Source organism: Virgibacillus oceani, assembly GCF_041521345.1.
Taxonomy (GTDB): Bacteria; Bacillota; Bacilli; order Bacillales; family Amphibacillaceae; genus Virgibacillus_N; species Virgibacillus_N oceani_A.
Genome location: NZ_JBGOHB010000030.1, coordinates 1 through 57,671, shown reverse-complemented (window position 1 = coordinate 57,671; position 57,671 = coordinate 1). Strand labels below are relative to the sequence as shown.

The 57,671-nt window shown below is 40.6% G+C and carries 53 protein-coding genes, 4 pseudogenes and 1 riboswitch (1 of these 58 running past the window's edge); of the genes and pseudogenes, 30 read left to right on the top strand and 27 right to left on the bottom strand.

What is annotated here, in order from left to right:
• On the bottom strand, nt 1–1,015 hold the start of the coding sequence (locus ACDX78_RS18545; RefSeq protein WP_486029675.1) for an ATP-binding cassette domain-containing protein. 1,244 nt of this gene lie to the left of the window's left edge; only the first 1,015 of its 2,259 coding nucleotides appear in the window; its start codon is at nt 1,013–1,015; its stop codon lies beyond the left edge, outside the window.
• A gap of 330 nt (nt 1,016–1,345) precedes the next feature.
• Here ACDX78_RS18545 and ACDX78_RS18540 point away from each other — a divergent pair, with 330 nt between their 5' ends.
• On the top strand, nt 1,346–1,984 hold the full coding sequence (locus ACDX78_RS18540; protein ID WP_486029674.1) for a recombinase family protein: 639 nt from the start codon (nt 1,346–1,348) through the stop codon (nt 1,982–1,984).
• A gap of 209 nt (nt 1,985–2,193) precedes the next feature.
• On the opposite strand, the gene ACDX78_RS18535 is transcribed toward ACDX78_RS18540, so the two are convergent.
• The 4 genes from ACDX78_RS18535 to ACDX78_RS18520 all read right to left on the bottom strand — a co-directional run bounded on the left by ACDX78_RS18535 (nt 2,194) and on the right by ACDX78_RS18520 (nt 6,677).
• On the bottom strand, nt 2,194–2,463 hold the full coding sequence (locus ACDX78_RS18535) for a hypothetical protein (RefSeq protein ID WP_486029672.1): 270 nt from the start codon (nt 2,461–2,463) through the stop codon (nt 2,194–2,196).
• A 64-nt stretch (nt 2,464–2,527) separates the two neighbouring features.
• On the bottom strand, nt 2,528–2,707 hold the full coding sequence (locus tag ACDX78_RS18530; protein WP_486029671.1) for a hypothetical protein: 180 nt from the start codon (nt 2,705–2,707) through the stop codon (nt 2,528–2,530).
• Between the two features lie 750 nt (nt 2,708–3,457).
• On the bottom strand, nt 3,458–4,480 hold the full coding sequence (locus ACDX78_RS18525; RefSeq protein ID WP_486029669.1) for a TAXI family TRAP transporter solute-binding subunit: 1,023 nt from the start codon (nt 4,478–4,480) through the stop codon (nt 3,458–3,460).
• Between the two features lie 538 nt (nt 4,481–5,018).
• A complete protein-coding gene (locus tag ACDX78_RS18520) occupies nt 5,019–6,677 on the bottom strand; it encodes a glutathione ABC transporter substrate-binding protein (RefSeq protein WP_486029667.1) in 1,659 nt (552 codons plus the stop codon).
• 432 nt (nt 6,678–7,109) lie between these two features.
• On the opposite strand from ACDX78_RS18520, the gene nikC reads away from it, so the two are divergent.
• From nikC to ACDX78_RS18475, 9 genes and pseudogenes are all read left to right on the top strand, one after another.
• Complete coding sequence (gene nikC, locus ACDX78_RS18515; RefSeq protein ID WP_486029665.1) at nt 7,110–8,012, top strand: nickel transporter permease; 903 nt, start codon at nt 7,110–7,112, stop codon at nt 8,010–8,012.
• Nucleotides 8,013–8,029: 17 nt separating this feature from the next.
• Entirely contained in the window at nt 8,030–8,986 is a 957-nt protein-coding gene (locus ACDX78_RS18510) for an ABC transporter permease (protein ID WP_486029663.1), read from the top strand.
• Between the two features lie 162 nt (nt 8,987–9,148).
• On the top strand, nt 9,149–10,192 hold the full coding sequence (locus tag ACDX78_RS18505) for an ABC transporter ATP-binding protein (RefSeq protein WP_486029661.1): 1,044 nt from the start codon (nt 9,149–9,151) through the stop codon (nt 10,190–10,192).
• The gene (locus tag ACDX78_RS18500; RefSeq protein ID WP_486029659.1) at nt 10,164–11,174 is read left to right on the top strand and encodes an ABC transporter ATP-binding protein; all 1,011 of its coding nucleotides are present in this window, start codon (nt 10,164–10,166) and stop codon (nt 11,172–11,174) included. The genes ACDX78_RS18505 and ACDX78_RS18500 overlap by 29 nt, the downstream gene beginning before the upstream one ends.
• Before the next feature lie 137 nt (nt 11,175–11,311).
• Nucleotides 11,312–11,446 (top strand): annotated as a pseudogene (locus ACDX78_RS18495) (hypothetical protein); the annotation flags it as partial.
• Nucleotides 11,447–11,639: 193 nt separating this feature from the next.
• Entirely contained in the window at nt 11,640–11,837 is a 198-nt protein-coding gene (gene tnpA, locus ACDX78_RS18490; protein ID WP_486029679.1) for an IS200/IS605 family transposase, read from the top strand.
• A gap of 534 nt (nt 11,838–12,371) precedes the next feature.
• A riboswitch (SAM riboswitch) is annotated at nt 12,372–12,472 on the top strand.
• Between the two features lie 155 nt (nt 12,473–12,627).
• Nucleotides 12,628–13,677, top strand: coding sequence for a homocysteine S-methyltransferase family protein (locus ACDX78_RS18485; RefSeq protein ID WP_486029657.1), 1,050 nt, complete (start codon nt 12,628–12,630; stop codon nt 13,675–13,677).
• A gap of 368 nt (nt 13,678–14,045) precedes the next feature.
• A complete protein-coding gene (locus ACDX78_RS18480) occupies nt 14,046–15,149 on the top strand; it encodes a methionine biosynthesis PLP-dependent protein (protein WP_486029655.1) in 1,104 nt (367 codons plus the stop codon).
• A gap of 175 nt (nt 15,150–15,324) precedes the next feature.
• Nucleotides 15,325–15,657 (top strand): annotated as a pseudogene (locus ACDX78_RS18475) (dicarboxylate/amino acid:cation symporter); the annotation flags it as partial.
• Nucleotides 15,658–15,722: 65 nt separating this feature from the next.
• On the opposite strand, the pseudogene ACDX78_RS18470 reads toward ACDX78_RS18475, so the two are convergent.
• Nucleotides 15,723–16,478 (bottom strand): annotated as a pseudogene (locus tag ACDX78_RS18470) (AAA family ATPase).
• Between the two features lie 373 nt (nt 16,479–16,851).
• On the opposite strand from ACDX78_RS18470, the gene ACDX78_RS18465 reads away from it, so the two are divergent.
• Nucleotides 16,852–17,643, top strand: a complete 792-nt coding sequence (locus ACDX78_RS18465; protein WP_486029653.1) for a serine hydrolase — start codon at nt 16,852–16,854, stop codon at nt 17,641–17,643.
• A 148-nt stretch (nt 17,644–17,791) separates the two neighbouring features.
• On the opposite strand, the gene ACDX78_RS18460 is transcribed toward ACDX78_RS18465, so the two are convergent.
• The 5 genes from ACDX78_RS18460 to ACDX78_RS18440 form a co-directional block, all read right to left on the bottom strand.
• The gene (locus ACDX78_RS18460) at nt 17,792–18,100 is read right to left on the bottom strand and encodes a hypothetical protein (RefSeq protein ID WP_486029651.1); all 309 of its coding nucleotides are present in this window, start codon (nt 18,098–18,100) and stop codon (nt 17,792–17,794) included.
• 239 nt (nt 18,101–18,339) lie between these two features.
• On the bottom strand, nt 18,340–21,507 hold the full coding sequence (locus ACDX78_RS18455; protein ID WP_486029649.1) for a DEAD/DEAH box helicase: 3,168 nt from the start codon (nt 21,505–21,507) through the stop codon (nt 18,340–18,342).
• Nucleotides 21,508–21,600: 93 nt separating this feature from the next.
• Nucleotides 21,601–22,797, bottom strand: coding sequence for an MFS transporter (locus ACDX78_RS18450; RefSeq protein WP_486029647.1), 1,197 nt, complete (start codon nt 22,795–22,797; stop codon nt 21,601–21,603).
• Nucleotides 22,798–22,962: 165 nt separating this feature from the next.
• Nucleotides 22,963–23,601 carry a superoxide dismutase family protein gene (locus ACDX78_RS18445; protein WP_486029645.1) on the bottom strand — a complete coding sequence of 213 codons (639 nt, stop codon included), beginning with the start codon at nt 23,599–23,601 and terminating at the stop codon, nt 22,963–22,965.
• A gap of 254 nt (nt 23,602–23,855) precedes the next feature.
• Nucleotides 23,856–24,371: a DoxX family protein gene (locus ACDX78_RS18440; protein ID WP_486029643.1), complete on the bottom strand. Its 516-nt coding sequence runs from the start codon at nt 24,369–24,371 to the stop codon at nt 23,856–23,858.
• Nucleotides 24,372–24,756: 385 nt separating this feature from the next.
• Here ACDX78_RS18440 and ACDX78_RS18435 point away from each other — a divergent pair, with 385 nt between their 5' ends.
• The 8 genes from ACDX78_RS18435 (at nt 24,757) to ACDX78_RS18400 (ending at nt 31,955) form a co-directional block, all read left to right on the top strand.
• The gene (locus tag ACDX78_RS18435) at nt 24,757–25,485 is read left to right on the top strand and encodes a hypothetical protein (RefSeq protein ID WP_486029641.1); all 729 of its coding nucleotides are present in this window, start codon (nt 24,757–24,759) and stop codon (nt 25,483–25,485) included.
• A gap of 21 nt (nt 25,486–25,506) precedes the next feature.
• Nucleotides 25,507–25,902 carry a GntR family transcriptional regulator gene (locus ACDX78_RS18430; RefSeq protein WP_486029639.1) on the top strand — a complete coding sequence of 132 codons (396 nt, stop codon included), beginning with the start codon at nt 25,507–25,509 and terminating at the stop codon, nt 25,900–25,902.
• 1 nt (nt 25,903) lies between these two features.
• Entirely contained in the window at nt 25,904–26,752 is an 849-nt protein-coding gene (locus tag ACDX78_RS18425) for an ATP-binding cassette domain-containing protein (protein WP_486029637.1), read from the top strand.
• A gap of 131 nt (nt 26,753–26,883) precedes the next feature.
• Nucleotides 26,884–27,633, top strand: a complete 750-nt coding sequence (locus ACDX78_RS18420) for a MerR family transcriptional regulator (protein WP_486029635.1) — start codon at nt 26,884–26,886, stop codon at nt 27,631–27,633.
• Nucleotides 27,634–27,750: 117 nt separating this feature from the next.
• Complete coding sequence (locus tag ACDX78_RS18415) at nt 27,751–28,683, top strand: ABC transporter ATP-binding protein (RefSeq protein ID WP_486029634.1); 933 nt, start codon at nt 27,751–27,753, stop codon at nt 28,681–28,683.
• Nucleotides 28,676–29,929 carry an ABC transporter permease gene (locus ACDX78_RS18410; RefSeq protein ID WP_486029632.1) on the top strand — a complete coding sequence of 418 codons (1,254 nt, stop codon included), beginning with the start codon at nt 28,676–28,678 and terminating at the stop codon, nt 29,927–29,929. Before ACDX78_RS18415 ends, ACDX78_RS18410 begins: the two co-directional genes overlap by 8 nt.
• A 147-nt stretch (nt 29,930–30,076) precedes the next feature.
• Nucleotides 30,077–31,000, top strand: coding sequence for an ABC transporter ATP-binding protein (locus tag ACDX78_RS18405; RefSeq protein WP_486029631.1), 924 nt, complete (start codon nt 30,077–30,079; stop codon nt 30,998–31,000).
• The gene (locus ACDX78_RS18400) at nt 30,993–31,955 is read left to right on the top strand and encodes an ABC transporter permease (protein ID WP_486029630.1); all 963 of its coding nucleotides are present in this window, start codon (nt 30,993–30,995) and stop codon (nt 31,953–31,955) included. Before ACDX78_RS18405 ends, ACDX78_RS18400 begins: the two co-directional genes overlap by 8 nt.
• A gap of 501 nt (nt 31,956–32,456) precedes the next feature.
• On the opposite strand, the gene ACDX78_RS18395 is transcribed toward ACDX78_RS18400, so the two are convergent.
• The 3 genes from ACDX78_RS18395 to ACDX78_RS18385 all read right to left on the bottom strand — a co-directional run bounded on the left by ACDX78_RS18395 (nt 32,457) and on the right by ACDX78_RS18385 (nt 33,233).
• Nucleotides 32,457–32,780 (bottom strand): hypothetical protein, encoded by a 324-nt coding sequence (locus ACDX78_RS18395; protein ID WP_486029628.1) that lies wholly within the window; start codon nt 32,778–32,780, stop codon nt 32,457–32,459.
• An 86-nt stretch (nt 32,781–32,866) separates the two neighbouring features.
• The gene (locus ACDX78_RS18390; RefSeq protein WP_486029627.1) at nt 32,867–33,013 is read right to left on the bottom strand and encodes a hypothetical protein; all 147 of its coding nucleotides are present in this window, start codon (nt 33,011–33,013) and stop codon (nt 32,867–32,869) included.
• A complete protein-coding gene (locus ACDX78_RS18385) occupies nt 33,000–33,233 on the bottom strand; it encodes a hypothetical protein (RefSeq protein WP_486029626.1) in 234 nt (77 codons plus the stop codon). Before ACDX78_RS18385 ends, ACDX78_RS18390 begins: the two co-directional genes overlap by 14 nt.
• A gap of 299 nt (nt 33,234–33,532) precedes the next feature.
• Here ACDX78_RS18385 and ACDX78_RS18380 point away from each other — a divergent pair, with 299 nt between their 5' ends.
• The gene (locus ACDX78_RS18380) at nt 33,533–34,090 is read left to right on the top strand and encodes a group-specific protein (protein ID WP_486029625.1); all 558 of its coding nucleotides are present in this window, start codon (nt 33,533–33,535) and stop codon (nt 34,088–34,090) included.
• 135 nt (nt 34,091–34,225) lie between these two features.
• Nucleotides 34,226–34,765, top strand: coding sequence for a flavodoxin family protein (locus tag ACDX78_RS18375; protein WP_486029624.1), 540 nt, complete (start codon nt 34,226–34,228; stop codon nt 34,763–34,765).
• A gap of 40 nt (nt 34,766–34,805) precedes the next feature.
• Here ACDX78_RS18375 and ACDX78_RS18370 read toward each other — a convergent pair whose 3' ends face one another.
• Complete coding sequence (locus ACDX78_RS18370) at nt 34,806–34,976, bottom strand: hypothetical protein (protein WP_486029623.1); 171 nt, start codon at nt 34,974–34,976, stop codon at nt 34,806–34,808.
• 199 nt (nt 34,977–35,175) lie between these two features.
• Nucleotides 35,176–35,523: a hypothetical protein gene (locus tag ACDX78_RS18365; protein WP_486029621.1), complete on the bottom strand. Its 348-nt coding sequence runs from the start codon at nt 35,521–35,523 to the stop codon at nt 35,176–35,178.
• Nucleotides 35,524–35,695: 172 nt separating this feature from the next.
• Here ACDX78_RS18365 and ACDX78_RS18360 point away from each other — a divergent pair, with 172 nt between their 5' ends.
• Nucleotides 35,696–36,826, top strand: a complete 1,131-nt coding sequence (locus ACDX78_RS18360; protein WP_486029620.1) for an N-acetylmuramoyl-L-alanine amidase family protein — start codon at nt 35,696–35,698, stop codon at nt 36,824–36,826.
• Nucleotides 36,827–36,949: 123 nt separating this feature from the next.
• Here ACDX78_RS18360 and ACDX78_RS18355 read toward each other — a convergent pair whose 3' ends face one another.
• The 4 genes from ACDX78_RS18355 to gltC form a co-directional block, all read right to left on the bottom strand.
• Complete coding sequence (locus ACDX78_RS18355) at nt 36,950–37,405, bottom strand: hypothetical protein (RefSeq protein ID WP_486029619.1); 456 nt, start codon at nt 37,403–37,405, stop codon at nt 36,950–36,952.
• Nucleotides 37,406–37,490: 85 nt separating this feature from the next.
• Entirely contained in the window at nt 37,491–38,012 is a 522-nt protein-coding gene (locus tag ACDX78_RS18350; RefSeq protein ID WP_486029618.1) for a GNAT family N-acetyltransferase, read from the bottom strand.
• Nucleotides 38,009–39,052, bottom strand: coding sequence for a MerR family transcriptional regulator (locus tag ACDX78_RS18345; RefSeq protein WP_486029617.1), 1,044 nt, complete (start codon nt 39,050–39,052; stop codon nt 38,009–38,011). The genes ACDX78_RS18350 and ACDX78_RS18345 overlap by 4 nt, the downstream gene beginning before the upstream one ends.
• A gap of 160 nt (nt 39,053–39,212) precedes the next feature.
• Nucleotides 39,213–40,118, bottom strand: coding sequence for a glutamate biosynthesis transcriptional regulator GltC (gene gltC / locus ACDX78_RS18340; protein ID WP_486029616.1), 906 nt, complete (start codon nt 40,116–40,118; stop codon nt 39,213–39,215).
• A 324-nt stretch (nt 40,119–40,442) separates the two neighbouring features.
• Here gltC and gdhA point away from each other — a divergent pair, with 324 nt between their 5' ends.
• The 3 genes from gdhA to ACDX78_RS18325 all read left to right on the top strand — a co-directional run bounded on the left by gdhA (nt 40,443) and on the right by ACDX78_RS18325 (nt 43,732).
• Nucleotides 40,443–41,828, top strand: coding sequence for an NADP-specific glutamate dehydrogenase (gene gdhA / locus ACDX78_RS18335; RefSeq protein WP_486029615.1), 1,386 nt, complete (start codon nt 40,443–40,445; stop codon nt 41,826–41,828).
• Nucleotides 41,829–42,012: 184 nt separating this feature from the next.
• Nucleotides 42,013–43,149 (top strand): DUF3137 domain-containing protein, encoded by a 1,137-nt coding sequence (locus ACDX78_RS18330; RefSeq protein ID WP_486029614.1) that lies wholly within the window; start codon nt 42,013–42,015, stop codon nt 43,147–43,149.
• Nucleotides 43,150–43,171: 22 nt separating this feature from the next.
• Nucleotides 43,172–43,732: a LemA family protein gene (locus ACDX78_RS18325; RefSeq protein WP_486029613.1), complete on the top strand. Its 561-nt coding sequence runs from the start codon at nt 43,172–43,174 to the stop codon at nt 43,730–43,732.
• A gap of 22 nt (nt 43,733–43,754) precedes the next feature.
• On the opposite strand, the gene ACDX78_RS18320 is transcribed toward ACDX78_RS18325, so the two are convergent.
• The 3 genes from ACDX78_RS18320 to ACDX78_RS18310 form a co-directional block, all read right to left on the bottom strand.
• Nucleotides 43,755–44,375 (bottom strand): DUF421 domain-containing protein, encoded by a 621-nt coding sequence (locus ACDX78_RS18320; RefSeq protein WP_486029612.1) that lies wholly within the window; start codon nt 44,373–44,375, stop codon nt 43,755–43,757.
• Nucleotides 44,376–44,504: 129 nt separating this feature from the next.
• Nucleotides 44,505–45,221: a hypothetical protein gene (locus tag ACDX78_RS18315; RefSeq protein WP_486029611.1), complete on the bottom strand. Its 717-nt coding sequence runs from the start codon at nt 45,219–45,221 to the stop codon at nt 44,505–44,507.
• Nucleotides 45,193–45,735, bottom strand: a complete 543-nt coding sequence (locus tag ACDX78_RS18310; protein ID WP_486029610.1) for an RNA polymerase sigma factor — start codon at nt 45,733–45,735, stop codon at nt 45,193–45,195. The genes ACDX78_RS18315 and ACDX78_RS18310 overlap by 29 nt, the downstream gene beginning before the upstream one ends.
• A 221-nt stretch (nt 45,736–45,956) precedes the next feature.
• Here ACDX78_RS18310 and ACDX78_RS18305 point away from each other — a divergent pair, with 221 nt between their 5' ends.
• Nucleotides 45,957–48,308: an FdhF/YdeP family oxidoreductase gene (locus ACDX78_RS18305; protein WP_486029609.1), complete on the top strand. Its 2,352-nt coding sequence runs from the start codon at nt 45,957–45,959 to the stop codon at nt 48,306–48,308.
• An 88-nt stretch (nt 48,309–48,396) separates the two neighbouring features.
• A pseudogene (gene fdhD, locus ACDX78_RS18300) lies at nt 48,397–49,067 on the top strand (formate dehydrogenase accessory sulfurtransferase FdhD); the annotation flags it as partial.
• A 547-nt stretch (nt 49,068–49,614) separates the two neighbouring features.
• Here fdhD and ACDX78_RS18295 read toward each other — a convergent pair.
• Together ACDX78_RS18295 and ACDX78_RS18290 are read right to left on the bottom strand one after the other, a co-directional pair.
• Entirely contained in the window at nt 49,615–51,177 is a 1,563-nt protein-coding gene (locus ACDX78_RS18295) for a Na+/H+ antiporter NhaC family protein (protein WP_486029608.1), read from the bottom strand.
• Nucleotides 51,178–51,351: 174 nt separating this feature from the next.
• On the bottom strand, nt 51,352–53,397 hold the full coding sequence (locus ACDX78_RS18290) for a catalase (RefSeq protein ID WP_486029678.1): 2,046 nt from the start codon (nt 53,395–53,397) through the stop codon (nt 51,352–51,354).
• 383 nt (nt 53,398–53,780) lie between these two features.
• Between ACDX78_RS18290 and ACDX78_RS18285 the strand changes: the two genes are divergently transcribed.
• From ACDX78_RS18285 to ACDX78_RS18275, 3 genes are all read left to right on the top strand, one after another.
• The gene (locus tag ACDX78_RS18285) at nt 53,781–54,095 is read left to right on the top strand and encodes a hypothetical protein (protein WP_486029607.1); all 315 of its coding nucleotides are present in this window, start codon (nt 53,781–53,783) and stop codon (nt 54,093–54,095) included.
• Between the two features lie 66 nt (nt 54,096–54,161).
• Nucleotides 54,162–54,317 (top strand): hypothetical protein, encoded by a 156-nt coding sequence (locus ACDX78_RS18280; protein ID WP_486029606.1) that lies wholly within the window; start codon nt 54,162–54,164, stop codon nt 54,315–54,317.
• A 9-nt stretch (nt 54,318–54,326) separates the two neighbouring features.
• Nucleotides 54,327–54,749 carry a GGDEF domain-containing protein gene (locus ACDX78_RS18275; RefSeq protein WP_486029605.1) on the top strand — a complete coding sequence of 141 codons (423 nt, stop codon included), beginning with the start codon at nt 54,327–54,329 and terminating at the stop codon, nt 54,747–54,749.
• A gap of 115 nt (nt 54,750–54,864) precedes the next feature.
• Here ACDX78_RS18275 and ACDX78_RS18270 read toward each other — a convergent pair whose 3' ends face one another.
• Complete coding sequence (locus ACDX78_RS18270; RefSeq protein ID WP_486029604.1) at nt 54,865–55,365, bottom strand: GNAT family N-acetyltransferase; 501 nt, start codon at nt 55,363–55,365, stop codon at nt 54,865–54,867.
• 350 nt (nt 55,366–55,715) lie between these two features.
• Nucleotides 55,716–57,308 carry an esterase/lipase family protein gene (locus ACDX78_RS18265; protein WP_486029603.1) on the bottom strand — a complete coding sequence of 531 codons (1,593 nt, stop codon included), beginning with the start codon at nt 57,306–57,308 and terminating at the stop codon, nt 55,716–55,718.
• Nucleotides 57,309–57,671 lie beyond the last annotated feature (363 nt).

The following is a 57,671-nucleotide window of genomic DNA, read 5'->3' as shown; positions in this document are numbered from 1 at the left end:
AGAGCGTTGACGTTTCTCTGTTTAATGTTAAATAATCCAGACCCATATCCATCATTTGCGAAATTCTTCCGAGCATCCCATCTAAAATTGGTTTTGTTACTGAATTCATTAAGGGCTTTAAAAAAAGAAATAAATCACCTAATTCCATCGCAGAAAGATCTGCAATATTATAGGATTTTATTTTGCAACTTAATGTTTTCGGATTTAATCTTGTCCCATCACAAGCGGAACAGGAACCCGAAATACTGAAATTATCAACGTGATTTCGTGTTTTTTTGGAATGCTGACTTAGATCCCTTTGTAAATAAAGTCTGTTGAATTTGACAACAACACCTTCATAGTCTGAATTGATATCTCCGGCGCTCGAGGGTAACTTAATTTTAATGTTTTTCCCGTACAGCAATTGGTTCCTTTCTTGTTTCGTGTAGTTTTCCAATTTCTTATCGTTATCAAAAAGACCGGATAAAACATATGATTTCCAATAAAAGCTATTGACTGCGAATAGAGGGAATTGTATCGCCCCCTCATTTAGCGACTTTGATTTATCAAACATTTTATCTATGTTAGGTTTGATTTGTTTCCCTAAACCCTCACATTTAGGGCACATTCCCTGTGGATCATTAAAGGAAAATACATGGGAATAACCTACGAAAGGCTCTCCGACCCTGGAAAACAGAAGTCTCAACATAGAGTAAACATCAGTAATCGTTCCAAGCGTTGAGCGAGCATTCCCTCCTAATCGTTTTTGGTCAATAACCATAGCCGGTGAAAGATTTTCAATTGAATCAGCATCCGGTTGGCTATACTTAGGTAACCGATTTTGTATGAAGGTCGTAAACGTTTGATTCAGTTGACGTTGAGCTTCTTTACTGATTGTGTCGAACACAATAGATGATTTGCCAAACCCAGAAACCCCGGTAAATACAGTAATTTTTTTCTTTGGGATATTGAGCGACACATTTTTTAGGTTGTTTTCTTTCAAACCAGTAAGTTTAATATATTGATTTTCATCCATGATCAATCACCCTGTATATATAATGACATTACTTCAATTCCATTATAAGCAATTACCCTGTCAACTGTATGTCAGGGTAAGAAAAATATATAAAATCTTTTCAACAGTTCTAAGTCATCTTGCCGACAACTTTATTTTAAAGTCTGGATACTCCCTGGTTCTGGAAGTTTATAAAGGTATACCTTTAAGGATGGAGAAAGCACAATTATAAAACCGTGATAGATCAAGTTTGTAAACGTGGTTAATAAAATTTATAAACGTTTGTCTACTTTATTTACCTTGTACAAACAAAAGTTTTATAATTTAGTAGTAAAAAAGGGGGAAATGAAAATGGCAGCCACTTATGGATACATACGGGTAAGTTCCAAAGATCAGAATGAACAGCGTCAGTTACACAAAATGATGGAGAAGGGCGTAGAGGCACGCCGCATTTTTGTTGATCGAGCAAGCCGAAAAAAATTTGAACGCCCACAATACCAAATACTGCGTAAGATTCTCAGTGAAGGAGACATTGTTTATTTAGATGCCCTTGATCGCATGGAGCGTAACTACGATGAGGTCATTACTGAATGGAAGTACATAACAAGAGAATTAAAAGCGGACATCGTCGTACTTGAGAACGAAACCTTATTTGACAGTCGCAAGTTCCGTGAAATGGGCGATATGGGACGTTTAATGGAAGACCAATTTTTATCTTTGCTTTCGTATGTTGCGGATCATGAACGGAAAAAAATTCGCCAGCGACAAGCGGAAGGTATCGAGGTAGCAAAATCTCAAGGGAGACATTTGGGGCGTCCTCAAATCAATCTTTCCATCCTGAGTAAAAAACAGCGTCAAATAATAGAAGAAAATCATTCAAAGTGGAGAAACGGTGACATAACAGGAGTCATTTTTATGGAGATGTTAGAACTCAAGAAAAATACGTTTTATAAAACCATGAAGGAATATGAAGGAGTAAAAATTATGTAGCTTACCAAAATGTTTTTCCTCCGAGGACATGATTGTAATAATGACGTCAGGGGGAAATGGCGGCTAAATCGATGGATGCTACCTTTACCCTTAATAATGAAATCGGCACTTGTGGATGCAGTTTGACAAACATTGATATTATCAAAACTGTCATTCCCTAAGTCGAGACATCTAAAAGTAGTTGGTCCGTCATTTTTTTGGCATATTTTTTAATTATTACGATTTTGGGGTAATGCCTTGAAATGTGTCCTGCCATCACGAAGTTCTACATTCACCCCAAACCCTTCTTTACCCAAATAGGCAAAGATAGTGGAATTGCCATCAAACTTTTTATACGTCCTTGATACGCCATCTTTTTTGGTGTTAGAATTATCAAAAGGAGATACATCCACATCTAATGGCGTGCATTGTACATTATTTTTCAGCGTGATGGGCATCAATAAATGAGAACTAGGCAATAAGTTCAGCAGATTCGTCAAGTAATATCGAGCCCCATGGGTTAGATGTTGTATCTGGGTTTATGGGTGATATTTAGATTTCCTATTACGGAACCAGGGTGATAATATAGTATGCTGCCGCTGGTGATCCCATCCCTATAATAATGAACGCAATCATCGAAAAGAATAGTGTCAGCAATAATTGCGTTTCAGCATTCATCGCAATCGTACTAGCTATATTCACCAAGGTGTTTCTTAACTTTAAATCTAAGCCTGTTCTGGTCACACCCCCTACAATGAACCGGCACAGTGTAGCCGTGCTACATCAAGTGCTGTCCTGGCACCGGAAGTAAGTGCAACGATAAATTTGCTAGGTGTAATTCTTGTATCTTTTCGGAACATGCTGATAAGTTCGTGATTCCTATTCCATAAAGTGCTGTTCTTTCAATTCTAAACCCTTCGAACAATAGCCAGACGATGGCCAAAATCGTCGACAGCAATAAATGGATTTCTTCAATACTTCCAACCGGTTTGTCATCTGATCCTTTGGAAGACCGACCAGACCTGTCCGTTTAACTGATCACCCCTATAACTCTAAAATATAAAAAAGCGCAAAGCACAAATATATTCATATCGTTTTGTACCTTGAGCGTAGCGAATAGAATGGTTATAAAAATGACAAGTAACAGCAACACTGCCATAAGAAGGATAATGATTAAAAGTTTTAATTTTATTGTGCGTAGCACCATGTTTGGTTTAACCCACCAAAAATCTGATACGCTTGGTAAAGCCTATCATAATATATACTATTTGGAACCTTCAGGTAATTGTAAGTATTAAATTCACATATTCAGTTGAAATGTTTCACCTTTTCTTTTTGCAAAAATGTTTTTACATAAATAAATAGTATTAAGTATGTAATATCCTTGGCACGTTGTAATTGAATGACAGATCACTCAAACAAATGATCCGGCAGCCCTCTCCCGATTACAGGATCAACTGCCGGCCATTTTCATCCATACTGCATGTAAACTTTTTAGTTCACGCCTTGATCTTCAAAGTAACTTTCCGCTCCAGGGTGAAGGTCAATTCCAACACCGTCAAGGGCAGAATCCAATGTGATATCTGAAGCTCTGTCATGCGCCATTGATTCCGCATTTTCATAAATAGCCTGTGTAATATCATAAACAACATCATCAGACAAATTATCTGCTACAGCTATCATGGCAAGTACTGCAACTGTTGTTACTTCCTCTTCAAGTCCATAAGTTCCTGCTTCAATGGTGTTTTCAGCATAGAAAGGATACGCTTCAACTAACTCTTCGATCTTATCCTGCTCTACAGGTAGAACTTTTACACCGACTGTTGCTGTTAGTTCTTCAACAGCACCTGTTGGTGTCCCCCCAGTAATGATAGCCGCATCAATATTTCCATCCTGAATCCCGCCAGTGGACTCACCGAAGTCGAGGTTTTGCGCGTCAATATCATCCATTGTCAGCCCATGTATTTCAAGGATCTGTTCGGCATTAAAAAATGTACCAGAACCTGGTGCTCCAACAGAAACGGTTCTGCCTTCCAAGTCTTCGATGGACTCAATGTCAGAGTCTTCCGTAGTAACAATTTGAACGGTTTCCGGATATAACGATCCGATTGCCAATACATTATCTACCGGTTCACCTTCAAACCCAGCTATACCTTCCACAGCCTGAGCCATCGTATCTGTTTGAACCATTGCCAGTTCTGCTTCACCTTGCTGCAGGTCAACTATGTTATCTGCTGATGCGTTTGAGGAAAGCGCGTCAGTTGAAATTCCTGTAGCATCAGAGATGTTCGATGCCATTTCTCCGCCAAGTGGGTAATATGTGCCACTTGTTCCACCAGTTAACAGACTTAGAAATTCAGGTGTATCTCCTTCAGCAGCTTCCCCATCGTCAGTTTCGGTACCTCCGTCATCCGTGTCAGTACCACCATCATCTGCGTCATCCCCGCCACCACATGCTGCTAAGAATAGTGCAAGCACTAATAACATGGCGAGTAGTACTAAATTCTTCTTTTTCATACTAAAATCCCCCTTTTGTATCTTTAGTAATAACATTTTACCTTCAACTTCAATAGATTGTCAATTAAATACATGAAACGCTTACATTTATAAAACTATCAATCTAAATAATCAAACAGCGAGACGGATCCTTATTTATATAATTATTGAAAATGTTGATTAACGAAACAGAAGAACCGTCCCTTGGTTTCACGCATAGATCCTGTATGGATGATAACACACCTCCAACATTTAAAACAGACGTCACCAGCTCGTCGTCATTTCCGCCTAATGAACAGGGTCTACCTTAATATGGAGCCGAAAAATGATGTCATAGCAGCCTCCTCATTTTCTGCCTGTTAAATTAGCTTGGCGATTTTTACCGGTGGAAGATATCAAACAGTAGAATCCACTATCGTTATAAATTATTACTCAAGGGAGCATTTCATTCCTATTATTTTGGTGTTTATTCGATTTGTGGGGAAAGTGACATAAAAAGGCTCTTCATGTATTTCATTAAAAAACAGCCCTCCCTATAGAGGAAGGACTGTTTTATACTTTACTCTTCGATATATACGTCTTTTAGCATGAGGATTTGGGTTGGCAGTACTTCCAATCCTTGTACTTCATCACGCACGCTAAACACATACTCTTGATGATGCAGATAAAGCATTGGAGCCAGTTCAGTTAACCTCTCCTGGGCAGCTGTATAGATCTCCTGACGTGCTTCCGTGTCACCTTCACGACGACCTTCATCAAGCAGTTCATCCAGCTCATCATCACTGATGAATGAACGGTTTCCTGGTTCACCTATATTATTGGAGTGGAACAGTGCATATAGTGCATAGTCCGCATCCCCTGTAACTGTAGACCAGCCAAGCACAAACATATCATGCTCCCCGTTTGCCGTCTGTTCCAGGTAAGCACCCCACTCAAGCACTTCTACTTCCACATCAATACCGATTTCCCCAAGCTGTGCCTGAACGTTTGTCGCTGCGTCAATTCGCTCACGGCTGTCATTTGTCCAGATGGTAGTGGAAAAGCCATCTTCATATCCCGCTTCTGCAAGCAGGTTTTGCGCTTCTTCCAGATCAAACTCCAATCCAGATACACTGTCATCATATCCAAATACATCAGGCGGAATTGGACCTATAGCCGGAATACCAATACCGTCATAAATTCCATCAATTATCTGGCTTTTGTCAATCGCCATATTGATTGCCTGACGTACCAAAGGATCATCAAATGGTTCCTTTTCCATGTTAAACCCGATATAGGAAAGACTTACACTTGGCTGTTGAAGCACACTAACGTCTTCCGTACCCTCAATTTGCGGAATATCAGAAGGACTTAACGGGTATGCCATATGGGAGTCCCCTGTTGTTACTTCAGCCACACGGGTTAAGTCTTCACCAACAACTTTGAATGTTACAGAGTCAAGCAGTGCATTGTCGTCCCAGTAGTCTTCATTTCTTACAAGGCGGACAAATTCACCAGGCTGCCACTCATCAAATTCAAAATAACCGGTTCCAACAGGATTTTCGTTAATGACACTTCCCGGTTCTTCTCCATTTTCCATTGCTTCATAATCAGCTTCAATTTGTTCCAAAGCTACCATACCGCCACCACTGTGCGCAAGGTGTGCCGGGAGTGGAGCAAATGGATACTCGGTATGAAAGCGTACAGTATAATCATCCACTACTTCCACTTCTGTTACCATTTCATATAGAAAAGCACGTTGTGAAGCTACATCCGGATCAAGCACACGATCAATGTTTGCTTTTACAACCTCTGCATTAAAATCAGAACCGTCATGGAATGTTACGTCTTCACGAAGTGTGAATTCCCACACATCATCTTCAACCTGTTCCCAGCTCTCTGCAAGGCTTGGCTGAACTTCCATATCTGCATCCTGTATCGTTAACCTCTCAAAAACATTCTCCTGCACGTCACTAGATGGTACATCGTTTGAACCGGCCGGATCAAAAGCTACCATATCGGCAGATTTTGCAATCACAAGGTCGCCGCCCTGTCCATCGCCATCTTCAGTTGCATCGTCACCTGCATCGTCTGCAGCGTCATCATCTGTTGCTTCTTCGCCAGTATCTGCGTCATCTGTGCCGCCATCATCATCAGGCTCACTTGCGCATGCAGCGAGAAACACACTAAGCAGTAATGCAAACGCCAGTAAAAGGATTGCCTTTTTCGACATTCTCATTAATTGTTACCCCCATTTTATGTAGTTTAGATTATCCTGATAAAAGATCAGAACTTAAAATTAAATATACCCTATTTTTTTCAAAAAAACAAGTATATATTTTAAATTTTAGTATTGCCAGAAAAATCATTATTTCTATAACATATGCATCTATTTTTCTTTTATTTTTCTTTTTTCGTATTCTTTTCTTTTTTCCGCAGACAGGACTTTTTTCACCTGTAAAAGTGTTATTTAAAACATACCAATAAATGGCTATAAACTAATGCTTTCAATGGTTATTTCAGCCTATTTTCCTCTTTATAATATGATTTATGTCATACCAGCTTGTAAAAATTTCTATATTGTAATATACCCTTGTCATGATATAATAACTATCATTATTACTTATCACTATCTAAACAAGAATTTTATAGGAAAGGAAGTAAGCAAGCTATGAGCGAAGAAATGCAAACGATTGATAATCCTCGGACAGCTGTAAAACCACCGAATCCACGGTTTAAGAATGCTAATATTGCTTTTAATAAACTCAGAAAAAATAAAGCAGCTTTGATTGGCGGCCTCATGATTTTGTTTTTTATTGTTGTGGCATTCATTGGGCCTTATTTCACACCATATCAGCCGGAAACACCTGATGTTATGAATAAATTACAGTCACCTTCCGCGGATCACTGGTTTGGTACTGATCACCATGGGCGGGATATATTCAGCAGGATTATCCATGGTATGTCGATTACACTGTATATAGGATTTTCAGCAGTAGCCATGGGTGGTACTTTAGGCGTTGTTCTCGGGATGATTTCCGGTTATTACGGGGGAAAAACTGATACACTTATTATGAGAATCATGGATGTGCTACTCGCTTTTCCTGGTATTCTATTAGCACTCGCCATTGTTAGTGTACTAGGTCCTAGTTTAAATAACGTTATAATTGCAGTTGCTATTTTCTCCATACCTGTTTTTGCAAGAATTGTACGCGGTTCTACACTTTCTGTCAGAAAACTCGAATACATTGATGCGATGAAAGCACTAGGGTCGAGTGATGTTCGTATCCTTTTTAAACATATTTTGCCAAATATTGCTTCTCCTATTATTGTACAGGCAACATTGAGTATCGCTACTACGGTACTAACTGCTGCCGGACTATCCTTCCTGGGACTGGGGGCACAGCCGCCAATGCCAGAGTGGGGCGCCATGCTTTCCGACGGACGGAATTACATGTACAATGCCTGGCATGTTGCATTTTTCCCTGGTGTAATGATCGTTTTAGTCGTGCTGGCATTTAATATTTTTGGTGATGGATTAAGAGATGCACTTGATCCGAAAATGAAAGAGTAGAAAGGGGTGCAACCATTATGTTTAAATTTATAGTAAGAAGACTTCTTCAGACAATACCGGTTCTAATCGGTGTTTCGATACTTGTATTCAGTTTAATGCATTTGATTCCTGGTGACCCCGCTGTAATTATGTCCGGGGAAAGTGCACCGGAGGAACAGGTAGAAAATATGAGAGAACGACTGGGATTGAATGATCCCCTTCATACTCAATATTTTAATTATATCTCCAATGCCGTACAAGGAGACCTGGGAAGCTCCATCCGAAGCGGGCGGGCAGTCACCGATGAAATAGGCGGACGATTTTGGGTCACGGTCGAGCTTGCCGTATACAGTACGATTTTAAGTATATTTATGGGCTTAATTGCAGGAATTGTCTCTGCTACACGTCAATATTCTTTTGCTGATACTTCTTTAATGATTATCGCCTTGTTCGGTGTATCCATGCCCAATTTTTGGCTGGGTCTTATGCTGATTCAGTGGTTTGCGATTGGCACAGATTTGCCGAGCTGGATTCCATTTGTAGAGAATACAGCCTGGTTAAAACCATCCGGCTGGGGCGAATTTTCACAGGTTATTTTACCTGTTATTACACTTGGAACCAGTGGGGCTGCTATCATTGCCCGTATGACACGTTCCAGTATGCTTGAAGTCATTAATCAAGATTATATCCGTACGGCGAGAGCTAAAGGGGTAAAAGAACGAGTTGTTATTTATCGTCACGCATTAAAAAATGCGTTAATTCCTGTAGTAACTGTTGTTGGCCTTCAGTTTGGCGCCCTTTTAGGTGGTACAGTACTGACAGAGACTGTATTTGCAATCAACGGAATGGGTAAATTAATCATTGATTCCATTCAGGCTAGGGACTTCCCAATTGTTCAAGGAACAATCCTCGTTGCAGCTTTATTGTTCGTATTGGTAAACATGTTTGTTGACATAGCTTATCGATTCTTAAACAAGCGTATTGACTTAGACTAGTAGATATTAATATACAGGTTCATTAGAAGGATGAAAAGGACCCAAAAAGTTCGAGGCGGCGCAGTTTTAAGCACAAGGAAAACTGTTCTGAATTCGCTTCCGCGTCATTTTCACCGTACTTTTGAACAACCTCTTAAATAGATTATTAGGAAGGTGAAAAAATTGAGTACACCTAATTCATATGAAAATATTTTAGAAATAAATGAATTGCGTACTTCCTTCTACACAAAAGACCTGGAAGTTAAAGCAGTAGACGGGGTAACTTATGCATTGCCTAGAGGGAAAACGCTGGGTGTTGTTGGAGAATCAGGTTCAGGGAAAAGTATTACTGCCCTTTCCATTCTCCAATTAATTGAAGACCCTGGAAAGATTAAAGCTGGAGAAATTAAATTTAAGGGAGAAAACCTTCTCGAAAAATCAGAAGCACAGATGCGTAAGGTGCGCGGCAATGAAATCTCCATGATTTTTCAGGAGCCAATGACTTCCCTTAACCCGACGTTTACGGTAGGACAGCAAATAAATGAAGCATACAAAGTGCATCAGGGGCTTGGCAAAAAGGAAGCAAGACAGCGCTCGATAGAAATGTTGAAGCTTGTAGGAATCCCTTCACCGGAAAAACGAATCGATCAGTATCCGCATGAATTGTCCGGCGGGATGAGACAGCGTGTCATGATTGCCATGGCACTTGCTTGTGACCCGGAATTGCTCATTGCCGACGAACCAACTACGGCACTTGATGTAACAATACAGGCACAAATTCTGGACTTAATGAATGATTTGCAGGATAGGTTAGGGATGGGAATTTTATTGATTACCCATGACCTTGGTGTAGTTGCGGAAACATGTGATTATGTAGCTGTCATGTATGCCGGGAAAATTGTTGAATATGCAGATGTTAAAACAATTTTCAATAATCCACAGCATCCATATACGGTTGGTTTAATGAATTCCATCCCGCCATCTGATGATGACATCGAAGGAGATCTTCCTGTCATCAAAGGTGTGGTACCGAGTCCGGATGAAATGCCGACAGGATGCCGTTTTGCACCGAGGTGCCCGTTTGCAACTGATCTTTGCAGAAACAATTTACCTGACCTTGAAACTGATGAACATGGAAACCAAATCCGTTGCTGGATTTACTCAGATGAATGGGATGGAGATCCGGAGGTGAATGTAAGTGACCAAAGAGTTATTAAAAGTAAATGACCTTGAACAGCATTTCCCGATAAAAGGTGGGTTTTTCGGACGGACAGTGAATCATGTAAAAGCAGTAGATGGCGTCACTTTCAATATTCAAGAAGGAGAAACCCTCAGTATTGTAGGTGAATCCGGTTGTGGTAAATCAACTACCGGAAGAGCAATTCTGAGGCTCGATGAACCTACAGGCGGTCAAGTTGAATTTAAAGGAGAAGACCTTCTTTCCTATAATAAAAAGCAAATGAATAAAATACGAAAAGACATGCAAGTTATTTTCCAGGATCCATATGCATCCTTGAATCCGCGGCATTCCGTTTATCAAATTTTAAATGAAGCAATGCAAATACAAAATGCCGTACCAAAAGATCAACGAGAAGAACGGATAAAGGAACTATTGGAAACAGTTGGCCTTGGTGCACACCAAATGCACCGTATGCCGCATGAATTCAGTGGAGGGCAGCGTCAACGCGTGGGGATTGCTCGTGCACTCGCTGTTGACCCAGAATTAATTATTGCTGATGAAGCTGTCTCTGCACTGGATGTTTCCATACAGGCACAGGTGATTAACCTGCTGAAAAAATTGCAGCGCGAATTCAGTTTAACGTATTTGTTCATTTCCCACGATCTTGGGGTTGTCCGTCATATTTCGGACCGGATCATCGTAATGTATTTAGGTAAAATTGTAGAGATTGCAGATAAAAAATCCTTGTTTAAGAATCCACAGCATCCTTATACAAAAGCATTGTTATCAGCAATTCCATCAGCAATTTCCACAGAAAAAAGAGAACGTATTATACTAAAAGGTGATGTCCCTTCACCAATTGACCCGCCGACAGGATGCCGCTTCCACACGCGTTGTCCGTTTGCGACAGAATTATGCATGAAGGAAACACCGAAGCTTAGAACGACCGACTCTATGTATGGCGGCCATCAGGCGGCATGCCACTATATGGAAGAGATCGAGTCCGGTGAACATCAGCCGACAAGATAACTGATTTTTTATGAGAGTACTCCGAATTGGAGTGCTCTTTTTTATTAGTGGATTGGATGAAGTGGATATTCACGGGATGACTAAAATTTGTAATATGGTGGCTCCAGGTTTAGTAGGAACTCCTTCATGTAGAATATGAATTATCGGTATTCGGAATCAGTTTAAAACCTATCCTGTTTCAATTACGGAAATGGTGCGAAACATACATTGATCATCGCGTAGCTATGCTGGAAGAAGAACACTCAAATGAAAATGATATAGTTAAAAAATGAAAGCAACGGTTTTTTTATAAGCCGCTGCTTTTCCTTCATCCAACAAAGACAACTGATTCTTTCCTATACAACCAAGATAATATGAATTTTCGTAGATCTTTTCTTCTTATAAAACATTAGCCGATTGTTATTTGTAATGAATTTACACTTATTAAAGTTTCCTTTTTACATTTAGGACAATGTTCCTCCGCAAATAAATTTGGCGAACACCATAAATAGTTTTAAAACGGTCACATCCAGATATATTCGTAAAGAATTTGCAAATCACTTAAAAAACTATTATTGGAAGTCAGTTTTTTGGAGCAGGAGTTATATGATTTTATCGACTGGAGGGGCAACTGTCGATGTCATAAAAAGATATATTGAGCAGCAGGGAGAACGAAGACCTTAGCGACTAACCCCCACTAAATCATAGATTTTGAAAGGCAATGCATCGCTAACTTTTTGTTCAATCGGGCGAGATTGTTGAACAATCGGTATTAACAAGATAACGAAAACGCTTGGTAGTTTTCCAAGCGTTGTGTTTTCTCACAGAATGTAACTGTTCTCCATTTAGTGACGACTTCATTATTTTATATGTTTTGATAGTGTTGATTTACCTGGGTTTAAATCACAAATATCACTGATATCCCCATGGTAAGCTGGGAGTTTCAGGTTCAAATCCTGTTTAACACCTTTGATCAAAATTACAACGGAAAGCATCTCCTTATTTTAAATAGTATATTTAATCTGCTATGAAACAAGAAAAAATATTACACTAACATCATTCATGAGATAGAGACATCATTGAACATGTAACCCAGATTGCTGAAACTGCTAAAATGGCACTTTAATTCTGACCTTAATTATTATCTTAAAATTCTCCTTGACTTTCCTTAACAACCGTTGTAGAGTAATTATTAATCATAAATTGAATAAGCAAGTTTTCTTATCCAGAGAGGTGGAGGGACTGGCCCTTCGAAGCCTCGGCAGCGGACTTTTTTAAGTACTGTGCCAATTCCAGATGCGAATGCATGCAGATAAGAAGAGCAATGAGCCAACAGTGTCTAACCCTCTTCTTATTTTTAAGAAGGGGGTTTTATTATTGATCCATTAGCGAAAATGCAATCGATAAACATGGTGTATGGGAAACAATCAAAAAAATACTTACAGGATGTAAATTAACAGGGAGGAAAAAAACAATGAAGCGAAGTTTAGAAGAACGTCTCAAAGAAGGAACAGTGATTGCAGGGGAAGGGTATTTATTTGAATTGGAGCGAAGGGGGTACTTACAAGCCGGTTCCTTTGTTCCTGAAGTAGCACTGGATAACCCCGAAGCACTTAAACAGACATATCGGGATTACATGAATGCAGGCTCGGATATTGTACTGGCATTTACATATAATGCACACCGGGAAAAGATGCGTATTATCGGAAAAGAAGACTTGCTGGAACCACTTAATCGCAATGCCATTCGACTGGCGAAAGAAGTGGCGAAAGAACACCCCGTCGAGGAAGCACTGGTTGGCGGAAATATTTCCAACACGAATCTCTTTGACCCGGAAGATGCAGCGTCCAAAGAGCAGGTAAGAAGCATGTTTGCTGAAATGACAAAGTGGTGCAAGGAAGAGGGCGTCGACTTCATTAATGGCGAAACATTTTACTATCATGAAGAAGCAGTCATTGCACTCGAGGAGATTCTTAAGCAGGACCTGCCTGCCGTCATTACACTGGGATTGATGGGGGAAAATATTTTGCGGGACGGCTACACTGTCGAGGAATCCTGTAAAATTCTATCAGAAAAGGGAGCATTGGTCGTCGGGATGAATTGTTTCCGAGGCCCGGACACGATGCAGCCATATCTTGCTAAAATACGCAACGAGGTAGACGGATATGTTGGCGGATTACCTATCCCTTACCGAACAACCGAAAAAAATCCGACCTTCTTTAATTTGCCTGACGGAGGATGCAGCTGCCATTTGCCATTGGAAACTACCTTTCCGACTGCACTGGATCCGCTCTACCATAACCGCTATGAACTGGCGGCATGGGCAAAAGAAGCAAAAGATATCGGCATAAATTATATCGGCTTATGCTGCGGGGCATCACCGGCAATGCTGCGTGCCGTAGCTGAAGCGGCAGGTGTTGAAGCGATAAATTCAAAATACTCTCCTGATATGGAGAAACATTTCCTGTTCGGAAAAGATAAAACGCTGAAAGATCATAATGTGAACTACCGGTTGAAAGCCTGATTGTTAATAGGCGCAGGTGCCAGTCTGGGGAGGTCCAAGGGAGTACGCTGAATGCTCGTACCATCGCATTGATCCGGGACTTTGCTGTATGCTGTCCCCACCGTAAAAGTTTAGAGCTGTGATAAGACATGAACATATTTATAAAGGTCCAGTATAAACTCATCTAAAATGTTCTTTCATTGAAAGTACATGATATACCTTTTAAAGATTTGGGTGAAGTTTCATTCAAACTTGTTTTAGCCAAAGATGCTCATTCCTATAAATAATTCCCTGAAGATAAAAGAATCCGTTTCCGTTATTCCGGACCTTCTTCTTTCAGGGGATGATCCTTTTTATATTGCTTATTTTACAGGAAAGGGATAGATAACATGATGAAGAAAAATATAGAAACGCTTCTTGTACAGCTCGGGAATCGTCATGATAAAAAGACCGGGGCCGTAAATCCACCCATTTTTTTATCGACGGCATATCACCATGAAGGTCTTGGAAAGTCCACAGGTTATGATTACACTCGTACAAAAAACCCGACACGAACAATTTTAGAAGAAGGAGTAGCACAGTTGGAATCCGGGGATGGTGGGTATGCCTGCAGCTCCGGGATGGCAGCCATCCAGCTCGTCCTTTCCCTTTTCCGGACGGGGGATGAACTCATTGTTCCAGAAGATATTTACGGGGGAACCTACCGGCTGCTGCAGCATTATACGGATGTCTATGACATAAAAACAACCTACACAGCATTTCATGATGTCCATGAAACAGAGAAACTGATCACACAGCGTACAAAAGCATTACTTATTGAAACACCGACAAATCCATTGATGCAGGAGATTGACATTCAAACGTACGCGGCACTTGCCCGTAAATATGGCATATTGCTTATTGTTGACAATACTTTTTATACCCCTTACCTGCAGCGTCCACTGGAAACCGGGGCTGACATCGTCATCCACAGTGCTACGAAATACATCGGCGGGCACAACGATGTACTGGCCGGGTTGGTCGTTGCCAAGGGAGAGGAAATTTGTGAAAAACTGGAAACCAACCATAATGCCTCCGGTGCGGTATTGTCTGCTTTTGATTCCTGGCTGTTAATCAGGGGGTTAAAAACACTCGCTTTACGGATGAAACGTCATGAAGAAAATGCAAAAGAAATTATTACGTATTTGAAAAGTGAACCTGCAGTTACCGATGTCATATATCCCGGGGCAGGCGGCATGCTTTCATTTCGCCTGCAAGAAAGCAGATGGATTGAAGCTTTCCTGGAAAATCTGCAACTGATTGCTTTTGCCGAAAGTCTCGGTGGTGTGGAAAGTTTTATCACGTACCCTGCTACACAGACCCATGCCGACATCCCCGTTGAAGAGCGCACACTTAGAGGAATTGATGACCGATTATTGCGATTTTCCGTTGGGGTTGAAGAGGCAGAAGATCTTATCGCAGATTTAAAACAAGTGTTTACAGTATTAAAATAAAGGGACACCATTGTATGTGCAGTAATCGATTAGATAAGGATTATGAAGCAGATATGGGAAGGCATTTCCGAGGAAATTTATTCCAAAATAACCAACAGAACATAAAGGGTACCAATGTAATAAATGAGGAAATCACGGAGCTTATCGGTGCCTATTTACATGTACTGTCCACAAAAGAAATGGAGCCGGGATTGTACAAGGATTTAACGCGATTTTTGTTGCGCAATTGTTTGGCGTGGATATCACGATCGAACTCATTCTCGCAGTATTCTTGAGCGCATGGCTCGTCTCGTTTAGCACAGCCGGTGTGCCTGGCGCAGGGATTATTATGATGACCACGGTACTTTCCGCGGCAAACCTGCCTTTAGAAGGAATTGCCATCGTTGCCGGCATTGACCGGGTAACGGAAGGATTCCGAACCTTATTGAATGTGATTGGGAATACGGCGAATGCCAGCTTGCTGCAGCAATGGGAAAACCGGCGTGGATCAAAAGTTAATGAAGGGTGAGGAATTGTATTTGTGGGTCAAGTACCTTGGCTTGGCCCATCTTATCCCTCTTCGTCCACAACCTGTTAATCATCCAACAAATGATGCAGCATCCGCTCCTTATTTTCAAAAAACTGCGCCATTACTTTATAGTGGCTCGTATCTTCCAGTTTCGTCTCCTGCATCCCTCTTCGGTTAATTCGACCAATTTAGCTTCCGGATATGCCATAAGAATCGGAGCATGAGTAGAAATGATAAATTGCGCCCCCTGATGTACCAACTCATGAATTCGGCTCAGCATGAACATCTGTCTGAGCGGGGACAATGCAGATTCCGGTTCATCCAGGATATAAATTCCATTCCCGCGGAACCGGTGGATAAAGGCTGCGAAAAAGGCCTCCCCATGCGATTGTTCATGCAAAGAAGTGCCCGAAAGCGTCAATGATCCGTTCACCTGGCCCACCTTCATTATCCAACTCTTCAATATTGGTCGCCACATTATAAAAAGACTCAGCCCGGAAGAAGAAGTTATCTTTTGGCTTGTGCACCCCTTTGGCAATTCGTAAATATTGATCCAAATCTGAATGGGAATCATAGCTGAAAAAATGGAAATTACGCGTCCCACCTTCCGAGTTAAATCCAAGCGCCCCTGCGATCCCTTCCAATAATGTTGATTTCCCCATGCCATTCTCCCCGATGATATACGTAACATTCGGATGAAATTGCAGTTTGCGTAAGTTACGCACGACCGGCAATTGAAACGGAAACTCCTTAAACGAAGGCACTTCATCCCTTTTTAATTCCGCACTTTTAATGTACTGTGTGGCCTGACTTAATTTCATATACATGTCCTCCATTACTCGCAAATCTCACTTAAGATGATTTTATTATACACCGTTTTTGCTGCATCTCATTTTTTTCATCCATGAAAAAAGTTTTTATATTTACCATTTTTAATTTGAAATTTCCAAGGGACTATATGTTTCAAACCCTGCAGCGGGATATGCTAAGGTAGCTCTTTTTAATAAAAAATAGGGGTTTTCCTTGTGTTGAGAATAATTTTAGGTGTATTGATTTAAGTCCTGTGTCTATGATTTACCATTCAAACATAAATAAATTTGCTGTTTCCATATTGACAATGTTATGAAAACTTATTACTGTTATATCAATTAGTATTTCTTGCTACTTCAACATGCTATGAAAAGGGGTGACATGATGATTTTTTCCGAATTAAAAAAACAGATTTCACAGGAAATAGAAGCCGTGTCCGATAAATTTTCCATTTATATTGAAACAGAGGAAGGCAGCATCGCAATAAATGAAACAAAAAGAAGAAGAGCTGCCAGTCTCATTAAAGTGCCCATTCTTATGGAAGGTTATAGACAGGTAGAAAATAGAGAAATCCACCCGGATACATTGGTTTATATTGATAAAAAAATGAGCGTCAGCGGCAGTGGGGTGATCAGTTATCTAACTAACGGGCATATAGGCAGTATACAAAATATGCTGGAACTCATGATTATCGTTTCTGATAATACAGCTACGAATGTGCTGCTGGACAAACTGGATATAGATAAGGTGAACGCATTGACTCATTCTATCGGATGCACGGATACATTGATTGAAAGAATGCTGATGGATAAGGATGCACAATCTGCCGGGCTGGATAATTATACGAGTGCCAAAGATATGGTGCTATTGCTGAAACGTATAAATGAAAATAATGATTTTTTTAGCCGCCAGAGTCAACTGCAAATGCTTGATATACTTGGTAATCAGCAGTTTACACATAAATTACCCTTATATGGAGAAGAAAAGGATGGAATCAAATTCTATCATAAAACTGGTGAATTGGAAGGTGTTGAGCATGACGCTGCTATCATGGAAGCGAAGGGGCGAACCCTCTATGCTGCAGTATTATGCGAGGATATGTATCCAAATGCAGAAGGACAGAGACTTATATCCAACATGGGACAGTTACTCATAGCTTACATAAAAAATAAATGATTGTCGGAGAAGAATAACCATACTTGCGGTGAAAACCGAAGAAACTATAGCGACATGGGACAGGTTTTAGAGACGGGGCGAGCATTCAGCGCAGCCCTAGGTCCCCGGGGGGGGGACTCCATACGGAAGGGCAGCGTAACTGCCCCGCCTATTCTAATTTTTTCAGACCATTCCCATCCTGCAAAATTTGCATAGCTTCTTCGTAATCCGCTTCATTCACTTTTCCTTCAAGAAAGTGTGTGATATTGCCTTCTTCCCGGTCCATGTGCATACCTTCTGCGATAATTCCAGTGCTTGCTGTCGTGGACCCCATCGTAAATAACGGAACAAAGACCGTTTTATTATCTGTCTCGGGAAATTCGTCTACTAGTAATTCAGCAATGCGGAGTTTCTCCAGCTTCGCCTTTGCCCCCTCTGCATCATTTTCCGACTTGAAATAAGCTTGAATGTTTTTCATATAAGGAAAATATTCCTTTCTTCATGTTATTTTATAACTATTATTCCCATTCAAGAAACTCGCAAACAAAAAGGACGGTTTCTCCTGTAACAATGCAACAGATCATTACGTTGGGGCGCGCATTTAGCGCAGTCCCAAATTTTTACGGTGGGACGAGGAACTGTACCGCATTCCCAAATTTTTACGGTGGGACGAGGAACTGTACCGCAGTCCCAGAAGAACCGCCCCAATGTCTCACTTCAAATATTTAATAGCTCTCGTACGTCTTCTTCGCTCAGGCTGGAGAGCATGGTCTCGCCTGGCTGGATGACCTGGTCAATAAGTTCGCGTTTTTTTTGCTGCAGTACATAAATTTTTTCTTCAATGGTTCCTTCTGTAATCAGGCGGATCACCTGGACGACGTTTTTTTGTCCAAAACGGTGTGCCCTTCCTGTTGCTTGGTCCTCAACAGCTGGATTCCACCATAAATCATATAATATGACAGTATCTGCCCCGGTGAGGTTCAGGCCTGTTCCGCCTGCTTTCAGGGAAATGAGAAACACTTCCTTTTCCCCGTTATTAAACCGTTCGCTCATTTTAACGCGTTCTTTGGACGGGGTCTGACCATGCAAATAAAAATAGGTAATTCCCTCTTGCTTCAACTTCTCCATGATAATTTCATGCATACTTGTAAACTGGGAAAAAATCAGCATGCGCTTTCCGTTTTCCACCGCAGTCCGGACTGTCTCCATCAACTGCTCCAGTTTCCCTGACTGCCCTTCATAGTTTTCAATAAATAAGGAAGGATGACAGCAGATTTGCCGCAGTCGTGTTAGCCCAGCAAGTATTTTCATCCGGTTTTGCTGAAAGCCGCTTTCTTTCATCGTGGCCGCTGCTTCTACCTGCAGCTTACGGTGGTAACCAATATACAAATCCTTCTGCTCCTTGGTTAGTTCCGAAACATGCACAGATTCTATTTTCTCCGGCAGCTCTTTTAACACATCCTGTTTCAGACGCCGTAAAATAAACGGTCTTGTCATCGCTGCGATTTTTTCATGGGACAACTGCTTGAAATTCCGCTGATTTGGAAGTAAACCCGGCAGGATGACCTGGAAAATCGCCCATAGTTCATCAATCGAATTTTCAATTGGCGTGCCGCTTAACGCAAACCTTCTCCCTGCATTCATTTGCCGGATCGCCTTGGACGTTTTCGTCGCATAGTTTTTAATATATTGCGCTTCATCCAAAATCATCGTTTTAAAAGTTAATTCCTTGTAGAGCTCCACATCCTGTCTGAGTGTAGCATAGGACGTAATCCATACATCCGAATCATGAGATGTTTCCATTTTTTTATGCCGCTCCGCCGGTGATCCAGTCAAAACAGCTGTTTTTAAATCCGGGGAGAATTTTTCACATTCATTTTTCCAATTGTAAACAACAGAAGACGGAGCTACAATGAGATGTGGCTGTTCCCCTGGTTCAGATGCCATGTAAGCGATGCTTTGCAGCGTTTTTCCAAGTCCCATATCATCTGCTAATATGCCGCCCAAATGATAATGACTAAGCGATTTAAACCATTGATAGCCTGTATGCTGGTAATTTCTTAAGTTTGCCTGTAAATTTTCCGGCAATGGGTAGATCTGCTCTTCCGGTGATTTTAATTGATGCAGCAGCTTCTGGAAAGCCGGATCGTAATTTTTGTTCGTCTCAATTAATTCATCTACCTGGGTGCCGCGGAAAACCGGAACAGCGACGTTGCCATCTTGCACGTCTTGTTTGTCGATTTCCATATCATCGAAAAGCCGCCTCATGGAAGAAAATGCTTCCCCTTCCAGAGACATAATTGCCCCGCTTTCCAGCCGGTAATAGCGTTTCTTTTCAATGATGGCATCCAAAATCCGGCTCACTTCCTCGTCATTTACACCATCAATGCTGAAACCTATTTCCAGTAAATTGGCCGAAGACTCGAGACTGACACTTGTATTTGGCTTCGGTTCTGTTTCCATAATGAAATTCCGGACTTCCGAGGTTAAAAACAATTCCACTTCCTCATCCAGCTGTGGCAATATATGGTATAAAAAGTTATATATATCGTCATCTTCATACGCTTCGATATACAGTTCTTTTCCGTTATAGCGAAAATTGGCGTACTCGATCAGCTGCATAATCAGTTGCTCTTTTTCTACATCGCGAATAATAAATGCATCATGCTCTTCGCGTCCGTTGAAAGGATCAATGTGATGACTGCCGTAATGGTATTCAAGTTGGCCGGTAATCCAGTCTTCTTTCAGCTCCAAAAATAGCTTTGCCCTAAGTGGCAGCTGGATAATTTCTTCGGCGACAGCTTCTGCCACCTGGACTTCCCCAATCTTTTTCAGTGTCGGCAGGGCTTCTGATAGAAATGTATCTGCCTGGTTTTTTTCAATTGGCAGGGAAAGATCTGTTCCGAAACCGGATATTTGATCAAGAATAGGAATTTGTTCTTTTGCCGGAAAATAGAATGTACTATTGAAAAATAATAGATCGTATTTATCAAAATAAACTACACCTGGCATTTCTTCCATTTTCAACACTAGCTCTTCCTTGTCATTTTTGGATAGATTGAAATTAAATGGAAGTCTTTCTTTTTCTATATAAATAGGCTGATAGCTTTTATTTCCCGATTCCACCGTGAAATCCCGCTCTACAAGTTTTTCAAGCAGTGGTTTTGCTGCCAGCGGAGGAATGGTAACTGCACGTTTGTTATTTGAACCACCCTGATAATGATAGAATGAAAGGTCTGTATAGATTTGCTCATTTTTTAAGATGGAATACAGTTGTTCAAATATGAGGAGATCCTCCTGTGATAGATAATGGATTTCCGGATTGTATGTGAAGGTTTTTGTGAAAGGCTGTTCTCTTCCCTGCATAACATTTTCAATAAATTCGTGTGCATTTTTCACAACAAAACAGCGCTTCTCCCCCGCCTTTAATTCGATGGTGAGCTGTTTACTGTAATTCCATTTGCAATAGTATTCTATTTTAAGTGGTGTCTTTGCCGTTATTTCATTTCCACCCGTTGTGGACTGTGCATCACTTAATGCCCGCATAAACCGGTTTGTCGTCTGATAATCAAATACGGAAAAAGAAGGATTTCTTGCCGTCTTATTGTTTGCAATACTGATCAGTACAGCAGCAATATGCTTGCATGAACCATAAGATTCATAAGCCGGGCATTCACAATATGTACCAATATAGCCTTTCTCAAAGCTATCCATGTTTAACTCGACAAAATAGCCTTGCGAGCCATGAACCATAGCTGTCCACAGATTATTATTCATATCAAAAGAAATATCACTAACTTTATTTTGTTGGTAGTACGCCATTCCCCGTCTATATATAACAGATGGAAATAACCGGGAAATATTGATATCAGCAAGATTTTTCAAAATGATAATACCTACCTTTAATTTTTCATTATTCCTCTATTGTAACCTATAACAGACACTATTTAAACTAACTGTCAGCACGGAAGCTGGCATTTAACGCTGAGCAGCTTTTTTTCCGGACGCTTTCATCAGCAAGTATATGTACACGATCATAGATAACGTAACGGAACCTGCGGAAACGATGTAAATAATCGCGTAATTAAACATAAAGGCAAGCTGACCAAATATGATTGCGCCCATACCAATTCCCAAGTCGAAAAAGGAGAAGAAAGTAGCGTTGGCCATACCTTTTCGATTACCAGGTGCCTTATCCACCGCCCACGCCTGCAGTGCCGGTTGCACGGAACCGAAACCTAAGCCGTATAGGCCAGCAGCTATCAGCAATACAGTTAGATTCGGCAGCCAGGCCAGTAAAAGCATAGCTGAAAAAATAAGGATGGTTCCTGGAAGAAACACATAGATATGCCCTTTTTTATCATAAATTCGCCCAGCAAATGTTCTGGAAATCATTAAAAATAATGCATACACCAAAAAGTAGGTTTCAATGCCGGCCACTTCCTGTTCCAGCGCATGCAGCGGAAGGAAAGTTGCAATTCCGCCAAAAGTAAATGTAATAAAAAACAGCAGCAAAGACGGCTGTATCGCTGTTTTTTCAAAGATGTCAAACCTTACTGTTGCTGTTTTATGTTCAGGCTGGACTACTTTTTTATAGCGGACTTTACTAGATAATATAAAGGCAATGAGTCCACACGCAGCACAAATAAGAAATAACTGGGTGAAGGAAATAACTCCGACAAGGGTTAGCCCAAGGGACGGCCCTAATGCCAAGGCGAGGTTGCCCGATAAACCAAAATAACCCATACCTTCCCCGCGGCGTTTTGGCGGGATCAAATCGGTGGCAATCGTACCTCCTGCCGTCGTGGAGAACCCCCAGCCAATACCTTGAACAATGCGCATCATGATCAACATAGCAATACTGGTAATAAATGCAAAAGAGCCTACGGATAGAACAAATACGGCCAGACCAAACATATAGACAAACTGCCTGCCTTTAGATTCCAGTGCATGACCTGCATATGGACGTAATAGCAGTGCAGAAAAGGTAAAAATCCCGACAATCACGCCAACAAACTGATCCGTTGCTCCAAGCTCTTTTACAAACAATGGAATCGTCGGCAATGTCATTTGAAAACCCAAAAACACAAAAAAATTCGCCAGACAAATGAACACGAAATCCCGGGTCCAAATTTTATCAGGCTGTGTTGCAGTATTATTTGCTTCTGTACTCAAATTAAGCATCCCTTTCTTCGTCACTCGAAGTATATTATACATGAATGTGATGGGAAGTGAAATGGAGGTGCTTGTATTGTTTAAGTGTTTTAATTTTTTGAGTTTGTGATTCTCCGGAATTTTAATAAGCCCGGGATTCCCCACACTGACCGGGCTGCTGTTTATTTATTCGCTAATTACGCCACAGGCAATGCGGTCACCGGCATCTCCTGCAGGCTGTGATACATAGTCATCTTCATCCGAATGAATGACTAAAGCTGTCCCACCGTCTGCATAAAGGGAATTTTCCCCTTCTTTATCCAAGGTTACCATGTCAGCAGTGACTTCCTCGTTTGCTGTTCCATCATCCTGCACTTCAATATTTGGCAGGTCACCAGCATGCGGCCCATCCGGGTCATCAAATCCGTGATTTGCATCGGTAGGATTGTAATGGCCACCCGCTGATTCAAAATCAGGTGCTTCGCATTCAGCATTTTCATGAATATGGAAGCCCTTTGTGCCAGGCGGAAGATTTTCAGCTTCCAGCGAAATATTTACCCCGGAATCTCCTTCTGTGAGCGTGGCTGTAGCTACAACATTTCCTTCAGCATCCTCCATGGATACAAGCACTTCCTCTTCTGCTGCAGCATTGTCTGGTGCTTCTTCATTCGCGTTATCTTCTTCATTAGCACCATTATCGTCGGTGGTATCTTCTTCTGTCTCCCGACTTTCATCTATATTATCACCTTCCTCATCATTTGCTCCACAAGCCGCCAGTACAGCTATTAAAAAAATTGCAAATACAACTAAGATCCATTTTTTCATAACATTCACTCCTTCCCTGCAGGTTATTACCCATTTTTCACGATTATGGAAATAATTAAACCTGTTCCTAGAGAATGACAGGAGAGTCTATTGGATAAAAAGTAGATTTTAAAGGTATTTCTATATACTGTACGCTCAAGATAAGGAACCACAGGAAGCATGATTCGATGATTTTTAATAAGTACCTTCTTACCTAGAATAAAATAAACAGCATGTGAACTTTATTTCAACATGCTGTTTATGTTTATATTAATTTATGCTGCATATGCTTCTTCTTTCTGCTTTTTATTTTTAACGATGGTTGTACGCTCTTTCAAGAAAGGTATAACCCATCTGTCCAAACCGTACTTCCCGGCATTGGCTCCTGCCGCAATGATGAATACAGTGATAAGAACCATTTGTGCGTTCGTGCTGACCGTGCCGCTGAACAAGAATGCAAAGTTCATTGTGATTCCCATCAATGCAGAGAAATTAGTGAAAATACCGAGAATAAGTGCTATACCCACTAATAATTCTCCCCACATTACAAAGAAGCTAAATAGCTCTGCATTTGGAAGTGCAACTGTTTCCAGAAAGGTTCCCCACCACGCTTGAACCGTTGGGTTTTCCCCGCCTGCTGCTGCAACTGCCCCTTGTAAATAACCGGTGGTGTCAAATTGTCCGCCGGCAATTTTTCCATAACCCGCTACCATCCACTGATAACCAATATAAATCCTGAAGAATACCAATATACCTGCAGCAATTTTATTATTCTGAAGAAAATCCATCATGATATCCCACTCCTTTAAAATTATTACTTTATGTTCATCATTTCACATATTTGTGTGTTATTTGTTTTAGTACACTTATATATTACCATTTGAACTATTTTCTTGTAAATAGTTTGTGTATAATTTCACATTTAAGTCATAGCTTTTTGTCCATATTGTGGATAAATGAACAAACGTCTCTGCAGCGGGCTTAATAGCATAAATGGCAACGGTATTAAGCTTTGTCCCACGATAAAATGTTTAATCTACCAATTGACTTAAAATGATACGCGTATTCAACGAATGATTTTTTAATTATTTTCCTTCTCCCCATTGACTATAATCCGAACATGGTATAGTGTGTATATAAACATATACACCATAACAGTTACAAGGAGGTTTTATGATGACCGACTGGAAACAAGCCTTTGCTATAGCGAAACTTGAATTAAAAGCGTCTGTACTCAGTTTTGTATTTGTGCTTGGTTTCATCCTGCTTCTTCTTTCTTCCCTTGTGTCATCGCTGGATTCGTATATGAATAACGGGTATGCGGGATTTGATTTATTGTTTATTCTTATTTTCACCTTTGCCCCTGTCTGGCTGAAACCAAAGGATTTTCAATCTCAGATCATTTATGGGGATCTCCTGGCATCTCCTGCACTTGTTATGCAAAACCAGCTGCCCATAAGAAAGGAAGTACTAATCAAAAGCAGATTCATTATTCATTTTTTCTATTCCTTTCCGTTTCAGCTTTTAACAGTTATTGCTTTATACACATTCTCTCCGTTACAGGATTTATTGTCTTTCGACGGATTTATTGCGTTTGCTGTTATGTGGATTGCGTTCGGTGTTTACGCCGGTTATTCCATTCCGTATAGCGAAGCAGGAAGTAAAGCACCCGTAAAAGAAAATACATTTATGGTTGTACTTGGATTCATATTTTTAATCGCCGTTTTATTCCTGTTCAGCTTTATCCATCTTTTATTTGGAAATGGGATTGTGTATTGGTCCATTATCTTTGCACAAAAATGGCCATTACTAACAAGCATTATTTCTATCATGCTCGCCATCGCAGGCTATCAGCACTGGAGATTTTATATGAAGAAACGGATGAGAAATATTGATTACCTGTAATCCCGGGAAGGAGCGTTTGCCATGAAGCTGCCCATTCGACTTTCGAAAGATTCACGGGAGCCTATTTATCATCAAATTGAAAATCAATTAAAAGCGCTGATTGCCGGTGAACATTTGCCTGCAGACACCCCCTTGCCATCAATAAGAGCACTTTCCAAAGACTTGGAAACAAGTGTCATTACCATCAGGCGTGCTTATCAGGACCTGGAAAATCAGGGGTTCATTCGCACAACACAAGGAAAGGGAACTTTCGTAGCTGAAATTGAGCCATCCCTGAAACAGCAGGTAAAAGTCTCCTCCGTTTATGATTCAATGGAAAAAGCTGTAGAAATCGCGCTTAGTTATGACTACACGTTTTCCCAAATCGAAAATATATTCCAGGAAGCGATTAAAGCCCACAAAAAGGAGGGGAAATAGAATGGAAAAGTTAGCCGTGATGTCCAATGTAAAAAAAAGAATAGATGAATTTGAATTAGGGCCGCTAAATTTGACGATTGAACCAGGAACCATTACCACCCTTATTGGCAATAACGGTTCAGGAAAAAGTACCGTATTAAAATTAATGATGGATTTAGCCAAGGCAGATAATGGAAATATTAAAATTTTGGGTGCCCATGTCGGCGATAAAGATGAGAGCTGGAAAAGCAGCATTTCCTATCAACCGCAAACGGTGGTCGGCTGGAATACTTTTACAGGTAAAACGCTGAAAAATTTTATTGCCCCGTTGTATCCGGACTGGGATGATAGGAAGTTTGAGGAAATGACAAAATCCCTGAAGATTCCATTGAACAAGCGTTTTGGAAAACTGTCCCAAGGTGTGCGGCAAAAGCTGAATTTAGCATTAACCATTCCAAGAAATACACCGATATTATTACTTGATGAGCCAACAGCATCCCTTGACATCCCATCCAGAAAGATAATTATCGATTTACTGACAGAGTGGATGGAGCAAGATGAACGGGCTATCGTCATGACTAGTCACCAATCTGAAGATATATTGAAACTTGCAGACTATTTATCCGTACTACAAAGTGGAAATTTGCTGGGAACCTATGAAAAAGAGACGCTAAAGGAAAGCTATATGCGGTACTGGATGAAAAATGAGACTCCGGACACGCTTGTCCCCGGGGAAGCAGCCCGGGAAGGGCAGATGATTATTTCCAAAGACCCTGCCGCAACTGAAAAGTATTTTGCAGAAAACAACTTCCTCTTCACGAGTGCAACAAAACTGGATTTGGATGAAATCATTACTATTTTATTGTCGTGATAAAAGGAATACCTAAATAGTAAGTGATTGCCCGACCTATTGATGTACACTAATCCATTTTAAAGATTAAAAATACACTTGACTATAACCTAACGTCACAGCGTAAAGTATATTTTAGGAGGGCGATTACGATGGAAAAGCAACTTATAGGTACATTTGCCAAAATGATGGGAACTACGGTGAGAACATTAAGATATTACGATAAATTGGATTTAATCAAGCCGGATGTCAATGAAAACGGACAAAAAGTTTACGGTTTGGAAGAACAAAGGTTATTTCAAAAAATCAGTGTTTGTAAATATTTTGGCATGAGCCTGGCAGAGATAAAAGATTCCATTCTTACTGATGAATCGGTTCAGGAGCAATTTATATCCCAGAAAGAAATCCTCAAGACAAAGAGGGCTGAAATCGACAAGGCAATTGAAACGCTGGAAAGAACGACAGCATTAGTTAATAAAAAAGAATTAGACATTCTCAATGAAGAATTGTACTGGTTAGTGAACATGTTTCGTTTGGAGCATGAACAATTGCTTATCCTAATGAAGCATTGTTCAAAAGAACAGATACAGGCCTTTTTGGAACAAGGTGAAGATATGGGTGATGTGGTATCCGCAAAATGGTATCAAAAGTTACATGAACTTATCAAGGATGGCGTTGACCCAACTTCACAAGAGGCACAAGCAGTTGCAACGTACTTTATGGAAAAAATTTCTGGACATGAGCGATCTGCTGAGAATTTACAATTGATAGAAGAGATGTTAAATAATGATGACTTAATAAAAGAATTTCAATCGCTAAGCACCCGATATGTTCCACCAGAATTAGAACAATACTCTAAAAAGATGATGAATTATTACATGGAAGAGCAAAACTTACAATAAATTTGCACTGTTTATCATTTAACAACGTACTTCCAGTTGGTCAAGGAAAAAATAATGGCATTGCCTTTTATATAAAAATTAATTTGGATTAAATGACGAGAAAGGATGAAAATACACATGGAATCGATGTTATCCGTAGAAAACCTTGGGAAATCATTCAAGGACAAAAAAGTGATTTCCAACATCTCCTTTGACGTACGAAGAGGAGAAATCATGGCTATTCTGGGGCCGAATGGCGCTGGAAAATCAACTACCATCCGAAATATTATGGGGATTATGTATCCTGATGAGGGGACAATCCGGTTTCGGGAAACAAACGGGAATGACATTCCGCGTCATAAAATCGGTTATCTTCCGGAAGAACGCGGCTTGTACAAAAATGTGAAAGTAATGGATATTTTGCTCTACTTGGCAGAATTGAAGGATTATCCGCTCGATAAAGCGAAACAGCGCGCACTTGATTATTTGAAGAAATTCGATTTGGAAGGCAAAGACAAAGTTTCCATGGATGAACTATCTAAAGGGATGGGGCAAAAAGTGCAGTTTATTGCGTCGGTTATTCATGAGCCGGAACTGCTTATTTTGGATGAACCTTTTTCCGGACTCGACCCAGTCAGCCAGGAGTTGTTCAAAGAGGAAATCCGCAAGCTCGCTGAGGACGGCACTGCCATATTACTGTCCTCCCATCAAATGAATCTTGTCGAGGAGATGGCAGACCGGCTGTTCATGATTCACCAGGGAAAGAAAGTAATTTATGGAACGATGGATAATGTAAAGACGCAATACGCGAATTTCAAATGTATCATCCGCGGGAAAAATGACCGGCAGCTGTTGGAGGGCCTCCCGCAGGTTGAGCGAGTCGAACAAAATGAGGGAAAGTCTGTGCTGTATCTGGCAAAAGACGTACACCCTAGCACATGGTTAAAGGCCATCCCGGAGCAAGTGAACATTCAGGAATTAACACTGGACCGCATCACCCTGCACGAGATTTTCATTGATATCGCGACAAATAAAAACCTGTTGCAGAAAGAAGGTGAGGTACATGCGTAACACGAAAAAAGTAGCCAAATGGGAAATCAAACGGAATATGAAAAACAAAACCTATTTAATCGGATTATTTTTAACACCAGTACTTATTATTGGTTTTTATGCATTGGCAAATCTGTTTGGGGGCGGCGATGAAGAGGCGGAGAGCGAACCGGTCGATGTGTACATCAACGATCAGTTGCAAATTTTCACTGAAATTGAGCAAACTGTGGAGCAGAGCGGTTTTGATTGGAATCTGGAGGAAACGGATTTAGCGGAAGCGGATATGGAAGAAACATTGGAAAACAGTGAAGATACTGCCTATCTGTTTGTAGATGAACGAGCTTTGGATGACGGTATTGTACCTGTTTATACAAGCGAGGATATCGATCAATTCTTTACGAATCAGGTACAATTGCTTGAGACACCGATCCAGACCATGCAAATGGCTCAGCTGGGATTATCAGAAGAAGAGCTAGCTTTTGTTTTCCGCGGGGTTTCCTTTGAAGAAACTTCTGCCGGGGAAACAGGCGGAGACATCGGTGATTCAGGAGCGGCTGATTCTGGTATATTTACCGAGGAAACCGCAGAACGTGCTATCCCGGGTATTTTCGCAGGATTTATTATGCTGTCGATCGTGTTTACCGGGATGGCCATTTTCCAAAGTGCGTCACTCGAGAAGAAAGATAAAATCGCAGAAATTATCCTGTCTTCTGTTACGCCTGGGGAATTAATGCAGGGGAAAATTATCGGTTATTTTGTACTGGGAATTATACAGACGGTGGTTGCCATTGCGATTATCCTGCCCCTCTTGATTTGGCAAATTGATTTTCCATTTATGGATTACGTACTTGTGCCTGAGCTTGCATTGCTGTTGCTCATTGCAGTACTTGGCTATTTATTGTTTGCATCCGTATTTGTCGGCGTCGGTGCAACAATGACGGATGTTTCCACTGCCGGGAATTTCCAGGGAATGGTGATGATGCTGCCATTCTTGCCGTTTATCTTTATCGGACCGGTATTTAGTGACCCAAGCGGCCTGATGGCACAAATTGGCACCTATATTCCATTTACTTCTCCGGGAGTACTGCTAATGCGCATGTCCCTGCTTGATGAATGGCCATGGGGCGAAATTCTTATTTCACTAGCTATCTTAATCGTTAGTGTCTGGCTCTTTATGAAGCTGGCCGGGAAAATATTTAAAGTCGGGATTTTATTATACGGGAAAAATGCTACGCCAGGTGAGATTTGGAAGTGGATTCGGGCTTGATTTTCAGAAATATGTGGTTGTTAGAGTGGATGTCCCTCTATCAACCGCTTTTATTTTAGCACTATAAGAGACCCCTTTTGACAAAAAATGAAACCAAGTACATTTTAATCCGTTATACTATTGGATTATGAAATAAGGAGAGAAATTATGAGTCAACTTGCTTTGGAATTAACAGGGGTAAAAAAGAGAATTAAAAACAAAGAAATTATTAAAAATGTTAATTTAACCGTCAACCAGGGTGAAGTCTATGGTTTCATTGGACCAAATGGTGCCGGGAAGACGACGACGATTCGTATGATTGTCGGTCTGATGAAACTTACCGATGGAGAAGTTAGGATTCTAGGCAAAAGTATTAAAGATGATTACAAAGAAGCCGCCAAAAACCTTGGTGCCATTGTGGAAAACCCTGAATTGTATCCATTCATGACCGGCAGACAAAACCTGCGTCATTTTGCCCGGATGTATCAGGGTATTTCGAATGAGCGAATCGAGGAAGTCATTTCTTTAGTCGGACTGGAGAAAGCGATTGATGAAAAGGTCAGCAAATATTCGTTAGGGATGAGGCAGCGTTTAGGAATTACCCAGGCTATTTTACATAAACCGGCTGTTCTGATTTTGGATGAACCGACAAATGGCCTGGATCCAGCAGGCATTCGAGAAATCCGGGATTATATAAGAAAATTGGCGATAGAAGAAAATGTGGCAGTGATGATCTCCAGTCACCTGCTGTCCGAGATTGAACTGATGTGTGACCGTATCGGTATTATTAAACATGGAGAGGTCATATCTGAACAAAATGTCAAGGAAATGGATGAAGAAGCAGCCCAGACCGAGATAAAAGTTATATTGGATGTAGGAGAGACAGATCAGGCAATCCGTGTACTTCATGAAATGAATTTTTCTGTAAAAAAAGAAGGAAAACAGCTCATTGCAGAATTAAGCCGGCAGGAAATCCCTCCTATCGTAAAAGAACTTATTAAGTATGATATCTCAGTTTATGGTGTCACCGGAGTAAAGCCTACATTAGAGGATCAATTCTTATCTTTGACGGGAGGGAATGTCATTGAGTAGATTTTTTAAACTATTATACAATGAGTTAATGAAAATATTTATCCGTAAATCGACATGGGCTATGTACGTCATTTTAGCTTTGATTGTCATTGGCGGTGCTGCGCTAACCTTCACGTTTGATGATATAACAACGGAATATACAGACGATTGGCGCGAGGAATTACAGGAAGAAAATGAAATGTATCAGGATGAAATTGCAGCGTTGGAAGAAAATGGCGGTGAATTCGTCATAGAAATGAATTCTGAGCTAATGGCAAAAAACGAATTCTACTTGGAGAATGATAGCAGACCATTGAATTATGGTGCCTGGCAGTATGTACTTGAAAATGCTGGTCTCGTATCGATTATCAGTTTGTTGACGATTATAGTTGGTGCCGGCATTGTCTCCAATGAGTATAAATGGGGAACGATCAAACTTTTGCTGATCCGGCCCATTTCCAGGTCTGTCATTTTACTCAGCAAATTTGTTGCTGTATTTGCTTTTGCTTTATTTACAATGATTTTTCTTATGCTGTCTTCGTTGATTTCAGGTGCTATTTTCTTTGGATTTGAAGGAGTCAACCCGAATATCGTGATTGAAACAGCGCAAGGATTTGAGCATTTACCAATCATAACTGAAATTCTATCACAGTATGGCTATAAAATTGTGAATCTGATTATGATGACCACCCTGGCTTTTGCCATTTCAACGATCTTTAAAAACAGTTCGTTAGCTATTGGTATAGGGATTTTCCTGATGATGGGCGGAAATATGATTGTCGGTATCTTTGCTGAATATGACTGGGCAAAATATATATTATTTGCCAATATCGATTTGCAGCAGTACGAGACAGGAAATGTTTTAATTGAAGGCATGACATTAGGTTTTTCCATCACGATGTTATTTATTTATTTCATTGTTTTTGTCCTGTTTGCCTGGCTTTTCTTTACCAAACGAGATGTGGTGAATCAGTAGCTACATGGACAGTGATGCAGAACTGCCGCCTTAAAGTTGATTATTAGTTATAATGATGTTCAACAATGGTTAATCTGTTTCTAATGTAAAAGTCCCTCTTCAAAATGCTGAAGCGGGACTTTTTTAAATGGGGGCTCCAAGTTTTGGTGACGGAGCCAATTGGGGTATATATGAAATCATGCAATTTTCCGCGATAATCATGTTGACAGACAAAACCTTTATTATTACATATAGTACAAAAGTACGGCGACAGTACATATACTTACCTTCGCAAGAAATCTCATTGTCCGCACCTCCAAAGAGGATGTCTGTTTCTATATACATCATACAAAATTAGTATGAAGACAGTGCTAAGTGGGCGTTAAGTTTTTGTAAACTTAAAAAGGGTTGTATTCCCCCAAGAGAATAAAACCCTTTTGTGCATTAACAGCATACAGTACCCGGAAGCTACTGAATATATACTGGGAAGAATCCAATTAGTACCGCATATTCATCATTATCTCACTGCAGCCATTCCTGTAATTTTTCTACCGTTGAGTCATAAGCTGCGATTCTTTCTAAATATTCTATCTCCAATCGCTCTCGATGGAGTAGTAACATTCGCCTCCCCCATTCACAATCTGAAGACGATCTCCAATGCACACATGCTCGTAAACGATCTAAAATAATATCCTCAATCCCTATGACAAAAACCTTTTGTTGATTCTCCAGTTCAAGTTGAATGATACGATTATCGTCTGCATCTTCCAACACATCATTTGGAATTTCGATACTAACCAGCAATGTTTCATGATAAAAATGTCTGCCTTCTATGGTAAAACCCAATTGACGGAGTAGATTAACCGCTAAATTTCTGTCACTAATAATCAGGTCTATATCTACCGTAGTATAATCACCTCGAGTGTAGATTTCTACCGCAAGTCCCCGACAATGACTGGCTTTATTCGGTATGGTTTCAGAAGATCAGTCAACACTGCCGTAGCACCAACCATTTTTTCGAACTTATTTTTACGCTTCAGTTTATCCAGTTTTTGTTTTGCCTTGTCAATCGAACTCATAATACCACACTCGTTCACTTAGATACTTTACTTTCCCGGCTGCTTCAGCTTCTTTCCATCTTTTTTGGCATATACGATCAAGTATTTTTATTTCGTCAGGATCTCGCGGTCGTGTGCGGTATATTTTTCCAGGGGTTTTTGTACGAAGTATTTTTGGTTCCACTTCATTCTTGTTTTTTGAAATAAAATCATCCAGGTCTTTCATATCAATGCTCTTCATATCGGCACCCCTTTATATCAGATTTAGGGAAGGAAAGTTTGCTTTTTATAAATATCTCCAAGTCCCCGACTTTTAAAACAAGCTCCCCTGATCAACTTCAAAAATAATACGTAATAACCCCAATACGTTTTCAAAACTCCTTCGTATAAGTTATTTACATTTAGCACAATAACTCCCCTTGTAACATTTTCCTTCATTTTTCTAATTCTATTATATCAGAAATTTCAAGTAAATAACAGACTGTTTGTTCTGCTGAAATCAAGGTATGGTGGGGGAATCACAGCTTTAGGAGGTTTTTTATGGAGTATGTGTACCATATGATACCGAAAGAGATGGTGGGGAAAAAGTTGATGGCCCTTAATAAGTTGAAGTTGAAAGATAGGGGTCTTTATGAGCGATACATGAAAAAGTATTATGATCATCCCGAAAGACCCAGGCTATTGGAAAAACAGGTTCCAAAATTAGATTGCCTGTGGAATGATGTGATCCATCTGCTCCCGCTTCATCCTTCCCATGTTTATCAAGCCTTAACAGAACTTAGGGTAAGCGTTAAGCATGATCTGAATTTTTACAAGATACCCTTCACACAGTTAGCCGCTAATCAAAATGTAATTTATTTGTACCGAAAGAGATACTATCAAGGACCCGCCGCTAAAATAAACGAAAAAGAAATAAAATGGATTCAACACATTTCTGAATATCAAGCATTGACAAGTATTCCTAAAGATACACTGACTTATTTCGAGAAAGAGCATGCAAAAGGAAACCGGTTCGGCATGTTCCATTTTATCCCCCATATTTTAAGTCTTGGAGAAATTGATACTGAAAACGCAGACATTATAAATTGGAATGAATGATAAACAACGGTTCATTATTTCAATTCAGCACGTTGCATTTAAAACATCAGTGATGATTTTTCAAAGAATGCATATCCTGTAATATTGGCACAAATTCATGTAAACTGAAAGTAAAAGTTGGGGAGGAGTATTATATTGAAGATTGCAGTTATACACAGTTCCAGCAGAGTGAATGGGAACACGGAATATTTAACCTATCAGGCTATTCCTAAAGAGCAGGGAACGCATATTTATTTACGTGATTACAACATTGAGCCGATTGTAGATGAACGTCATTCAGAGGAAGGATTTCCCGAGGTGAACGATGATCACGAGGAATTGATTGATCGTATGCTGGAACATGATGTGCTTGTTTTTTCCACACCGATTTACTGGTACAGCATGTCAGGTCCGATGAAAACCTTTATAGATCGCTGGTCACAAATTATGAGAAATCCGAACTACGCGCATTTCAGGGAAGAATTAGGCAAAAAGAAAGCATATTTCATCGCAGTAGGCGGAGACCATCCGAAAATAAAAGGACTTCCGCTTGTTCAGCAATTTAATTATATTTGCCAGTTCTACGGAATGAGCTTTGAGGATTATGTGATTGGGGAGGCAAGAAAGCCCGGAGAAATACAAAGTGATCAAGCTGCACTGGAAACAGCAGCGGGGTTAATTAAAGAGCTTCATTAATGCATGAAAGCTGTCTGGATGTTCTGATCCGGACAGCTTTTTACATATCTGGTGTCAGTTCTTTATAATTCAAGTAGATAGCATAAGCTCCTGCCGCGATGATGAATACTTTTGCAATTCCAAATGGGATACCTAAAACTGGCTGGGAAAGTAGCAGAAACAAGATAACAATCCCCATGATTGCATGTATATTTTTAACGTATTTGTTCATTCAAATCTACCTCTATTTTTTATTTAATACCAAATATATTTTCCGCTTAAGAAGCCTAATAAAAGTAAACCACTCCAGACTATGAATATGCGAAACCTTTTAGGAAGCGAAAACCATTTAGCGGTGCAGTGCTGGCCCAGGTTATGCCCATTATTTGTTTGCTGTTTCACTTTCTCATCTCCCCTCCCCTTTTTCATGCTTACCTATTCTCTTCATGCTTTTTCCACATAATATAATGATAGATTACTTGGGTGCCGAGACCAATAATAGCAATTACATATATAATGATCTCTGTTGCAGGCTGGATATTTGCTAGCCGAAATGCTAAACTCAAAATAAGCAAGATAATAGGCGACGTCCAAATATCCCGAATCAACTTCCTCCGATAACTTAGCTTATAATAGAGCATAACAAATCCTTTATCTGTTTTATCCTTTCTTCTGAATATGAAAGATAATATAACAGACAAGATAATCACTAAAGAAACTGCCAAAATAAGAGGTCCATACGGCAATGGATTATAAGCTGTAAAAATTATATTTAGCATGAAACCCACTTTCCCCTTCCAAACTTTAAAACTAACTTATGAATCCCTAGTATGGTTTAGTACTTCTGATTCATTTTCCAGGTTATAGGTTTAATTTCACTAAAACTAGGTTACATAGATTGAACCTGCATCTATTCATAGAACTTTAACTACAACAAGGAGGCTACGGGAAATGACATATCGAAAAGCCACAGGGTGTGGACTGTTGCTGTTTCTTCTGGCAATGTTATCATTCCACCCGGTTACCAGTTTAGCAGAAAGTGGCGATGTTTACGAGGTCGGGGACATTAAGCTGAATGTTCGATCAGAGCCCTCCAAACAGGCAGATGTTATCGGTCAATTGGAGAAGGGCAACCGCGTGATGGTATTTGAAGAACGTTATGGTTGGGCAAAAACCTATTATGGCGGTCAAGAAGCCTGGATTGCCTCGTATTATGTCATGCCGGCAACAGGCACCGAAGAAGTTAGTGAAGCGCAATCAGTTACAGTAACATCCACAGGAGTTCATATTCGCTCAGGGCCTGGTACCAATCATTCTATTATTGGTTTTACAACATCAGGAGATACATATAGTTTGATAGAATCAGCAGGTGATTGGCAGAAAGTAACGCTGGAAGATGGATCGAGCGGTTGGATTGCAGGGTGGTTAACTGATGCAGCGGTTGAAGATGAATCCGTGAAACCAGATGAGAATGCGAACAGTTCGGATGAGCCAGCAAGTACAGAAACAACGGAAAGTGAAACAGCAGGGGTAAACACAACAAATCAATCCCTTGCCGGGTATAATATTGTCATAGACCCGGGGCATGGAGGAAAGGACCCTGGGGCGGTAGCAGGTGATTTATATGAAAAGGATCTTGTTACACAGACTGCAGATAAGGTAGAACAGAAGCTGCGAGATGAAGGGGCTACTGTTATATTAACACGTTCAGGGGATAATTTTGTTTCTCTCGATGACCGAGTTCGCATTAGCCAGGATTATAACACGCATGCATTCGTCAGTTTGCATTATGATAACTTTCCAGTGATTCCCATTAACGGTGTAAGCACTTATTTCAATTCTAGTGCGGACAGAGAATTGGCAGATGCCATGCAGCCTTCTTTATCATCAAATCTGGCACTGCATAATCGAGGCGTCATGCAGGGTGATTATCGCGTATTACGTCATAATCCAGCTCCGTCGGTGATATTGGAGCTTGGATTTATGTCCAATCCGAATGACCTTGCTGTTGTTCAAACGGAGGACTATCATAATAGTGTTGCTGAGGCTGTCGCAGATGGCTTGAAAAATTATTTTGATTGATTGTGAAGCGTTCACTTCATGCTGTGAGATCAATTATAAGGATCTGAAATAAAAGGTTTGGGGTACTAATTCAATTGAAATTAGTACCCCCCCTTATGTTTTTCTATACTAAAACGGATGCAGTTAGAAGTACCCTTCCCGTACCAGACAAAAATATAAAGAACCACTTTTTATGCTTACAATACCAGACAATTTACGTAAAACGGAACTACTTAACCAATAAACGCTAAGGATAATCATCGAAATACTACAGATCATAACAGCGAGTAACGGTGTAAATGTTTCACCTAAAAAACCGCCAAGTAGAGAACCTAAGGGCATTCCCAAAGCTGACGCACTAGTTAACAAGGTGACTACCCTCCCTATACATGCTGTTTCCACCTGTTTCTGTATGGATGAAAATACAAGCAGGTTTAGTATCCCGATCGAGACGGCACCTATACTGAATAATATAATGGACTGGATTAGTGGTAACATTGCAGTACCCATCCACATAACGCCAGAACCAATAAATGCTATAATAATTAATTCCCCAAAATTTATTTGTTTTAACCTTGTCGTAATAATAGTTCCAATCATTACCCTTACCGAAATCTATCCAAGCGGTTTTAGGTATGAGAATGGTTATTAGAATGTATTTGGATATATAAATTGTTATGGATTCTTAAATTAAATTACCACGCGCTCCTAGCTTCATCTGAAAAATAAGCTGCTCTCCTTTTCTCCCCATCAGCCTTCTGCCAGTATCCAAAAACCCACTTTCCATGTAAACATGCTGTGCAGCAGCATTTCTCTGATTAACTGCCAGCACAATTTCATTTATTTCCGGAAAGTGCTGTTTAACAAAAGCAGGCAATAATTTCATTGACTGTTTTGCTATTCCCATCCCCTGATATCTGCTATCAACCGAATATGTTCTCAATAGGAGTGCAAAATCATTAGTAAAATAATTCTCGACCTTACTCCCTTTATGAAGGACAAAATAACCAATTGCTGATCCGTGATAGTCTATAATTATCGAGTGGCGGTTCTTATCTTTGCTGCAGATTTCGATGGACTCCAAAGGCACCCCTGTGAATTCCCTGTGCGATATAGAAAGACGATAATCTTTTAACTGAGGTAAATAAGCAGCACAGTAAAATTTCAAACGTATCGCTTCCACTGCAACTGCTGTGCCGATTTTCATCCCTTCACCTGCTTTGCATAAATGACACTTAATATCGGATTAATTTGGATAGATTCAACCTCATAATCGTTTCCTGAAAACCACGTTATCAGTTCAGAGCGGTCAGCATAAAATTCATCCTTAATCGCTTCAATCGCCTCCGTATTGCCGGCTTGCTGAAATGATTCCATCACACTTTTCCGGTGACCATCATCAATGAACATCAAATCTGCAATGCAAATCTCACCACCGGGCTTTATCACCCGGTTCATTTCTTCCAGAGCGAGCATCTTTTCTTCATCCTGCAGGTGATGCAGCGCATAGCTGGAAACAATGCCGTCCACGAAGTTGTCCAGCAATGGCAGCGCAAGAAAGTGGCCATTTCTGACTTCGATTTGCGGATGTTTTTCCTTACAAACTTCCAGCATTTTTTCCGACTGGTCCACCCCAATTACATGTATCCCCTGCTTTAAAAATTTCGACCCAAGATTCCCCGTCCCAATACCGATATCCAGACAAGTATCCCCTTCTTTCAAATGAATCCTTTCCACCACTTCATCTAAAGCTGTTTCATAATTCTGATGCACGTTAAATCTATACCCATGCATTTTCAAATTTGTATCATAATCTTCTGCCTGGCTGTCAAAATTCCATTTGTCCTTCCAGTTCTTGCGTATGATTTTGAGGTTTTTCAAATGCTGTGCGAGTTCATAGATTTTTACTGTATCCAATTCCTTTTTTTTCGTATGATTCAGCATGTCATCAATCGTGCTGATCATATCTTTCATCTCCAGCCATTGTTCGTATAAAGCTGCCCTTTGCACATTTAAAAGATCATTCATTTCCATTTTTGAATCTGCCAGCAGCTTCTGTATATCTGCTACAGCTATTCCTATCTCTCTTAATGCAAGGATGGTACTTAAACGCATCAAATCATTATCGCTAAAATACCGGTAACCATTGTCCTTATCCTTTTTCAGCGAGATTAATCCCTTGTCTTCATACAATCGTATAGTTCTTGGTGTTGTGTTTAATTTTTTCGCAGCTTCTGTTATATGCATGTATACCCCTCCTACCTCACAAGAATAAACCCTCACGTAAGGTTAAGGTAAAGTGGTTTTTGCGCAATGATTGAAAAAACCTAAGCAACCTCCCCTATCATCAAGATTTTTCACTATGGAATCTGACATTCAACCTCCACCATTTCTGGACGCCTAAAAACTATTGCTGAAACTGCTCCAGCCGCTGGAAAAATTCCTTTAAAAAATCGTAGAATAACTTCTCTGTCGGCAGCAGCTGACGATCTTTCGGGACGATCACGCCGACTGTCCGGGAAACCGTTGGCTCGATAACCGGAACTTTTTTTGTTGCCCGCGGCAAATGATCAATAAGCGTAATTTCCGGTACGAGTGATACGCCCAGTCCGGCAGAAACAAGTCCTTTAATGGCATCAATATCCTTCCCTTCAAACGTCACTTTTGGCGTAAAACCAAGCTGTTTACAGGCATTAAAGATTAAATTCCGCAGTACATAACCTTTCGGAAACATAATAAAAGCATCCTCCCTAAGCTGGTTTAATGTGAGGGCAGAAGCTCTTGAAAGCGGGTGGCTCATTGGTATTAAAGCTACAATAGCTTCTGTAAACAAGATGGAAGTATCCAGTTTTTTTTCTTTTTGGGGAATTGGCCCTAAAATAGCCATATTGCTTTCTCCTTTAATGACCGCATCTTTCAACTCATAGTAAGATCCTTGGTTTAGCTGGAAGTTTACCTCCGGATATCGATCATGAAAAGCCGATATTGCCGTTGGCAGAATATATGCCGCTAAACTGCTCGGATAGCCAATATGAACGGTGCCAAGCTCAGGATCATTATATTCCTCCACTACCTGGACAGCATCCTGGATTAGATTAACCGCTCTTTCCATATGTTCCAAAAAGACACGGCCGATCGGCGTTAATCGCACATTGCGGCCTTCCCTTACAAACAAGTCCACACCCAGTTCTTCCTCTAGGTTAAAAACCTGCCTGCTTACAGCAGATTGGGCAACATGCAGGGCATTCGCTGCCTCTGTTATATGTTCTCTTTTCGCAACCTCAATAAAATAACGAATTTGTCGTAGCTCCATTTTTATCACCTATTTCATTTTATCTCATTTCGGTATGGATTACATCTAAAAACGATATTGTTTAGATTCATTAATCACTGTAAAATCGAATCAATACATTTTTTTGAAACGAAAATGGAGGCATTCCTTTCTGATTTAAAAAAGGTTGAAACGGATAAAATTAGACTTATACGGGATGCATAAATACTTTTTCTGCTGCATATATAGAATTTATATTTAGACATTAGAACATGATTTGCTAGCAAACTTTAACAATAAACGTTTTAGCTGTACTTTTGCAGGGAATAAATCTACTGCTATAAAACAGGAGGACTTGGTAACATTATGACATTAACCAAAGATATAGTAGTGCCAAAGAAGGAAGATCAAGTGCAAGAATATTTGAATAAACTTTATGAAGAAGTAATAGAAAGAAACCCAAATGAAACAGAATTTCATCAAGCCATCCAGGACGTATTCCAATCCCTCACCCCCATCCTCACAAAAAAGATGGCGCATTTAGATAAAGGTATATTGGAGCAGCTCGTGGAGCCCGAACGGGTCATCATATTTCGCGTACCATGGGTAGATGATGAAGGAAAGGTTCAGGTGAATCGGGGCTTCCGGGTTCAGTTCAACAGTGCCCTGGGCCCTTATAAAGGTGGAATTCGTTTCCATCCATCGGTTAATTTAAGCATTGTTAAGTTTCTGGGACTAGAGCAAATTTTTAAGAATTCCCTTACCGGCCAGCCAATTGGCGGTGGAAAAGGTGGAGCCGACTTTAATCCAAAAGGTAAATCGGACAATGAAATTATGCGATTTTGTCAAAGCTTTATGACAGAACTCGCTAAACATATTGGCCCGGATGTGGATATTCCCGCAGGCGACATTGGTGTCGGGGCCAAGGAAATAGGATATATGTTTGGACAGTACAAGAAAATCCGCGGCAGCTTTGAAGCGGGTGTTTTAACCGGAAAAGGTTTAAATTACGGTGGCAGCTTGGCTCGTAAGGAAGCAACCGGGTATGGTTCGATTTATTTTCTCCAGGAAATGTTAAAAGATAATGGAATGACATTGAATGGCAGCACGATCGTTATATCCGGTTCGGGAAATGTATCTATCTATGCAATGGAAAAAGCAACAGAGCTTGGAGCCAAAGTTATTGCTTGCAGTGATTCAGACGGCTACATTTTTGATCCTAATGGTATTAATATTGATACAGTAAAACAGTTGAAAGAAATAGATGGAGACCGGATTAGCAACTATGTTAAAAAACATCCAAGTGCTACTTATGTAGAGGATTGCACCGGAATATGGTCCGTTCCCTGCGGCGTGGCCCTGCCATCAGCAACACAAAATGAAATTGATGAAAATGCAGCAAAACAGCTAGTTGAAAATGGTGTGAAAGCTGTTGTGGAAGGTGCAAATATGCCTTCTACAACTGCAGCCATTGAAACCTTTCTAAATAATAATATATTATTCGGACCGGCCAAAGCGGTGAATGCTGGCGGTGTTGCCGTTTCCTCTTTGGAGATGGCTCAAAACAGCACGCGCATGTCATGGAGTTTTGAAGAAGTGGATGCTAAACTTCAAGAGATTATGAAATCAATCTACCGGAGGTGTATGGAAGCTTCCGAAGAATTCGGACTGGAAGGAAACCTGATTGCCGGGGCAAATATTGCCGGATTTAAAAAAGTAGCAGATACCATGCTTGAACAGGGTGTTATTTAATCATCACCTTTATTATTCATCAGCTGACCAATGTACTTTTCAGAATCAGTGAAAAGTATATTGGTCTTTATTTGGAATTTTTTGTCTGCCCCATAGGTATTAAGTTCTATTTTTGATTTTTATAATTGTTTTAGCCGATGGTTTTGGTATAGTAGTTATATACTGGTTCAAAAGGAGGGATGATATGAAGAATATCGATGATATGTATCAATTGGAGCGATTTTCCAAAACGGACGAAGAATTTGACTTATTTTATGAAAATGAACTAAAGGACAAAGTGGAAGAACTAGAAAAAGAACGCTTAAAAGCAATGGAGATAGTAAAAAAGCAGGCCATGAAGCTGATCCTGCCGGTTATCGGATTAATACTTATTTATTTTTTGCTAAGTGATCTTACTTTCTACGCCTTTGTTGCAGTTGCACTTTATGGAGCTTATTTATTCAAGGAGGTCATTAACAAACGGAAGGAACTCTCCAAAAAAATAAAGGACGAAATCGTCACCGATCTTGTCCACTTTTTAAATGAAAACTTTACATATGAGCCACGAAAGTATCTGGCAAGAAAGCAATTTGTTCGTTCAAACATTTTTAAAAACAATCCAGATCGCTACTCTGGAGATGACCTGATTACAGGGTTTGTCGGAAGTGACAAAAAAGACGTTAAGGATATGGACAGCAATCCGACGAAAACAGACCTTTCCTTTTCTGAAGTACATGCACAGAAAGTGGAACGTTATAAGGATAAAAACGGAAGAGCAAAAGAACGTGTGCATACGATTTTTCAGGGGTTATTTTTTATTGCCGATTACAATAAAGATTTCGATGGATTAACGATTGTCGTGCCGAAGCAAAAAAAAATAAACCTGCTACCATCCATATTTGATTCCAACAGTAAGAACAAATTAGAAGAGGTAGAACTGGAAGATCTTGATTTTATGGATAAATTTACAGTACGGACAACCGATCAGATTACTGCCAGATACATATTAACTCCGAATTTCATGAATAGGCTCATCGAATTCACAACAAGAGAACCCGAGAAAATAGACCAGCAGAATCAGCCTAAGTCTATTAAGGAAGCATTTCAAATGGGGCTGAGCGGGAACAACTCATCAGAGGCCTATTTTGAAACTGCGCCCTACTTCTCATTTCTTAACGGGAAAATGTATTTTATGCTTCCTACAAAGAAAAAGCATTTTGAGTTCAACCTACTGCTTCCTTTAAATAAACACCTAATCAAAGGATATTTTTCCGATATCAACATTGCACTTGAGCTTGTAGATGAGTTGAACCTGAATTTACGTATCTGGAATAAAGAATAAAGATAGAAAAGGAGGTTGCAAAATGGAGACATTTATAGCGATTGCCGTCGCAGCCATCGTTGCTTTATTTTTCATAATAAGTTATAACCAAATGAAAAAACAGGCAGTAAATGTGGAAAATTCCTTCAGTGATTTGGACGCATTTTTAATGAAGCGTGTCGATCAGTTGGATAACCTGATTCAAACAGCACGGGTAGCAACAGATAAGGAGATTGAAGTGCTTGAAAATGTAACCGGACTGCGTACAGGAATTATAGATGCCCATAATATGGATGAGAAAATCAAGGCGCATAATAATATGCAGCGAGAAATGCCATCAATTATGGTTTCCATTGAGCGTTATCCGGAAGTGAAATTCAACGAAAATTATTTGCATATCCAGCGTTCAATAAATAATATTGAGGAGCAAATCCAGGCTGCACGCCGAAATTTTAATTCACACACCGGAAAATACAATCAATTAATTGCTACGTTTCCCCGTAATTTAATTGCCGGCATGTTTGGTTTCAAGAGTAAACCGATGTTTGAAGCACCACCGGAAAAGCGAGAAAATGTAGATGTAAAAGCCTTATTTAATCGATAGAAGAATGTGAACACCCTCGCCATTACTGCAAATGTTCTGGCGGGGGTGTTGTATGTTTGGATTGATCTACTTCAGTGAAAATATCTTCTTGATTATCCGGCTGGGGCAGTGTTGCAGATCTTGCTGCGGGAGCGATTTGATCCAACCGCTGTTGCATATCTTTTGCAAACTGGTGAAAATCTTTTTTCGTAACAGGCTGGGCTTCGGGTTTTAACGTAAAGCCGATTTGCCCGTTTGGTTCAAGGGTGCACCACTGGATATCACTGAGTTTCGCTACATTTTTCTGTCTCAGATTTGTTTCCAATTGATCTACTGTCAGCCGCATTTTCTTCAGGTTTTTTTCATCAAGCTCCCCGTCTTTGATAACTACTTTGGCACTGCCGGTAAGTAAATTCTCAAAGAAATTTGATTTTATTTGTACAAATTCCATCACAATTAACGTTAAAATCAGCATCAATCCTACTCCCAACGTGACCCAGATATTTTCCCCTGCAAGCGGCTGGATCAATAGGGAACCAATTCCGATCATAATGACCGTTTGTGTAAGTGTCATCTGAGAGATGGACTTCCTGCCGGCAAGCCTTAGCAGAAAGGTACCTCCAAGTACAATAAGAACGGATTTCCACACTAAGCTAAATTCCATTAAACTTAAACCCCATTTCCTGATTGCTAATAGGCTTAGTTTGAGAGTTATTGGTTAAATTATACATGGCGTGCAGGGACTGGTTTCCTTGCCTCGTTTCACATAATGCAGTCAAATGGGACAGTGAACTTATATCCCACCAATAATGGATTCACCAATAGTTAAAAGCTGCTCTTCCGTTAGATTATATGTGGATAAGGTAAAGCCGTAATTATCAACGATCATGTTAATGGTTCTTAATCCGCTGTTGTCATTTTCACTTACAAAAGTGACGTTGCCTTTAATCTCTGTTTCATAATCTGCTTTTTCCTGAAGATGAGTTATATCTGTATGTTCCAGAATACTTTCCTGCATAAATGTAAATAATTTATTTCCTCCTCCATCATAATAAGAGGCTGTTACTACGTCATTTTGCCCTTTAGATCGATGAAAAATATTTTCCAGGTCCGTATTTTCAACTGGAGAATACTGCGGAAGCTGCAGGGCAAACCCTGATTCATTTATTTCCCTTACGTCTGCTTCTGCTTTTTCATCCATTGCAATTTCAAAGCCATGACTGGTATTACCCGCCATATTTATCTGCTGTTCATTTTGCTGCTCGTTTATTTGCTCCTGTTCACTGAACTCACTTACGATAAGCGTTCCTGCTGTACCCAAAAATAATACGGAAGCCAATACCGGCGCAACATGCCTTCTTATCCATGGTTTTCGTTTTGGTGATTCATCCTGTTCAAGCTTGGATAAAAGCATTTTCCGGGAATGCTGTTGTCGCTCTTCGTCCCAGGTAATATGTTCATCCATGCTTTTAAGTGATTGATCAAGTTTCGTTTTCTCCCGGTCTTTCATGCATCACCCCTCCTTTATTTAATCGGTCTTCCAAAGTCCTAATTGCACGGAATAATGTTGATTTCACTTTACTTTCCGACCAGTCCAGAATTTGCGCTGTCTCCTGTATGGAAAAGCCTTCTATCTTCCGTAAGATGATCACCTGCCGGTAGGAGGATTTCAGGCCTGATAGTGTTTTGTACATATTTTTTACCTCTTCCCGCCCTTCAACAATGGTCTCAATAGATATCTGTGTATCTTTTTTATCGGGAAAGATATTTTTCACCAACTGAATGGGAGCTTGTTTTCGGATATAATCAATCGCAATATTGTGGGCGATGCGGTAGAGAAATGTTTTCGGGTAATCTATTTCTTTGTTTGCCAGATATTTATACGCTCTTATAAATGTATCCTGAGTAAGGTCTTCCGCCTGATAGGTGTCATTGATCATTTTTAAAATATATTTATAAATTGGAACACTATACTGGTCGTACCAATTCATAATGATGGTACGCGCTGTAACCCCTTCCGGCATTTGGTTCCCCCCTTTTTTTAAGAATGTTTTCGTTGTATGGACGGATGAAGCATTAATAAGTTGCAATTAAATACTTTGGGACACAGGGACAGGTTCCGCATCCCATTTTCTCAAAATAAAATCAACTGGAACAATGAACCTTTCCCTGCATCCCTATAATGAATATTATGAAGAATTATAGTATAATGGTAATTAACAGACAAAAATGGGAGGGGTACGTTTTGGGGAAAACAAAGCATTCGGGGCCTATAAAGTTGTCCAAAAAGCCTAAACCGGATTTATGGGTAAGTAAAGTCCCTTTTGGGTTGGGTAAAGTAAAGCCGCATCACATTCGTGACACGATGAAAGTGGTTTGGGAAAATAAAGATAATCTGCCATATGCTACCCGTATTTTAACACAGGGTGTTTGTGATGGCTGTGCCCTTGGTGTATCAGGTTTAAAGGATCAAACGTTAAAAGGGCCGCATGTTTGTACGACTAGGTTAAATGTACTCAGGTTGAGCACAATGCCTGCCATGAGTGAGGATATTCTGCATGCAGATATTGATGATTTACGGAAAATGAGCAGTACAGAGCTTAGAAAATTGGGCAGAATCCCATACCCGCTTATGCGCAAACCCGGAGATCGAAAGTTCAGCCGCGTGAGCTGGGATGAAGCAATGGATAAAATAGCAGATAAAATGAAAGCGCTTGATCCAAAGCAGTTTGCTTTTTATACAACATCGCGCGGGATCACAAATGAAGTCTATTATACTGCGGGAAAGGTTGCCAGATTTCTAGGTACGAATAATATTGATAATGCATCCCGCATTTGCCACTCACCGTCCAAAACAGCATTGAACCGCTCGATTGGCGTTGGTGCATCCACCTGTAACTACAAGGATTGGATCGGAACGGACGTACTGGTTTTCTGGGGATCGGTTGCAGCAAATAACCAGCCTGTTTCCACAAAATATATGTATGCAGCAAAGAAGAAAGGAACGAAAATCATTATTATTAACCCGTACCATGAGCCGGCGATGGATAATTATTGGGTGCCTTCTGTGCCGGAATCTGCATTATTTGGCACAAAAATTGCCGACCAATTTTACCAGGTGAATATTGGCGGTGACATTGCATTCATGCACGGTATTATGAAGCATTGGTTTGAAATGGAGGAAGCGGAGCATGGCGCTGCGATTGACCATGCATTTGTGCGGAAGCATGTTAATGGACTGGAAGAGCTTCGGGAAAAAGCTATGGCTTATGAATGGGATCAGCTTGTGAAGTCTTCGGGGATTACCGAAACAGAAATGCGAGAGCTGGCTGCGCTCTTGGCAAAGTCATCTTCTGCTGTCTTTGTCTGGTCAATGGGGCTAACACAGCACCGGTTTGGAACGGATAATATATCCCAGGTAGCAAACCTTGCGTTGTTGCGCGGGTTTTTAGGAAGAGAACATTGTGGTCTCATGCCAATCCGCGGACATTCCGGTGTCCAGGGTTCCGGAGAAATGGGTGCAGATCCATTTGTACTGCCAGGTGGTGCACATGATGAAGAAAACCGGAAGCGTGTTGAAAAGACATGGGGTTTTGATATTCCGAAATGGCAGGGAGATATTGTCGGTGTTTCACTGGAAAATGCGTTATTGCCTGAAGAACATGAACGGAAACTGAATCTGTACTACATGTCCGGCGGGAATTTTTTAGAAACGATGCCTAACCCGGACTTTGTTAAACAGTGTTTGGAAAATGTTGATATCAGAGTGCATCAGGATATTATTTTTAATACGTCTACCTTTGTGGATGCCAAAGAAGCGGTGATTGTTTTACCGGCGATGACGAGGTATGAGCAGCCCGGCGGAGGCACTTCTACTTCTACGGAGCGGATGGTGTATTACTCTCCGGAAATTAAAGGGCCGCGGATGGAGGAAGCACGGCCAGAATGGGAAATTTATTGTGATCTGGCGAAAAAGGTGAAGCCGGAGCAAGCAGATCTCATTCATTTTGAAGATCCGTTTGCTATTCGAGATGAGATTGCCATAACAGCACCGAATTATGATGGTATCCAGCATGTAAAAAATCGCGGTGATCTTTTCCAATGGGGTGGTGCCTGGTTATGTGAGGACGGAATTTGCCCGACGCCAGACGGAAAAGGAAATTTGATCACGGTTGAGACCCCGGAATTGCGCAAACCTGAAGGGCATTTTTACGTAACAACACGTCGTGGAAAGCAATTCAATTCCATGATTTATGGAGAAAAAGATCCATTCAATGACGCAGAACGCTATGATGTTTTAATCAATCCGAATGATGCGAAGAAACATGATATTAAAGCAGGAGATGCTATCGTCGCTTACAACAAGAACGGCTTATTTAAGGGTACGGCAAAATTTGAGCCTTTAAAAGAGGGTAATATCGGCGTGCATTGGCCGGAAGGAAATGTTTTGATTGAAAAGGGCGTATATGAATCATTTGCCGGCATTCCTGAATATAATGCAGCAGCGGTTGTGGAAAAAGCAGAAACCTACTACGCACAAAAGGATATTAATTATGCTGAAAAACGTGTAGAGGAGCTCGAAATGGAAATGAGTTAAAGGGGGAAAATGATGGATCATACCAAGTAGTATGACTGGAAAATTACCCGCTATGACGGGAAGGCTTTATCAAAAGAAAATATAGTCCCTTACGGTTGTTTTGAACGGCGAGGAGTTCGCTACGATGATCTGCCCCCCAGCCCATCTGCATGAATCGATTGTTGGGTTTCTTGCATCTGAAGGGGTTATTCGGAAGTACAATGAAATCAGTTCTATGAACGTCGATGAGGATAAGGGTTTTGCTTATGTTGAAATAGACCGACCGCTTTTACCTGAAGATCATTCCAAACGGTTTATCGGCTCCTGCTGCGGAAAAAGCCGGCGGATTCATTTTAAAAGTGATGTTCGCACAGCTAAAACAATTCGGAGCAGAGTGTAAAACTTATGCGGCACTTGCAGGAAGATTCCGAGCAATTTTTACGCACAGGCGGCGTGCATAATGCGGCACTATGTATATCCGAAGAGCTGCTATTTACCCGAACAGATATCGGCAGACATAATGCGCTCGATAAAATTTATGGTCATGTACTTGAAAATAAATTAAGTTTGACTGATAAGTTAATAGTTTTTAGCGGGCGCGTTTCCTCAGAGGTTTTATTGAAAATATCCAAGATAGGCATTGGGATATTAATTTCAAAGGCTGCGCCGACAACGCTGGCGTTAGAGCTGGCGAATGATCTGGGTATCACGTTGGTTGGGTTAGCTCGGGGGAACAGATTGAATATTTATACGCATGAGGAGCGGATTGTTGGAGGGTAGTGTGGGTATGCGGTTTAAGATTCGTTGAGCAACTTTGGGTTCGGAGTGAGCAACTTCAGCGTGTGTATGAGCTACTTTGAGCTAGGAGCGAGCAGCTTCATAGTGTGCATGAGCTACTTTGAGCTAGGAGCGAGCAACTTCATAGTGTGCATGAGCTACTTTGAGCTAGGAGCGAGCAGCTTCATAGTGTGCATGAGCTACTTTGAGCTAGGAGCGAGCAGCTTCATAGTGTGTATGAGCTACTTTGAGCTAGGAGCGAGCAGCTTCATAGTGTGCATGAGCTACTTTGAGCTAGGAGCGAGCAACTTCATAGTGTGTATGAGCTACTTTGAGCTAGGAGCGAGCAGCTTCATAGTGTGCATGAGCTACTTTGAGCTAGGAGCGAGCAACTTGTACAAGAGTTGAAAATTGTGGAATGAAAGTGACATGTTCGAGCGATATTTCGAAGTTTCGAGCGAAATCCCGGTTGTGTCGAGCAATATTTCAATTTTTGGAGCGAAATTAATATGGAGAAGGGCTGCTTGATTTCCAGCAGCCCTGTTTTTAATTAACCTGATTCAAAACCAGTTTCATACTTTTTCGGTATCGGTCTCCCCCATATTTTCTGCAGTATAAAGGCCAGTATAAACAAAACAACAATGCCTGCTGCAAGTGCTAGAACGGGAGATTCCGTAATTCCTGCAATCAGGAAGGACAGCACACCACTGACACCGGCTGTAATCGCGTACGGTATCTGTGTGTTCACATGGTCTATATGGTCACTTGAAGATCCTGCAGATGACAGTATCGTCGTATCCGATATTGGTGAACAATGATCCCCAAAAATACCTCCGCTGAATACAGCTGCGATGGCCATGTATATGGAAATATCCATAGATACAGCGAGCGGCATGGCAATTGGAATCATGATTGCGAATGTGCCGTATGACGTTCCAGTTGTAAAGGCAACAATCGCTGCTATGATAAATATCAATATCGGAATGATTGCCGGCGATGTCGTCTGTTCAGCAAAATTCACAAGATAATCCGCCGTGCCAAGTTCTGATGTCACACTGCCAATCGACCATGCCAGTGCCAGAATAATATATACTAGCGTCATACTGCGGAACCCGGTCACTATAATGGACATTGCTTCTTTAAATGAATAGAGTTTCTGCTGCATACCCATTATCAGTGCCACAAGCCCCGCAGCAAAAGCAGCTACTAGGATCGAGGTGGCTCCATCTGCTTCTCCGAAAGCTGTGACCAAGTCCTGTTCCGGATAACCTCCTGTCCAAAGAAACAATGGCGGAATAAGACCGAGCAGTACGACAAGCGGTACAACCATGTTTTTCATCTTTGGTGTATAATCCTCCGGCATCTCTACATCCATCATTTCCGTATCAGATGGTGGCTCTGCGCCATCTCGAAGCAGCTTCCCGGATGTTCTTGCACGATACTCCGCCTGTGCCATAGGGCCGAAATCCCATTTTAGAAAAATGGTAATACCAACGAGTAAAATGGCTAAAATCGAATAGAAGTTAAATGGAATCGTAAAAATATATGTCATGTATTCCGAGCCTGATATGCCCAATTCCACAAACTGTGCACCGATCAGCCCCATGACAAAAACAACCCAGGTGGAAACCGGACCCAGAAGACAAATCGGTGCAGAAGTGGAATCCACGATGTAAGCCAGTTTTTCGCGGGAGACACGCATTTTATCGGTGACTGAACGCATGACACTCCCCACAGTCAATGCGTTAAAATAATCTTCAAAGAAAATAATGATACCAAATAACATCGTTGAACCTTGGGCTCCTTTTGGTGATCTTACTTTACGAGAAATCGTATTTGCAATCGCATGTGCACCTCCAGTTTTTTGCAAAAATGCAATTAGCACACCGAACAGGCCACAATAAATTAAAACAGTTGCACTCCATGGGTCTCCAACATTGGGAATGATAAAATCACTAAAACTGGCATACAGTCCCATAAATGGGTTCCAATCATAAATCATTGTTGCCCCGAGCCAAACTCCCGCAAAAAGAGCAGGAATTACATTTCGGGTAATGAGTGCCAGCACTATTGCTATTACCGGAGGCAGGAGCGAAAACACACCAAAATCCATAATTAAATCTCCTCTCAGACTTATGTTTACTATAATTAGTTCTATCTCTGGCTGAATATTCCTGCTAATTTACTAAATTTATTAATAAATAAGGCACAGCCATTGCCGGCTATGCCCTTAAAATAATTACCACAGTCACCTCGACCGTGCCGCTTTAATTTTTCCAATTCCCCCTTAATTCACCACCTGTCGTGCCCAATGACGATGTGCGGAAATAGCTATTGTAAATTGTTCGACGAATGCTGTTGGCTCCCCATTCACGATAACCCCGGGGCTCCCTTTTATATTGGTTTCATCCAGCCATTTCACACCATCATGGGTCGCTCCGATCGGTTTATAGTGGTTAAATGCGTCATTCAGATACTGTGTTGTCTTCTTATGAAATTTTTCACTTTCAGCAGTTCCGCCGACAACATAAATTGCATCATAAATAACAGAATTGGTTGTAGTAAATGTGTGATCGACCATCATGTCTTCTCCGTTTGTTCCTTTGACCGTACCCTGTTGTTCACTGATGATGTGGTATTTTATTGCCTGTGCATTTAACCCGTGTAAAATTTCTTTCACTTCTGCATCGTTAAAACCGTTATCCAAAATCACGCCAACCAGTCGGGTGGCAGCTGTTTTTGTCGTATTCTCCTGACTAAGTGCAGGTGAAGATTTTGTAATATTTAAGCCACCTGCTGTTGGTACTTGGGCACCGATGTTTTTGGCAAATCCAGCAGCCAGCCCCAAATCAGCCTTGGCATACATATCCACAACTTGCTGACGGATCGCCATGCTTTTTACTCTTCCAAGCTCAAAGCTGAATGCATCGATAATATGCTGTTTTTCAGGTACACTCATACTGTTCCACATCAGCTTCACCTGTGAGAAATGGTCGTTGAACGTTACACTCCTGGAGCGGACTTTGTTTCCTTCCACCTTTTCCTGGTAATGGGTATATCCACCCTCTTTTTCGGTGGCAGGCTTTGGTGTATTGGCAGCAATGGAATTATTGTGATAAGCAACTTTCCCTTTATTAATCGTCTGTCTGTGATAGCCGTCGCGCTGATTATTATGGAATGGACATACCGACTTATTTATGGGAAGTTCATGAAAATTTGGTCCGCCAAGTCGAATTAATTGAGTATCCGTATAGGAAAACAGTCGTCCCTGCAGCAGGGGATCATTGGTGAAATCTATACCTGGCACTACATGTCCAGGATGGAAGGCCACTTGCTCCGTTTCGGCAAAGAAGTTATCCACGTTCCTGTTCAACGTTAATTTACCAATCATTTTTAAAGGAACATCTTCTTCCGGCAACAGCTTTGTAGGATCCAGAATATCAAAATCAAAAGCAAATTCATCCTTCTCTTCAATCATTTGCACGCCCAATTCGTATTCAGGAAAATCTCCATCTTCAATCGAATCCCATAAGTCTCTCCGATTGTAATCCGGGTCGTTACCGGCAATTTTCTGTGCTTCATCCCATACAAATGAATGTACACCAAGCTTTGGAACCCAATGTAACCTTACGAAACGAGCTTTCCCCTCTTCATTGACAAAACGAAACGTGTTGATGCTGAAGCCTTGCATCATCCGGTAGCTACGGGGGATGGCCCGGTCGGACATGAGCCAGATCACCTGATGGGCTGATTCCTGATTATTTGCTACAAAATCCCAAAATGTATCATGTGCCCCTGATGCCTGCGGTATGGCATTATTTGGTTCGGGTTTAATGGAATGTACGATATCTGGGAATTTGATCCCATCCTGAATAAAGAATACAGGCATATTATTGGCAACAAGGTCATAATTCCCTTCTTCGGTAAAAAACTTTGTCGCAAATCCGCGAACATCGCGTACAATATCTGAAGATCCCCTTTCTCCAACCACCGTGGAAAAACGGGTGAACACAGGTGTCTTCTGTCCCGGATTTTGTAGAAAACCTGCTTTCGTGTATTCTTTCATGGATTCATAAGTTTCAAATACACCGTGTGCAGCAGAACCACGCGCATGAACTACCCGCTCCGGTATCCGCTCATGGTCAAAGTGAGTCATTTTTTCCCGGAAATGAAAGTCCTCCATCAGTGTGGGACCCCGCTCACCGGCCATTAAGGATATCTCATCCTCCGACATTTTCAGCCCTTGATTTGTAGTCAGCTTTTTATTGGCATCATCTACGCGAAACTGCTCTAATTGTTCGTGTTTTTTGTTTTCAAACGACTTATCACGCATATCCACATTTTCCTTCCTTTAAGTATGATAGTTTTATACTCCCCAGAAGAGGCTGTTCTATGAGAACTTATTGCGAAAACACCGAAGACTGCCGTAAAACTAAGTGGATGTTTTATTGCTGATTTAATAAAATTTTCGTAAAATTCATTACTATATACCTACTTTTATGGTGTTGTAATATTAATTAGGTATATTTACCCACAAAAATGAAAGGGTGCGTAAACTGCGATTAAAAATATTTTTTTGATTTCTGCTGTTATCGCTTTTTCGTATGGGGAAATTCTAGGGGATATATCAGTCTACATAAGAGCAGTGATTTTATACTGGATTTTCTCCACGCTTTATTCGCATTTGAACATTATTGTAAAAAAGGAAACGTAAATATGGATAAAGGTATTTCCTACGGGCTATCCATTGGTTTATTTGCCGGACCCCTAGGAATATTTATATTTGAATTTGTCCAGCGTCTCATCGTTTATTTTAATCGGAAAACAACTAATACAGCTGACCCGGATGAATTTTTACATACATTTTATAACGCTGGTGCTTTTGCACTTAACAATTCTATTTCGTTTTTCCTGTTCACTGCATTATATCCGTTCTTTCAGCAAATTCCATTTGGGTTCTGGCTGCTTATCATTCTGCTGGTTATCGTTTCTGCCCTTTTATCGGATACATACCTCATTACTATTTTTTAAATAACTGGAAGCATCAGTTCCAAAAAGGAAATTATTGAATTTATTTCCTCAAGAAGTGTATTGGATATGGGAAAAACTGCTTTTTCAAATGGTCTCTTATTTATTTTCCTTCTTGAACAGCGATGGGAAATGCTTGTTGCGTTATTTCTGCTGAATTATTTGGTCAGTCGTTCCTTTCTCGTGAAATCAAAAAGTGCCCAGCATAAAATGGAGCGGGATTAATTTGAGCAAATGGCTTATACGGATTTTTTAACAGAGGTGTATAACCGGGCTTTTATGGATAAAAAAATGGAAGAACTGAATAGATCAAATGAAAAACTGGGTATTATTGTATCGGACATCGATTCTTTTAAGGATATTAACGATAACTATAATTACGCTGCCACTCTGCAAAGTTTTTTGAAGGAAGATGATTATTTATTCCGCAGCAGCGGTGATGAATTCACTATTTTCCTCAGACATAGAAGCTTCAAGGAATGTACAGGGCTGGTGGAGAAAATCAGGCATGGTGTAGAAGATACGCCGGTCGTGATTGAAGCACAGCGTTATGTTTACAGTGCTCTTTTTGGCTCTATTATGATAAGACAAGTGAGTAGCTTGATATTAAGAAAGCTTACGTGCATGCAGATAATCTACTGCTGCAATCCAAAGTAGCCGGCAAAAATAATGTTTCAGTGAAAAATGGTCTGGCTCAATTGCCATTACCGGAGAGATTCATATCTGAAAAGAGGACATAAGGGGACTGCAAGTAAGATCGCAGTTCCCTTTCCTAAAGAAATAGTACCATCCAAGCTTCATCATAATACACATCATCGATCTTCAGCGCCTTTTCTTCTTTGCCAAACACTTCAAATCCCATAGAGGAATAAAGTTTTTTAGCAGCCTCGTTCGAGGTTACAACCGTCAGATAAAGCTGCTCAATCCCACCCATGCTTCTCGCTTTTTGAATTGCTTCATTTATAAGTGCCTTACCAATGCCCTTACCCCGTTCTTCCGGTTTAACATACATAGCAACAATATTTGCCCTGTGCTTCAACTTCACCTTTTGTTCACTTACTAACGTGATAACTCCTGCAAGCTGGGTACCTTTAAAAGCTCCAAAGGTAAAAGAATTTTTGGCTGCATGAAATCTTACTCTGTATTTTTCTGCAGCATCATCTTTTTCTTCTTCATAACTGGAAGCAAACGCATACGGGCTGTTTTGTAATGCTTCGAGTCTTAGAGAAAGATAGTTTTGAGCATCATCAATGTCTAATTGCCTGATTTCCAATTTGTCTCACCTGCCTGAAATTTCTTCCAAAGTTTGATTGCAGTAATTATCATCCAACCCGGGATAAATCATTAGATACCGTTGTTGCTTGATTAACAATAAATTCTAAGTACAATACAGCTTTATGAAGTCTAGGAAACAAAGCCTATTTTCGTAGCAAGATAGCAATACTAAATACAGCAGCTGTCAGTACAGCCACAAAATAAGAATAGCATAATGGGCGATTGTTTTACAGGTGAAATTTATTGAAGTAAGTTCCTTAGCAATTCCTGTGTCTTGCAATAATTTCAGCATCCGGATAAAACAGAGCCTCGCTCTTCTTTATACGGATACCCGCCCTTTTCTACAGATTAATCTGCATAAACGGAATCAATTATCGTTCGCTTGAAAACTTCTCCTGTTTTAGTTCGCCCTTCCACATCTATCGTTATGTTATACACTTCATTAGGACGATCAAACTCCAATATTTCTGAAAGATGTAGGCCACTTGTGGTATATATTGTACTATTTTCCGGATTACTGGATTCAGTAACTCGATACGTTGCTTTCACTGTATCTCCTTGCACTTGTTTCTGGTCAACCTCAAAATAATAGTTTGATTGTAACATAGCTGCTGAATCAGACATTTCGTTTCTTATGATTATTGAATCTGCCGTAAAATCAGCTACCAACAGGTAAGCATCATCATATTTTGTATCCAATTTTATCGACCATTCTCCTGGTGCAGGTTCATCAATAATTAGGTAATGGCTGATTGCTCCCGCAAATACGCCATCTTTATTTACATTGGAATGGACTTTTGGTGCTATTTCATTTCCAGCAGGATCCACTAATGTGATATTTGAAACTTTATTCGCTGACATTAAGTGTAATGACACGTTTTTCACGCCATCCTCAACAGCTAATGATAACTCATTGGCGTCCCCTTCCATTAACGGCCCGCCATGAACCCACTGATTTGTTGCAGGCGTATTCTTTTCGACATAGTCTGATGAAGAAAATGATGTATCTAGTTCCTGCTGCTGACCCATTAGATAATCCTCAAAAACCGGAAATGTGGCTCCTGTTCTAATTGAGGTGTGATTCCAGTCACCAATCGTAATTTCCTCACCACCTGACAGGCGGCTGCTATTGGTAGTGACAACACCGTCATTTGACCCAAACTGTGACAAATACATGCCACCTAGCCAAGTAGAGGAAAAAATGGAACCCCAATCCGTTCCTGCCAATGTATAATAATTATTATGGTAGGCTATTGGCTCGTTATCGACTTGTGTCCGGAAATTTTCCATATTGGCCATCTGCAGGGAATACGTGCCATCCCCTTGAGCACCGATCAAATCTGCAATCCATCCTGCCCAGGAGCTATACGCCAAATCAGCAAGCTGTGCCCCATGATGTGGACTGGATAAAGTGATCACATTATCTACATACTCCCATGCCCCATAATACGTTAGCGCAGTTTGTGTATCCACTCCACCCTTGCTATAGGCAACAACCGTAATTGGCCGTCTATCAAAATGTGAAGAAATCTCTTCTATTTTTTCCGCGAGCAGCTCCCCATTATCCCACATGTCCGCTGATGCCCCGCCAGCATCATGTAACTGGATAAATGCCGTTTGATACCCTGCATTCAGAGCCGTTTCATACATATCATTGTCTTCCCAAAAAACCTGTGCGACATTATTTAATCCTGGAACAAACAGGATTACTGGTGCGTTGGGAACCGGACTGCCGGGAACGTCCCCTAAATACCATTCGCCTGGTGTTTCCTCATTTCCATTACCTACTTTCCCCGTCGTCGACATTTCATCCGATTCTTTGGTCAAGGCTGGTTTTGGTGCATTGGCTTTGCTGTCTGCAGCTTCAACGGAAAAACCAATTCCGAACGTAAAGATCGCTAAAAATCCAATAAGCAACAACCGTTTTACATGATTAGTCATTTCTAATCCCCTTTTTATTTATTTGTTCTCTGCATATGTATTCGTGTCTATTGGGGTTAATGAGGTTTTTTGGTCTATGTGGATAATCGTCGTATTATACTAAATCCTAATTTACTTTAGTATAATACGACAGAATAGAATGAACAAAATTAAAGTTGCTAAAGTATAATTAAATGATATAATTTTGATAAAGAAATAAAGTGAAACTTCATTCAGTGGGGGTTTTCTTTTCATCTCCCACTGAAACAACCATGGCTATGCTACGCATCGCCACCAACTACCATGAAAATGAATTTCTAAACGAAATAGAAGTATTCATTTAGAAAAATATGGAGATATAGTTAATAACAATACGACCAGACT

Coding starts and splice junctions, on each gene's coding strand:
- ACDX78_RS18540 (WP_486029674.1), top strand. CDS start 1,346: ATGGCAGCCACTTATGGATACATACGGGTAAGTTCCAAAGATCAGAAT.
- ACDX78_RS18525 (WP_486029669.1), bottom strand. CDS start 4,480: ATGAAAAAGAAGAATTTAGTACTACTCGCCATGTTATTAGTGCTTGCA.
- ACDX78_RS18520 (WP_486029667.1), bottom strand. CDS start 6,677: ATGAGAATGTCGAAAAAGGCAATCCTTTTACTGGCGTTTGCATTACTG.
- nikC (WP_486029665.1), top strand. CDS start 7,110: ATGAGCGAAGAAATGCAAACGATTGATAATCCTCGGACAGCTGTAAAA.
- ACDX78_RS18510 (WP_486029663.1), top strand. CDS start 8,030: ATGTTTAAATTTATAGTAAGAAGACTTCTTCAGACAATACCGGTTCTA.
- ACDX78_RS18485 (WP_486029657.1), top strand. CDS start 12,628: ATGAAGCGAAGTTTAGAAGAACGTCTCAAAGAAGGAACAGTGATTGCA.
- ACDX78_RS18480 (WP_486029655.1), top strand. CDS start 14,046: ATGATGAAGAAAAATATAGAAACGCTTCTTGTACAGCTCGGGAATCGT.
- ACDX78_RS18465 (WP_486029653.1), top strand. CDS start 16,852: ATGATTTTTTCCGAATTAAAAAAACAGATTTCACAGGAAATAGAAGCC.
- ACDX78_RS18460 (WP_486029651.1), bottom strand. CDS start 18,100: ATGAAAAACATTCAAGCTTATTTCAAGTCGGAAAATGATGCAGAGGGG.
- ACDX78_RS18445 (WP_486029645.1), bottom strand. CDS start 23,601: ATGAAAAAATGGATCTTAGTTGTATTTGCAATTTTTTTAATAGCTGTA.
- ACDX78_RS18440 (WP_486029643.1), bottom strand. CDS start 24,371: ATGATGGATTTTCTTCAGAATAATAAAATTGCTGCAGGTATATTGGTA.
- ACDX78_RS18435 (WP_486029641.1), top strand. CDS start 24,757: ATGACCGACTGGAAACAAGCCTTTGCTATAGCGAAACTTGAATTAAAA.
- ACDX78_RS18430 (WP_486029639.1), top strand. CDS start 25,507: ATGAAGCTGCCCATTCGACTTTCGAAAGATTCACGGGAGCCTATTTAT.
- ACDX78_RS18425 (WP_486029637.1), top strand. CDS start 25,904: ATGGAAAAGTTAGCCGTGATGTCCAATGTAAAAAAAAGAATAGATGAA.
- ACDX78_RS18420 (WP_486029635.1), top strand. CDS start 26,884: ATGGAAAAGCAACTTATAGGTACATTTGCCAAAATGATGGGAACTACG.
- ACDX78_RS18415 (WP_486029634.1), top strand. CDS start 27,751: ATGGAATCGATGTTATCCGTAGAAAACCTTGGGAAATCATTCAAGGAC.
- ACDX78_RS18410 (WP_486029632.1), top strand. CDS start 28,676: ATGCGTAACACGAAAAAAGTAGCCAAATGGGAAATCAAACGGAATATG.
- ACDX78_RS18405 (WP_486029631.1), top strand. CDS start 30,077: ATGAGTCAACTTGCTTTGGAATTAACAGGGGTAAAAAAGAGAATTAAA.
- ACDX78_RS18390 (WP_486029627.1), bottom strand. CDS start 33,013: ATGAGTTCGATTGACAAGGCAAAACAAAAACTGGATAAACTGAAGCGT.
- ACDX78_RS18385 (WP_486029626.1), bottom strand. CDS start 33,233: ATGAAGAGCATTGATATGAAAGACCTGGATGATTTTATTTCAAAAAAC.
- ACDX78_RS18380 (WP_486029625.1), top strand. CDS start 33,533: ATGGAGTATGTGTACCATATGATACCGAAAGAGATGGTGGGGAAAAAG.
- ACDX78_RS18370 (WP_486029623.1), bottom strand. CDS start 34,976: ATGAACAAATACGTTAAAAATATACATGCAATCATGGGGATTGTTATC.
- ACDX78_RS18365 (WP_486029621.1), bottom strand. CDS start 35,523: ATGCTAAATATAATTTTTACAGCTTATAATCCATTGCCGTATGGACCT.
- ACDX78_RS18360 (WP_486029620.1), top strand. CDS start 35,696: ATGACATATCGAAAAGCCACAGGGTGTGGACTGTTGCTGTTTCTTCTG.
- ACDX78_RS18355 (WP_486029619.1), bottom strand. CDS start 37,405: ATGATTGGAACTATTATTACGACAAGGTTAAAACAAATAAATTTTGGG.
- ACDX78_RS18350 (WP_486029618.1), bottom strand. CDS start 38,012: ATGAAAATCGGCACAGCAGTTGCAGTGGAAGCGATACGTTTGAAATTT.
- ACDX78_RS18345 (WP_486029617.1), bottom strand. CDS start 39,052: ATGCATATAACAGAAGCTGCGAAAAAATTAAACACAACACCAAGAACT.
- gltC (WP_486029616.1), bottom strand. CDS start 40,118: ATGGAGCTACGACAAATTCGTTATTTTATTGAGGTTGCGAAAAGAGAA.
- gdhA (WP_486029615.1), top strand. CDS start 40,443: ATGACATTAACCAAAGATATAGTAGTGCCAAAGAAGGAAGATCAAGTG.
- ACDX78_RS18330 (WP_486029614.1), top strand. CDS start 42,013: ATGAAGAATATCGATGATATGTATCAATTGGAGCGATTTTCCAAAACG.
- ACDX78_RS18325 (WP_486029613.1), top strand. CDS start 43,172: ATGGAGACATTTATAGCGATTGCCGTCGCAGCCATCGTTGCTTTATTT.
- ACDX78_RS18320 (WP_486029612.1), bottom strand. CDS start 44,375: ATGGAATTTAGCTTAGTGTGGAAATCCGTTCTTATTGTACTTGGAGGT.
- ACDX78_RS18315 (WP_486029611.1), bottom strand. CDS start 45,221: ATGAAAGACCGGGAGAAAACGAAACTTGATCAATCACTTAAAAGCATG.
- ACDX78_RS18310 (WP_486029610.1), bottom strand. CDS start 45,735: ATGCCGGAAGGGGTTACAGCGCGTACCATCATTATGAATTGGTACGAC.
- ACDX78_RS18295 (WP_486029608.1), bottom strand. CDS start 51,177: ATGGATTTTGGTGTGTTTTCGCTCCTGCCTCCGGTAATAGCAATAGTG.
- ACDX78_RS18290 (WP_486029678.1), bottom strand. CDS start 53,397: ATGCGTGATAAGTCGTTTGAAAACAAAAAACACGAACAATTAGAGCAG.
- ACDX78_RS18285 (WP_486029607.1), top strand. CDS start 53,781: ATGGATAAAGGTATTTCCTACGGGCTATCCATTGGTTTATTTGCCGGA.
- ACDX78_RS18280 (WP_486029606.1), top strand. CDS start 54,162: ATGGGAAAAACTGCTTTTTCAAATGGTCTCTTATTTATTTTCCTTCTT.
- ACDX78_RS18275 (WP_486029605.1), top strand. CDS start 54,327: ATGGCTTATACGGATTTTTTAACAGAGGTGTATAACCGGGCTTTTATG.
- ACDX78_RS18265 (WP_486029603.1), bottom strand. CDS start 57,308: ATGACTAATCATGTAAAACGGTTGTTGCTTATTGGATTTTTAGCGATC.